This is a genomic window from Klebsiella sp. EMBS2024 (genome assembly GCF_036233805.1).
In the GTDB taxonomy this organism is placed as follows: Bacteria; Pseudomonadota; Gammaproteobacteria; order Enterobacterales; family Enterobacteriaceae; genus Klebsiella; species Klebsiella pneumoniae.
In genome coordinates, this window is the sequence record NZ_JAZARW010000001.1 from 1,229,648 (window position 1) to 1,270,585 (window position 40,938).

41 protein-coding genes (1 of these 41 running past the window's edge) are annotated in these 40,938 nt (G+C 58.5%); 33 read left to right on the forward strand and 8 right to left on the reverse strand.

Annotation, left to right across the window (positions count from 1 at the left end; genetic code table 11):
- Positions 1–1,214, reverse strand: the 5' portion of a protein-coding gene (locus VZP09_RS05515) for an MFS transporter (RefSeq protein WP_328794944.1). Its footprint begins 22 nt before the window's first position; the window shows 1,214 of its 1,236 coding nt (coding positions 1–1,214); it begins with the start codon at positions 1,212–1,214; its stop codon lies off the left edge, out of view.
- Between the two features lie 16 nt (positions 1,215–1,230).
- Between VZP09_RS05515 and VZP09_RS05520 the strand changes: the two genes are divergently transcribed.
- Positions 1,231–2,259, forward strand: a complete 1,029-nt coding sequence (locus VZP09_RS05520; protein WP_317006033.1) for a LysR family transcriptional regulator — start codon at positions 1,231–1,233, stop codon at positions 2,257–2,259.
- Between the two features lie 38 nt (positions 2,260–2,297).
- On the opposite strand, the gene rne is transcribed toward VZP09_RS05520, so the two are convergent.
- Complete coding sequence (rne, locus tag VZP09_RS05525) at positions 2,298–5,531, reverse strand: ribonuclease E (RefSeq protein ID WP_328794945.1); 3,234 nt, start codon at positions 5,529–5,531, stop codon at positions 2,298–2,300.
- A gap of 699 nt (positions 5,532–6,230) precedes the next feature.
- Between rne and rluC the strand changes: the two genes are divergently transcribed.
- Positions 6,231–7,184 (forward strand): 23S rRNA pseudouridine(955/2504/2580) synthase RluC, encoded by a 954-nt coding sequence (gene rluC / locus VZP09_RS05530; protein WP_002899271.1) that lies wholly within the window; start codon positions 6,231–6,233, stop codon positions 7,182–7,184.
- A 37-nt stretch (positions 7,185–7,221) separates the two neighbouring features.
- Here the strand turns inward: rluC and VZP09_RS05535 are convergent, their stop codons facing one another.
- Entirely contained in the window at positions 7,222–7,806 is a 585-nt protein-coding gene (locus VZP09_RS05535) for a Maf family protein (protein ID WP_002899273.1), read from the reverse strand.
- 141 nt (positions 7,807–7,947) lie between these two features.
- Between VZP09_RS05535 and yceD the strand changes: the two genes are divergently transcribed.
- The 22 genes from yceD (at position 7,948) to VZP09_RS05645 (ending at position 26,923) form a co-directional block, all read left to right on the forward strand.
- Positions 7,948–8,469: a 23S rRNA accumulation protein YceD gene (gene yceD, locus VZP09_RS05540; RefSeq protein ID WP_002899276.1), complete on the forward strand. Its 522-nt coding sequence runs from the start codon at positions 7,948–7,950 to the stop codon at positions 8,467–8,469.
- A gap of 16 nt (positions 8,470–8,485) precedes the next feature.
- Positions 8,486–8,659, forward strand: coding sequence for a 50S ribosomal protein L32 (gene rpmF, locus VZP09_RS05545; protein ID WP_000290724.1), 174 nt, complete (start codon positions 8,486–8,488; stop codon positions 8,657–8,659).
- A 203-nt stretch (positions 8,660–8,862) separates the two neighbouring features.
- On the forward strand, positions 8,863–9,960 hold the full coding sequence (gene plsX, locus VZP09_RS05550; protein WP_004224085.1) for a phosphate acyltransferase PlsX: 1,098 nt from the start codon (positions 8,863–8,865) through the stop codon (positions 9,958–9,960).
- Between the two features lie 53 nt (positions 9,961–10,013).
- Positions 10,014–10,967: a beta-ketoacyl-ACP synthase III gene (locus tag VZP09_RS05555; protein WP_002899288.1), complete on the forward strand. Its 954-nt coding sequence runs from the start codon at positions 10,014–10,016 to the stop codon at positions 10,965–10,967.
- Between the two features lie 15 nt (positions 10,968–10,982).
- Complete coding sequence (gene fabD, locus VZP09_RS05560) at positions 10,983–11,912, forward strand: ACP S-malonyltransferase (protein ID WP_002899289.1); 930 nt, start codon at positions 10,983–10,985, stop codon at positions 11,910–11,912.
- Between the two features lie 12 nt (positions 11,913–11,924).
- On the forward strand, positions 11,925–12,659 hold the full coding sequence (gene fabG, locus VZP09_RS05565) for a 3-oxoacyl-ACP reductase FabG (RefSeq protein WP_002899294.1): 735 nt from the start codon (positions 11,925–11,927) through the stop codon (positions 12,657–12,659).
- A 210-nt stretch (positions 12,660–12,869) separates the two neighbouring features.
- Positions 12,870–13,106, forward strand: coding sequence for an acyl carrier protein (gene acpP, locus VZP09_RS05570; protein WP_000103754.1), 237 nt, complete (start codon positions 12,870–12,872; stop codon positions 13,104–13,106).
- A gap of 89 nt (positions 13,107–13,195) precedes the next feature.
- Complete coding sequence (gene fabF / locus VZP09_RS05575) at positions 13,196–14,437, forward strand: beta-ketoacyl-ACP synthase II (protein WP_002900666.1); 1,242 nt, start codon at positions 13,196–13,198, stop codon at positions 14,435–14,437.
- A gap of 125 nt (positions 14,438–14,562) precedes the next feature.
- Positions 14,563–15,372: an aminodeoxychorismate lyase gene (gene pabC, locus VZP09_RS05580; RefSeq protein WP_002900669.1), complete on the forward strand. Its 810-nt coding sequence runs from the start codon at positions 14,563–14,565 to the stop codon at positions 15,370–15,372.
- A gap of 1 nt (position 15,373) precedes the next feature.
- Positions 15,374–16,396 (forward strand): cell division protein YceG, encoded by a 1,023-nt coding sequence (gene yceG / locus VZP09_RS05585; protein WP_004176577.1) that lies wholly within the window; start codon positions 15,374–15,376, stop codon positions 16,394–16,396.
- Positions 16,386–17,027: a dTMP kinase gene (gene tmk / locus VZP09_RS05590; protein ID WP_002900674.1), complete on the forward strand. Its 642-nt coding sequence runs from the start codon at positions 16,386–16,388 to the stop codon at positions 17,025–17,027. The genes yceG and tmk overlap by 11 nt, the downstream gene beginning before the upstream one ends.
- Positions 17,024–18,028 carry a DNA polymerase III subunit delta' gene (gene holB / locus VZP09_RS05595; protein WP_021441547.1) on the forward strand — a complete coding sequence of 335 codons (1,005 nt, stop codon included), beginning with the start codon at positions 17,024–17,026 and terminating at the stop codon, positions 18,026–18,028. Before tmk ends, holB begins: the two co-directional genes overlap by 4 nt.
- A gap of 10 nt (positions 18,029–18,038) precedes the next feature.
- Positions 18,039–18,833: a metal-dependent hydrolase gene (locus VZP09_RS05600; RefSeq protein ID WP_004140680.1), complete on the forward strand. Its 795-nt coding sequence runs from the start codon at positions 18,039–18,041 to the stop codon at positions 18,831–18,833.
- Between the two features lie 296 nt (positions 18,834–19,129).
- On the forward strand, positions 19,130–20,563 hold the full coding sequence (ptsG, locus tag VZP09_RS05605) for a PTS glucose transporter subunit IIBC (protein WP_002900680.1): 1,434 nt from the start codon (positions 19,130–19,132) through the stop codon (positions 20,561–20,563).
- Positions 20,564–20,824: 261 nt separating this feature from the next.
- Positions 20,825–21,181: a purine nucleoside phosphoramidase gene (gene hinT / locus VZP09_RS05610; protein WP_002900681.1), complete on the forward strand. Its 357-nt coding sequence runs from the start codon at positions 20,825–20,827 to the stop codon at positions 21,179–21,181.
- Positions 21,182–21,185: 4 nt separating this feature from the next.
- Positions 21,186–21,560, forward strand: a complete 375-nt coding sequence (locus tag VZP09_RS05615; protein ID WP_002900683.1) for a YcfL family protein — start codon at positions 21,186–21,188, stop codon at positions 21,558–21,560.
- A gap of 21 nt (positions 21,561–21,581) precedes the next feature.
- Positions 21,582–22,220 (forward strand): penicillin-binding protein activator LpoB, encoded by a 639-nt coding sequence (gene lpoB, locus VZP09_RS05620; protein ID WP_014342994.1) that lies wholly within the window; start codon positions 21,582–21,584, stop codon positions 22,218–22,220.
- The gene (gene thiK, locus VZP09_RS05625) at positions 22,201–23,028 is read left to right on the forward strand and encodes a thiamine kinase (protein ID WP_040088769.1); all 828 of its coding nucleotides are present in this window, start codon (positions 22,201–22,203) and stop codon (positions 23,026–23,028) included. Before lpoB ends, thiK begins: the two co-directional genes overlap by 20 nt.
- A gap of 23 nt (positions 23,029–23,051) precedes the next feature.
- Positions 23,052–24,062, forward strand: coding sequence for a beta-N-acetylhexosaminidase (gene nagZ / locus VZP09_RS05630; RefSeq protein ID WP_004147935.1), 1,011 nt, complete (start codon positions 23,052–23,054; stop codon positions 24,060–24,062).
- A gap of 35 nt (positions 24,063–24,097) precedes the next feature.
- Positions 24,098–24,640: an alpha/beta hydrolase YcfP gene (gene ycfP / locus VZP09_RS05635; RefSeq protein WP_002900775.1), complete on the forward strand. Its 543-nt coding sequence runs from the start codon at positions 24,098–24,100 to the stop codon at positions 24,638–24,640.
- Between the two features lie 244 nt (positions 24,641–24,884).
- Positions 24,885–26,189 (forward strand): NAD(P)/FAD-dependent oxidoreductase, encoded by a 1,305-nt coding sequence (locus VZP09_RS05640; protein ID WP_002900778.1) that lies wholly within the window; start codon positions 24,885–24,887, stop codon positions 26,187–26,189.
- Positions 26,190–26,383: 194 nt separating this feature from the next.
- Positions 26,384–26,923 (forward strand): glycine zipper 2TM domain-containing protein, encoded by a 540-nt coding sequence (locus VZP09_RS05645; RefSeq protein ID WP_002900781.1) that lies wholly within the window; start codon positions 26,384–26,386, stop codon positions 26,921–26,923.
- Between the two features lie 57 nt (positions 26,924–26,980).
- Here the strand turns inward: VZP09_RS05645 and VZP09_RS05650 are convergent, their stop codons facing one another.
- Entirely contained in the window at positions 26,981–29,170 is a 2,190-nt protein-coding gene (locus VZP09_RS05650) for a TonB-dependent siderophore receptor (protein WP_004150817.1), read from the reverse strand.
- A gap of 68 nt (positions 29,171–29,238) precedes the next feature.
- Between VZP09_RS05650 and VZP09_RS05655 the strand changes: the two genes are divergently transcribed.
- Positions 29,239–29,361 (forward strand): hypothetical protein, encoded by a 123-nt coding sequence (locus VZP09_RS05655; RefSeq protein ID WP_328794947.1) that lies wholly within the window; start codon positions 29,239–29,241, stop codon positions 29,359–29,361.
- Between the two features lie 52 nt (positions 29,362–29,413).
- Here the strand turns inward: VZP09_RS05655 and VZP09_RS05660 are convergent, their stop codons facing one another.
- Positions 29,414–30,049, reverse strand: coding sequence for a TetR/AcrR family transcriptional regulator (locus VZP09_RS05660; protein ID WP_328794948.1), 636 nt, complete (start codon positions 30,047–30,049; stop codon positions 29,414–29,416).
- Entirely contained in the window at positions 30,046–30,201 is a 156-nt protein-coding gene (locus tag VZP09_RS05665; RefSeq protein WP_004147941.1) for a hypothetical protein, read from the reverse strand. Before VZP09_RS05665 ends, VZP09_RS05660 begins: the two co-directional genes overlap by 4 nt.
- A gap of 97 nt (positions 30,202–30,298) precedes the next feature.
- Here VZP09_RS05665 and bhsA point away from each other — a divergent pair, with 97 nt between their 5' ends.
- Positions 30,299–30,556 (forward strand): multiple stress resistance protein BhsA, encoded by a 258-nt coding sequence (gene bhsA / locus VZP09_RS05670; RefSeq protein ID WP_002900788.1) that lies wholly within the window; start codon positions 30,299–30,301, stop codon positions 30,554–30,556.
- Positions 30,557–30,684: 128 nt separating this feature from the next.
- Here bhsA and ldtC read toward each other — a convergent pair whose 3' ends face one another.
- Positions 30,685–31,644 carry a L,D-transpeptidase LdtC gene (ldtC, locus tag VZP09_RS05675; RefSeq protein WP_002900790.1) on the reverse strand — a complete coding sequence of 320 codons (960 nt, stop codon included), beginning with the start codon at positions 31,642–31,644 and terminating at the stop codon, positions 30,685–30,687.
- A gap of 163 nt (positions 31,645–31,807) precedes the next feature.
- Positions 31,808–35,254, reverse strand: a complete 3,447-nt coding sequence (gene mfd, locus VZP09_RS05680; RefSeq protein ID WP_004183645.1) for a transcription-repair coupling factor — start codon at positions 35,252–35,254, stop codon at positions 31,808–31,810.
- A 39-nt stretch (positions 35,255–35,293) separates the two neighbouring features.
- On the opposite strand from mfd, the gene VZP09_RS05685 reads away from it, so the two are divergent.
- The 7 genes from VZP09_RS05685 (at position 35,294) to VZP09_RS05715 (ending at position 40,936) form a co-directional block, all read left to right on the forward strand.
- The gene (locus tag VZP09_RS05685; RefSeq protein ID WP_004140630.1) at positions 35,294–35,425 is read left to right on the forward strand and encodes a hypothetical protein; all 132 of its coding nucleotides are present in this window, start codon (positions 35,294–35,296) and stop codon (positions 35,423–35,425) included.
- A 133-nt stretch (positions 35,426–35,558) separates the two neighbouring features.
- Positions 35,559–36,758: a lipoprotein-releasing ABC transporter permease subunit LolC gene (lolC, locus tag VZP09_RS05690; protein WP_328794949.1), complete on the forward strand. Its 1,200-nt coding sequence runs from the start codon at positions 35,559–35,561 to the stop codon at positions 36,756–36,758.
- Positions 36,751–37,452, forward strand: a complete 702-nt coding sequence (lolD, locus tag VZP09_RS05695) for a lipoprotein-releasing ABC transporter ATP-binding protein LolD (protein ID WP_002900798.1) — start codon at positions 36,751–36,753, stop codon at positions 37,450–37,452. The genes lolC and lolD overlap by 8 nt, the downstream gene beginning before the upstream one ends.
- On the forward strand, positions 37,452–38,696 hold the full coding sequence (gene lolE / locus VZP09_RS05700; RefSeq protein WP_004176565.1) for a lipoprotein-releasing ABC transporter permease subunit LolE: 1,245 nt from the start codon (positions 37,452–37,454) through the stop codon (positions 38,694–38,696). The genes lolD and lolE overlap by 1 nt, the downstream gene beginning before the upstream one ends.
- A 48-nt stretch (positions 38,697–38,744) precedes the next feature.
- Positions 38,745–39,656 (forward strand): N-acetylglucosamine kinase, encoded by a 912-nt coding sequence (nagK, locus tag VZP09_RS05705; RefSeq protein ID WP_328794950.1) that lies wholly within the window; start codon positions 38,745–38,747, stop codon positions 39,654–39,656.
- Positions 39,657–39,670: 14 nt separating this feature from the next.
- Positions 39,671–40,501, forward strand: coding sequence for a Sir2 family NAD+-dependent deacetylase (gene cobB, locus VZP09_RS05710; RefSeq protein WP_004176563.1), 831 nt, complete (start codon positions 39,671–39,673; stop codon positions 40,499–40,501).
- A gap of 90 nt (positions 40,502–40,591) precedes the next feature.
- Positions 40,592–40,936, forward strand: coding sequence for a hypothetical protein (locus VZP09_RS05715; protein ID WP_328794951.1), 345 nt, complete (start codon positions 40,592–40,594; stop codon positions 40,934–40,936).
- Positions 40,937–40,938: the final 2 nt, after the last annotated feature.

Below are 40,938 nucleotides of genomic sequence, written 5' to 3' on the forward strand. Positions count from 1 at the left end.
TATGATGCGCTGCGTTCGGCAGCGAGGATGCGGGCATTCTCCAGCAGACGGATCGCCAGGGCTAGCGCGCCAGTGATCACTGCCAGCGTGACCACTCCGTTCCAGCCGGCCAGCACGTACAGCTTACTGCCCAGCACCGACCCCAGCGACATCCCGATAAACACCACGGTGAACAGCAGGGCGTTGAGGCGGCCGCGGGCCTGTGGCTCAAGGCCATATACCAGGTTCTGATGCGCCACCAGGCTTGACTGCAGGCCAAGGTCAAAGCCAATCGCCGACAGGGCAATCAGCGCCAACTGAGCGTGCACTGGCAGCAGCGGCAGCATAAACATCAGGGCAAAGGAGAGGGTGACCAGCGCCGCACCCATCTGTGTCACCTTACCGGCGCCAAATTTATCGGCCAGACCGCCGGCAAGCGGCGCGGCCAGCGCCCCGGCGGCCCCGGCGATACCGAAACCGCCCGCTACTGCGCTGCCCATGTGATAGTGTTCGGAGAGCATCACCGCCAGCGTCGACCAGAAGGCGCTAAAGGCGATAGAGAGCGCGCCCTGAGCTAGCGCGGCGCGGCGTAATGCCGGGTAACGCTGCCACAGATGCGCCATCGAGGCCATCAGCTGCGGATAGCTCAGCGTCGAGTGCACAGCGAAGCGCGGCAGGACGCGCCACATTACCAGGCCAATCAGCGCGACGCTGACCGCCGCCGCCTGATACATCACCCGCCAGCCGAATACGGCGCCCACCACGCCGCTGACCGTCCGGGAGAGCAGGATCCCCAGCAGCAGCCCGGTCATCACCGTGCCCACCATTTTTCCCTGCTTGCCCGCCGGGGCGAGGATCGCCGCCGCCGGGACGATATCCTGCGCCATGGTCGCCGCCATACCGATCAGCAGACTGACCACCAGCAGTGAGCTGAGCTGGCCGGTGAGGCTGCACAGGAGCAGCAGGAGCGCCAGCAGCGCGCTTTTCACCAGGATCAGCCGGCGGCGATCGTGGCGGTCGCCGAGCGGGAGCAGGAACAGAATGCCGAGCGCATAACCCGCCTGCGTCAGGGTAGGGACCAGACCCATACCTTCTACAGTCAGGTGGAGATTGGCGCCCATCAACGGCAGCAGCGGCTGCGCGTAGTAAATAGAGGCGACGCTAAAGCCGGCGCCGAGTGCGAGAATGAAGATAATCCAGCCTGCGTCGCGGGTGGAAAGGGAAGTCGGTGTCATGTTCAATGCCTCATAGATGCGATGGGGCTATTTTTCCCTGAACGCGACTGGCGCGGTAGCCGGGCTGGTGGTAAAACGGTTATACGTAGCACGTATAGGCAAAAGGAAAATGAAAAGACAAAAGCGTATAGACCGCATTGAGCTGATGCGCACCTATATCCGCATCGTAGAGGCCGGATCGCTCTCCGCCGCCGCAGGGCAGATGGACACTACCCAGGCGACCGTCAGCCGCCGCCTGCAGTCCCTTGAAGGGCTGCTGGGGGTTAAGCTGATCCTGCGCACCACCCATGCGATGAAGCTCACTGACGATGGCGAACGCTGTTATCGTCACGCCCGTCAGGTGGTGGACGCCTGGCTGGCGCTGGAGGATGACCTGCGTATTGCCGACGATCGGCCGGTGGGCGTTCTGCGAGTGCGGGCGCCCCACGCGTTTGGCCAGCAGCAGCTGCTGGCGCCGCTGGTGGCATTTCTACAGCGCCATCCGCAGCTGTCGGTGGAGTGGATGCTAAACGATAATACCGTCGACTTCCTCAGCGATAATATCGACTGCGCTATTCGCGTGGGGGCGGAGGTGGATCCAGCAACGGTATCCGTACTGCTGGCGGAAGTGCCGCGCTGCGTAGTGGCTTCTCCTGAGCTGCTGGCGAAGTATCCGCCGTTAACCTCGCTGGAGGCGTTATCGGGCCTGCCATGGATCGCCATTAATACCTTTTATCAGCATGAGGTACGGCTCAGGCATCAGGCAAGCGGGCAGATTGTCTCTACAGCGATTACTCCCTGTCTGAGCACTGACAGTCTTTACGTCGCGCGCAACACCGCGCTGGCGGGGCTGGGGGTGGCGATGGTGTCCAGCTGGACGGTCGTGGAGGATATTGCCGCCGGACGGCTGATTGAGCTGTTCCCGCAGTGGCGACCCGCCTCGCTGCCGGTTCATCTGGTTTATCCCTGGGCGCGCTATTACCCGACACGCCTGCGTAAGTTCCTCGACCTGATGCGGGAGATCATGCCGGATCTCGCCGGGATGCAGCGTCCGCAAAGCGCATAAAAAAACCGGCCAAAGGCCGGTTTTTTTATTAAGCACGCTTACTCGACGGGCTGTGGGCGAGTCGGTTCAGCGGTGGCTTTATGGGTCGCGCTATGACCACCGGCGGCGCCTTTACCTTCAAAGGCGAACGGCGGGCGCACCCAGGTGCTGTGACGCGGTGCTTCCGGGACATAGTCCGGAGCTGGCGCACGGGTCATTGGCGCGGTGGCATGGCGATGACCCGCCACTACGACCGGCTTGCTCACCGGGGGCTCGGCTTTGACCGGTTCGGCAGGGGCCGCTTCGATCACTGGCGCTTGCTCCACGGTTTCTGCGGCCGGGGCGATGGTTTCCACTGGCGCTGCAACGACAGGCGTCGTTTCCACCGCTTCAGGTTCTACCACCACCGGCTCGGCGTCGAGCGTCACTGGCGCGATAGCCTGAGGCGCTTCGACAGCCGGTGCTTCGGTGACCGGCTCCTGAGGCGCTGGCTCGACGGCTGCTGGCGCGACAACTTCCGCAGCATCAACGACCAGCGGCTCGGCGGCCGCTACCGGCTCAACGACTACCGGCTCAGCGGTTACTGGTTCCATGGTAGCCGGCTCGACGGTGACCGGCGCAGCGGTAACGGTTTCAACGACGGCAACCGGGGCCGCTACGGCCTCGACAGTTTTCGCGACGCTGGCGTCCTGAACCTGAACCTCTTCCGGCTGCTGATCGTGCGGACGAACCACCGGGTAGCGGATCCAGACTTTACCGGAAGCCATCTCCGGCGATGCGCAGGCTACGGTCAGCGGCATAGGCGACTGGGTCGGATAGCGTTCGTCACGATAGCGACGACGACGCTGACCGCTGACGCGCAGGTGACGCGGGGAGCGACGTGAGCGACGCGGCATACCGTTCGCTTCACGGGATTCGCCATTTTCGTCCTGGTCCGCCACGCTCTCCACCCCTGCCGGCAGCTCGGCTTTCACCGGCTCGCTTTGCGGAGCGATAACTTCAGCCACTACGGCTTCTGGCACGATCTCGGCAACTGGCTCGACGACAGCGGACTCAACGCGCACTTTCTGTGCCAGCTGGCGCGGTTTACGACGCGGCAGAGTTTGTACACGCTCTTCCTGCTCCGTCTCCTGCACAACCGGCTCTTCGCGAGTCTGCGCTTTGGCTTCCTGCTGNGCCTGACGTTTGTCGTCATTGCGGCGGCGGGTGCGTTCGCGGCGCGGCTGCTGCTCGTCACGGGATTTCGCTTTCTCCGCGTCGTCGCCTGAGGTTTGGCGAACATCACGGGCTTCCACGTTCTGCGACGGCTTCTCGCGACGGTTGCGACGGTTCTCTTCACGCGATTCGCGCGGTTCACGGCCCTCGGCATTGTCCGCACGGGTGTCGCGATTGTCACGGTTATCGCGGTTGTCACGATTGTCGCGGTTATCACGGCGGTCGTTGCGGTCGCGGCGGTTGTTGGCGCGCGGTTTACGACGCTCCTGCTGACGCTCCGGTTTTTCTTCCGCTTTCTTCTCGACCTGAACTTCAGCCGGTTTGGCCTCTTCGGCGCCAGAGAAGATATTCTTCAGCGCGCTGAAGAAGCGTGAGAGCAGGCCAGGCTGCGCCGGTGCGGCGGCCGCGACCGGTGCCGCTGCGGCGACAGGCGCGGCGGCAGGCTCTTCGAGCATCGGGGCTGGCGGCGCATCTGGCATGACAAAAGCGGCCAGGGCCGGCTGTTCCGGACGTTTCCGCTCCGCCGGCTCATCGTCGCCTGGCAGCGCCATCTCTTCTTCATGCAGCTTCGGCAGCAGATAGCTCAGCGTTGAGGTTTCTTCACCTTTGCGCACGCGCAGGACGGAGTAGTGCGGCGTTTGCATTTCGTCGTTTGGCACGATAATAACGCGCACATCGCCCTGACGGGATTCGATAGCGCTCACTGCGGCACGTTTTTCGTTCAGCAGATAGGAGGCGATCGGTACCGGAACAATGGCGTGGACTTCTTTGGTATTCTCTTTCAGCGCTTCTTCTTCGATCAGACGCAGAATAGAGAGCGACAGCGATTCGTTATCACGCACGGTGCCGGTGCCGGAGCAGCGCGGGCAGACGTGGTGGCTGGACTCGCCCAGCGACGGACTCAGGCGCTGACGGGACATCTCCAGCAGGCCGAAGCGCGAAATATGGCTGATCTGAATGCGCGCCCGGTCCTGACGGACGGCTTCGCGCAGACGATTCTCCACGGCGCGCTGGTGGCGAACCGGGGTCATATCGATGAAGTCGATAACGATCAGGCCGCCGAGGTCGCGCAGACGCAGCTGGCGGGCAATTTCGTCAGCCGCTTCGAGGTTGGTATTGAAGGCTGTCTCTTCGATATCGCCGCCGCGGGTGGCGCGGGCGGAGTTGATATCGATCGCGGTCAGCGCTTCGGTGCTATCGATAACGATAGACCCGCCGGAAGGCAGGCGCACTTCGCGCTGGAAGGCGGACTCAATTTGCGATTCGATCTGATAATGGCTGAACAGCGGGATTTCACCGGTGTACAGTTTGATTTTGCTGCTGAAATCCGGACGACCCAGCGCGGCGATATGCTGGCGCGCCAGCTCAAGCACTTTCGGGTTATCGATCAGGATTTCGCCGATGTCCTGGCGCAGGTAGTCACGGAAGGCGCGGACAATGACGTTGCTTTCCTGGTGGATCAGGAACGGCGCCGGACGGCTTTCCGCGGCTTTCTGAATCGCTTCCCAGTGCTTCAGGCGGAAGCTCAGGTCCCACTGCAGGGCTTCGGCGGATTTGCCGACGCCAGCGGTGCGAACGATCAGGCCCATGCCGTCCGGAAGCTCCAGGCTCGCCAGCGCTTCTTTCAGTTCGGTACGGTCGTCGCCCTCGATACGGCGGGAAATTCCCCCGGCGCGCGGGTTGTTCGGCATCAGTACCAGATAGCTGCCCGCCAGGCTGATAAAGGTGGTGAGCGCAGCGCCTTTGTTGCCGCGTTCTTCTTTATCAATCTGCACGATAACTTCCTGACCTTCCCGCAGTACGTCTTTGATATTAGGACGACCATGCGCATTGTAGTTGGCGGGGAAGTATTCGCGGGCGATTTCTTTGAGGGGGAGGAAACCATGACGCTCGGCGCCGTAATCAACAAACGCGGCTTCAAGGCTGGGTTCAATGCGGGTGATTTTGCCTTTGTAGATGTTCGCTTTTTTCTGTTCGTGCCCGGGGCTTTCGATATCCAGGTCGTACAGGCGCTGCCCATCAACAAGGGCGACGCGCAACTCTTCCTGCTGAGTTGCGTTGATTAACATTCTTTTCATCGTAACTTACTCATTATTCTTACATTGACGACTAAGCTGCGGGCAGAGTAATGCCTTTCCGGGGGAAAACCGATGGCCTCGTGTCTGGTTCACGTCGCCAACCTCACGGTTGTCGCGCGCTTAAGAGGCGCAGAGTGTCGGTCGCCTGTGTTTCAAACGGAAACACAGCGCAATTATTCAGGGGAACAGCCTGGGATGTATCACCAGAGAATATTCCATTTATACTCGTCGTCTTTCGCGTTGCAGGCATGGTGGCTTAACCTGCTCACCTCGATCTGGCGATCCAGATGAGCTCCCGGGAGTCCCGGAGTTGACGCCTTCCTGCGACTTGAAATCCATAGAGCCTGTACCGGTAAGGACTGCAACCCGCAGCCCGCTAACTGTCTGAAAGATCACAACGTCTTACGCCATTGCTGCGTGGGCGATCGGTCAGACAAAATTGGTCATTCCGCTAATGTCTTGTTCTAACAAGATGCAATACGGAAAACGGTCTCATTATTCCATTGCTAACCTTGTTATAGCAAGTTGACTTTCACCTTTTATCACCCGGTTACTCACAGTTTTATCACCTGCCCATACAGATTGTTCTAATAACAAACAAAATGGCGGTCAGGTAAACCGTGAAAACAGGATAATGATAAATATAAGCATATAAAAATGAGTGGCGCTAATGCGTCCGGCTATTTAGAATCGCGCACCATGAAAACTGAGACCCCAACCGTAAAAATGGTTGCCATTGCTGCTGATGAAGCGGGGCAACGTATCGACAACTTTTTGCGTACGCAATTGAAAGGCGTACCGAAGAGCATGATTTATCGCATCCTGCGTAAAGGCGAGGTGCGGGTAAACAAAAAGCGCGTGAAGCCGGAGTATAAGCTGGAAGCGGGCGATGAAGTCCGTATCCCGCCGGTACGCGTGGCGGAGCGTGAAGAAGAGGCGGTATCGCCGCACCTGCAGAAAGTGGCCGCGCTCTCTGAGGTGATCCTCTATGAAGACGATCATATTCTGGTGCTCAATAAGCCTTCTGGTACCGCGGTACACGGCGGCAGCGGCCTGAGCTTCGGCGTGATTGAAGGGCTGCGGGCCCTGCGCCCGGAGGCGCGCTTCCTTGAGCTGGTGCATCGTCTCGACCGGGATACCTCCGGCGTGCTGCTGGTGGCGAAAAAGCGCTCAGCGCTGCGTTCGCTGCACGAGCAACTGCGCGATAAAGGCATGCAGAAAGATTATCTGGCGCTGGTGCGCGGCCAGTGGCAGTCGCATACCAAAGTGGTCCAGGCCCCGCTGTTGAAGAATATTCTGCAGAGCGGGGAGCGCATCGTTCGCGTGAGTCAGGAAGGCAAGCCGTCGGAGACGCGCTTTAAAGTGGAAGAGCGTTACGAATTCGCCACGCTGGTGCGCTGCAGCCCGGTCACCGGCCGCACGCATCAGATCCGCGTTCATACCCAGTATGCCGGCCATCCTATCGCTTTTGACGACCGCTATGGCGACCGCGAGTTCGACAAGCAGCTGTCCGCTACCGGCTTAAACCGCCTGTTCCTGCACGCGGCGGCGCTGAAGTTTACCCACCCNGGGAGCGGGGAGGTGATGCGCGTTGAGGCGCCGCTGGACAACCAGCTGAAGCACTGTTTACAGGTGCTACGGAAGAGCAAATAAGCGCAACGGCGGAATCAGTTCCGCCGTTTTTTTTGCCTCAGCCTAACAGCGGGTTGTAGTTTTCACGGCGCAACATCTGACAGAGCGCGATTAAGGGTAAACCGACCAGGGTGTTCGGGTCGCGGCCTTCCAGCCGTTCGAACAGCGTAATGCCCAACCCTTCGCTCTTGAAACTCCCGGCGCACTGCAGCGGGTTCTCTTTGCGCACATAGCCTTCTATCTCTTTATCACTGAGATGGCGAAAGTGAACGTCAAAGGGTTCGCATTCGGTTTGCAGATGGCCGCTGGCAGAGTTGTACAGCGCCAGTCCGGTATAAAAGGTAATGATTGACCCGCTGGCCTTTCTTAACTGCCTGCGGGCATTTTCCTCGGTGTGCGGTTTGCCGGTGATTTCACCGTCCAGTACGCAAACCTGATCGGAGCCTATAATAAGGTGATTAGGGAAGCGTGTGGCCAGACTTTGCGCTTTGGCCTGCGCCAGTCGGGTGACAAGCTGACGTGCGGATTCATCAGGCCGGGGCGTTTCGTCGACGTCAGGCGCGGCACATTCAAACGGTAAACCCAGTTTTTCCAGCAGCATGCGCCGCCAGGGAGAGGTTGACGCGAGGATAAGATCAGACATATTTTTTCATCCACATATAGCGCTTCGCAGAGCATCATCTTAAACTATGCGCCGCAATGTGTGCGAATAAATGGCAAAAGGCAACCTGAGGCTGCCTTTTTCTTTGACTCTATGACATTACAAAGTTAATATGCGCGCCCTATGCAAAAGGTAAAATTACCCCTGACTCTTGATCCGGTACGCACGGCTCAAAAACGCCTTGATTACGAAGGCATCTATGCCCGCGATCAGGTTGAACGTGTAACCGATTCTGTAGTCAGCGTGGACAGCGATGTGGAATGCAGCATGTCGTTCGCTATCGATAACCAGCGTCTCGCCGTTATTACTGGCGATGCAAAGGTAACGGTAACTCTCGAATGCCAGCGTTGCGGGAAACCGTTCTCCCATCACGTCCACACCACGTATTGTTTTAGCCCCGTCAGAAATGACGAACAGGCCGAAGCACTACCGGAAGCGTATGAGCCGATTGAGGTTAACGAATTCGGTGAAATCGACCTGCAGGCAATGGTCGAGGATGAAATTATCCTCTCCCTGCCCGTAGTTCCGGTGCATGATTCTGAACACTGTGAAGTGTCCGACGCGGACATGGTCTTTGGCGAACTGCCTGAAGAGGCACAAAAACCAAACCCATTTGCCGTATTAGCCAGCTTAAAGCGTAAGTAATTGAGGAGTAAGGTCCATGGCCGTACAACAGAATAAACCAACCCGTTCCAAACGTGGCATGCGTCGTTCCCATGACGCGCTGACCGCAGTCACCAGCCTGTCTGTAGACAAAACTTCTGGTGAGAAACACCTGCGTCACCACATCACTGCCGACGGTTTCTACCGCGGTCGCAAGGTTATCGCTAAGTAATCACGCGATACTCGCAGGATTTCCCGTTGCAGGCCATGGCGGGCGTGTGCGTCCCTGGAAACTCGGTTAACCCGGTCGCTGGGGGCATTTATGCCCGGATTGTTGCGTCTGCAGCGTGAATATTCGCGGGTGCCAGCGTGATGAAGCTTAGTGAGGACTCCCCGGGCAACTGGGGAATCACCGAACCGGGCAGCGACGATACCTTGACACGTCTAACCCTGGCGTTAGATGTCATGGGGGGCGATTTCGGCCCATCCGTGACGGTGCCTGCAGCACTGCAGGCACTGAACTCTAATTCGCAACTCACACTTCTTTTAGTCGGCGATCCCGACGCCATCACGCCATTACTCGCCAAAGCTGACTTCGAACAACGTTCGCGTCTGCAGATTATTCCTGCGCAGTCAGTTATTGCCAGTGATGCGCGACCCGCGCAGGCTATCCGCAGCAGTCGCGGAAGCTCAATGCGCGTGGCGCTGGAGCTTGTGAAAGAAGGGCGGGCGCAAGCCTGCGTCAGCGCTGGCAACACCGGCGCGCTGATGGGGCTGGCGAAACTGCTGCTCAAACCGATCGAAGGTATTGAGCGGCCGGCGCTGGTGACGGTTTTACCGCACCAGCAGAAGGGCAAAACCGTGGTGCTGGATCTCGGCGCCAACGTCGATTGCGACAGCACGATGCTGGTGCAGTTCGCGGTAATGGGCGCGGTGCTGGCGGAAGAAGTGGTCGGCATTGCCAACCCCCGCGTCGCTTTGTTGAACATCGGCGAAGAAGAGATGAAAGGCCTCGGCAGCATCCGCGATGCTGCCGCAGTGCTCAAAACGCTGCCTTCCCTCAACTACATCGGCTATCTTGAAGCCAATGAACTGTTGACCGGAAAAACCGATGTGCTGGTTTGTGATGGATTCACGGGCAACGTCACATTAAAAACCATGGAAGGTGTTGTCAGAATGTTCCTTTCACTGCTGAAATCTCAGGGAGAGGGCAAAAAACGGTCGTGGTGGCTGCTGTTACTAAAACGTTGGTTACAAAAAAGCTTGGCGAGGCGATTCAGTCACCTCAACCCCGACCAGTATAATGGCGCCTGTCTGTTAGGATTGCGCGGTTCCGTGATCAAGAGTCATGGTGCTGCCAATCAACGCGCCTTTAGCGTCGCGATAGAGCAGGCAGTGCAGGCGGTGCAGCGGCAGATTCCTCAGCGGATCGCCGCGCGCCTGGAATCTTTATACCCAGCTGGTTTCGAGCTGCCNGAAAGCGACAGTGACGTGAACGCCCGACAGCAAAGCGGGACGAATGGCCACGATTGACGCCGCGGCGGTTGAACGAGGCGGGTATATCACCCAAGAGTGACTGAGCGTACATGTATACGAAGATTATTGGTACCGGCAGCTATCTGCCCGAGCAAGTGCGTACAAACGCCGACCTGGAAAAAATGGTAGAAACCTCTGACGAGTGGATTGTCACCCGCACAGGTATCCGTGAGCGTCGTATTGCCGCAGCGCATGAAACAGTTGCTACGATGGGCTTTGAAGCCGCAAAGCAGGCGCTGGCGATGGCGGGCGTGTCCGCGGAGCAAATTGGTCTGATTATCGTTGCGACCACCTCCGGCACGCACGCGTTTCCGAGTTCTGCATGCCAGATCCAGTCAATGCTGGGCGTTAAGGGTTGCCCGGCGTTTGATGTCGCCGCCGCCTGCGCCGGTTTCACCTATGCGCTAAGCGTCGCCGATCAGTATGTGAAGAACGGCGCGGTAGATTATGCGCTGGTTGTTGGCGCCGATGTGCTGGCGCGCACCTGCGATCCGGCGGATCGCGGAACGATTATTATTTTCGGCGACGGCGCCGGCGCGGTTGTGCTGGGCGCCTCCGAAGAGCCGGGCATTATCTCGACGCATCTGCATGCCGACGGCAGCTATGGCGAACTGCTGACCCTGCCGAACGCCGATCGCGTCGATCCGGAAAACCCGATCTATCTGACGATGGCCGGCAACGAAGTCTTCAAAGTGGCGGTCACCGAGCTGGCGCACATCGTTGATGAGACGCTGGCAGCGAATAATCTTGAACGTTCAGCGCTGGACTGGCTGGTGCCGCATCAGGCTAACCTGCGTATTATCAGCGCGACGGCGAAGAAACTGGGTATGTCGATGGATAACGTCGTTGTGACCCTCGACCGCCATGGCAACACCTCCGCGGCGTCAGTCCCTTGCGCGCTGGATGAGGCCGTCCGCGATGGCCGTATTCAGCGCGGTCAGCTGATTTTGCTGGAAGCCTTTGGTGGCGGTTTCACCTGGGGTTCCGCGCTGGTTCGTTTTTAGTATAAGGATTTAAACATGACGCAATTCGCATTTGTGTTCCCGGGGCAGGGCTCTCAGGCCGTAGGCATGCTGGCCGAAATGGCTGCCGCCTGGCCGGTCATTGAAGAGACCTTCGGTGAAGCTTCCGCAGCGTTGGGTTACGATCTGTGGGCGCTGACGCAACAGGGCCCGGCAGAAGAACTGAATAAGACCTGGCAGACTCAACCGGCGCTGCTCGCCGCCTCCGTGGCGCTGTACCGCGTCTGGCAACAGCAGGGCGGCAAAGCGCCAGCGCTGCTGGCGGGTCACAGCCTCGGCGAATACTCCGCGCTGGTATGCGCGGGCGTTATCGGTTTCGCTGATGCCGTTCGCCTGGTTGAGCTGCGTGGTAAATTCATGCAGGAAGCCGTACCGGAAGGTACCGGCGCCATGTCCGCGATTATCGGTCTGGACGACGCCGCTATCGCCAAAGCCTGTGAAGAGTCTGCCGAAGGGCAGGTGGTCTCTCCGGTGAACTACAATTCTCCGGGCCAGGTGGTTATCGCCGGGCACAAAGAGGCCGTTGAACGTGCGGGCGCCGCCTGTAAAGCCGCCGGCGCCAAACGCGCGCTGCCGCTGCCGGTGAGCGTGCCGTCCCACTGCGCGCTGATGAAGCCAGCCGCAGAAAAACTGGCGGTAGAGCTGCAGAAGATCACCTTCAACGCGCCGACGATTCCGGTGGTGAATAACGTCGACGTGAAGTGCGAAACCGCGCCGGACGCCATTCGCGACGCGCTGGTGCGCCAGCTGTACAGCCCGGTGCAGTGGACCAAAACCGTTGAGTTTATGGCTGCCGAGGGCGTATCGCATCTGTATGAGGTTGGCCCGGGTAAAGTCCTCACCGGCCTGACCAAACGTATTGTTGACACCCTGACCGCTTCCGCGCTTAACGAGCCGGCGGCGATGTCTGCGGCGCTTGAGCAATAAAAGAGGAAAACCATGAGTTTTGAAGGAAAAATCGCGCTGGTTACCGGTGCAAGCCGCGGTATTGGCCGTGCCATCGCTGAAACGCTCGTCGCCCGTGGCGCGAAAGTTATCGGTACTGCGACCAGCGAAAGCGGCGCGCAGGCGATCAGCGACTATTTAGGCGCCAATGGTAAAGGTCTGATGTTGAATGTGACCGACCCGGCATCTATTGAATCTGTTCTGGAAAATGTGCGCGCAGAGTTTGGCGAAGTGGATATCCTGGTGAATAATGCCGGGATCACTCGCGACAATCTGTTAATGCGCATGAAAGATGACGAGTGGAACGATATTATCGAAACCAACCTGTCATCGGTTTTCCGTCTGTCAAAAGCGGTAATGCGCGCTATGATGAAAAAGCGTCATGGACGTATTATCACTATCGGTTCTGTGGTTGGTACCATGGGAAATGCGGGTCAGGCCAACTACGCCGCGGCGAAAGCGGGTCTGATCGGCTTCAGTAAATCACTGGCGCGTGAAGTTGCGTCCCGCGGTATTACTGTAAACGTTGTTGCTCCGGGCTTTATTGAAACGGACATGACGCGTGCGCTGACCGATGAGCAGCGTGCGGGTACGCTGGCGGCAGTTCCTGCGGGGCGCCTTGGCACCCCAAATGAAATCGCCAGCGCGGTTGCATTTTTAGCCTCTGACGAAGCAAGTTACATCACTGGTGAAACGCTGCACGTCAACGGCGGAATGTACATGGTCTGACCGAGATTTGTGCAAAACGTTCAGGAACCGCGCACTTCGCACGGTTCTCTGTGCGGTTTTGTGCGAAAAGATTTGCGTTCTTAGGGCAAACGGCCTCAAAATAGCGCAAAATCGTGGTAAGACCTGCCGGGATTTAGTTGCAAATTTTTCAACATTTTATACACTACGAAAACCATCGCGAAAGCGAGTTTTGATAGGAAATTTAAGAGTATGAGCACTATCGAAGAACGCGTTAAGAAAATTATCGGCGAGCAGCTGGGCGTTAAGCAGGAAGAAGTTACCAACAATGCTTCCTTCGTTGAAGACCTGGGCGCTGATTCTCTTGACACCGTTGAGCTGGTAATGGCTCTGGAAGAAGAGTTTGATACTGAGATTCCGGACGAAGAAGCTGAGAAAATCACCACCGTTCAGGCTGCCATTGATTACATCAACGGCCACCAGGCGTAAGTGAACATCTCCAGGCGGTCATTCGACCGCCTGAGTTTTATCTTTTTATTGTCCCACAAGAATCTATTTTCCCTCCCTGGAGGACAAACGTGTCTAAGCGTCGTGTAGTTGTGACCGGACTGGGCATGTTGTCTCCTGTCGGCAATACCGTAGAGTCTACCTGGAAAGCTCTCCTTGCCGGTCAGAGTGGCATCAGCCTGATCGACCATTTCGATACTAGCGCCTATGCAACGAAATTTGCTGGCTTAGTAAAGGATTTTAACTGTGATGACATTATCTCGCGCAAAGAACAGCGCAAGATGGATGCCTTCATTCAATATGGAATTGTCGCTGGCGTTCAGGCCATGCAGGATTCTGGCCTTGAAGTGACGGAAGAGAATGCAACCCGTATTGGCGCCGCTATCGGCTCCGGTATTGGCGGTCTCGGCTTGATCGAAGAAAACCACAGTTCGCTGGTTAACGGCGGACCGCGCAAGATCAGCCCATTCTTCGTTCCTTCCACAATTGTTAACATGGTGGCCGGACATCTGACCATCATGTTTGGTCTGCGTGGGCCAAGTATCTCTATCGCGACCGCGTGTACTTCAGGCGTGCACAACATCGGCCAGGCCGCGCGCATCATCGCCTATGGCGATGCCGATGCGATGGTGGCAGGCGGCGCGGAAAAAGCCAGCACCCCGCTTGGCGTGGGCGGCTTCGGCGCGGCGCGTGCGCTCTCCACGCGCAATGACAACCCGCAGGCGGCGAGCCGTCCGTGGGATAAAGATCGTGACGGCTTCGTGCTGGGCGACGGCGCGGGTATGGTGGTGCTGGAAGAGTACGAGCATGCCAAAAAACGCGGCGCCAAAATCTACGCCGAGATCGTTGGCTTCGGCATGAGCAGCGATGCTTACCACATGACGTCACCGCCGGAAGATGGCGCGGGCGCCGCGCTGGCAATGGTGAATGCTATTCGCGATGCGGGCATCGAACCGGGCCAGATCGGCTACGTCAACGCCCACGGCACCTCGACGCCGGCCGGCGATAAAGCGGAAGCGCAGGCGGTTAAGTCTGTCTTCGGTGATGCGGCGAGCCGCGTACTGGTGAGCTCTACCAAATCCATGACCGGGCATCTGCTGGGTGCGGCAGGGGCGGTAGAGTCGATTTACTCTATCCTGGCGCTGCGCGATCAGGCGGTTCCGCCGACGATCAACCTCGACAACCCGGATGAAGGCTGCGACCTCGACTTCGTTCCACACGAAGCGCGTCAGGTTTCCGGTATGGAGTACACCCTGTGCAACTCCTTCGGCTTTGGCGGCACTAACGGTTCGCTGATCTTCAAAAAAGTGTGACAGGGCTTGCCCCGGTACTGCTTTAACAAAAGGCCCGTTCATCGGGCCTTTTTTATTCAGCTTTCTCCCCTTGTTCTCTGCTCTGGGTCCTGACACACTGACCGACCAGTGAAAAGGAGTCCTTTATGTTCTTGATAAACGGCGTTGTACAGGACACGTTGGCAGCGAACGATCGCGCCACCCAGTTTGGCGACGGCTGTTTTACCACCGCCCGCATCCAGCAAGGGCAGGTTGCGCTACTGGACGCCCATCTGCAGCGTTTGCAGACAACCTGTGAAAAATTACATATCCCATTTAACGACTGGCTGACGCTGAGCGAAGAGATGCAGCGTCTGGCTCGGCCGCACGCGCAGGGCGTGCTCAAGGTGACTCTCACCCGCGGCGTTGGGGGAAGGGGATACAGTACGGCAGGCTGCGTGTCGCCCACTCGCATTCTCAGCTTCTCTCCATTCCCGGCGCATTATGCGCGCTGGCGGGAGGAGGGCATTACTCTGACCCAGAGTCCGGTGCCCCTGGGGCGCAACTCCTGGCTTGCCGGCCTGAAGCACCTTAATCGCCTTGAGCAGGTACTGATCCGCTCTCATCTTGAGCAGACGGACGCCGATGAGGCGCTGGTCCTTGACAGTGACGGGTGGCTTACGGAATGCTGTGCCGCGAATTTATTCTGGCGTCAGGGACGTGATGTATTTACTCCGCGACTCGATTATGCCGGGGTCAACGGCATTATGCGGCAGCGCTGTATCGCGCAGCTGGCACCATCGACGTTTCGCGTTGTCGAAGTGACAGCGCGTCCCGAGACGTTGCGGGAGGCCGATGAAGTGCTGATCTGCAATGCGCTGATGCCGCTGGTGCCGGTTCGCCGCTGGGAGGAGACCACCTGGTCCTCGCGTGAGCTTTACCATTTTTTAGCCCCTTTGTGTGAGCTGTCTGGTTAGTATGAAGAAAATGTTACGTTTTATCCTGTTGCTGGTCGTGCTGTTGGGCATCGCCGCGGCGGCAGGCATGTGGAAGGTACGCCAGCTGGCGGACAGCAAGCTGCTGATTAAGGAAGAGACCATCTTTACCCTCGAAGCCGGCACCGGCCGGCTGGCGCTGGGCCAGGATCTCTATCGCGAGAAGGTGATCAATCGCCCGCGCGTTTTCCAGTGGCTGCTGCGGGTGGAACCTGAGCTGTCTCACTTCAAGGCCGGGACCTATCGCTTCACGCCGCAAATGACGGTGCGCGAGATGTTGCAGCTGCTGGCCAGCGGCAAAGAGGCGCAGTTTCCGCTGCGCTTTGTCGAAGGCATGCGCGTCAGCGACTACCTGCGCCAGCTGCGCGATGCCCCGTACGTGAAGCACACGCTTGAAGACGATAGCTACGCGACGGTGGCTAAGGCATTAGGTCTTGAGCATGCCGACTGGGTAGAGGGCTGGTTCTGGCCGGATACCTGGATGTACACCGCCAACACCAGCGATATCGCCATCCTCAAGCGCGCGCATCAGAAAATGGTCGCCGAAGTGGCGAAGGTCTGGGAAGGACGGATGGAGAATCTGCCCTATGCCGATCAGAACCAGCTGTTGACCATGGCCTCGATTATTGAAAAAGAGACCGCGGTAGCGGAAGAGCGCGACCGCGTCGCGTCGGTATTTATCAACCGCCTGCGCATCGGTATGCGCTTGCAGACCGATCCGACCGTAATCTACGGGATGGGCGAAGGATATACTGGTAAGTTAACGCGTAAGGATCTCGAGACGCCGACCGCATACAATACTTATACCATCAGCGGTTTGCCGCCGGGCCCTATCGCGGTGCCGGGCGAGGCCTCGCTGAAGGCGGCCGCCCATCCGGCGAAAACGCCATATCTTTATTTCGTCGCCGACGGGAAAGGGGGCCATACGTTTACCACAAACCTGGTCAGTCATAACCGTGCGGTGCAGGATTATCTGAAAGTACTTAAGGAAAAAAATGCGCAGTAACTATATCGTCATCGAGGGGCTGGAGGGCGCCGGGAAGACCACCGCACGTCAACTGGTGGTGGAGACGCTGCAGTCGGCGGGTATTCACGATATGGTGTTTACCCGCGAGCCGGGGGGCACAATCCTTGCCGAAAAACTGCGTAGCCTGGTGCTGGATATCCAGTCCACGGGCGATGAAGTGATTAACGATAAAGCGGAAGTGCTGATGTTTTACGCGGCGCGCGTCCAGTTGGTGGAGACCGTGATTAAGCCCGCGCTGGCCCGCGGCCAGTGGGTGATCGGCGATCGTCACGATCTGTCGACGCAGGCCTATCAGGGCGGCGGCCGGGGAATTGACCGCACGATGCTGGCGACGCTGCGCGACGCGGTACTCGGTGATTTTCGCCCCAATCTGACGCTGTATCTCGACGTCACGCCGGAAGTGGGGCTGCAGCGCGCCCGGGCCCGCGGCGAGCTGGATCGCATTGAGCAGGAGTCCATGAACTTTTTCAACCGTACCCGCGCGCGCTATCTTGAGCTGGCCGCCGCCGATCCTTCTATCCGCACGGTTGACGCAACTCAGCCGCTGGATGCCGTGGCGCGCGACATTCGCGCCACGATCGCCCAGTGGATGGCGGAGCAAGCGGCATGAAATGGTATCCGTGGCTGCGCCCCTCGTTCGAACAACTGGTCGGTAGCTATCAGGCCGGACGAGGCCACCACGCCTTACTGTTACAGTCCCTGAACGGGATGGGCGGCGAGGCGTTGATTTACGCGCTGTGCCGCTTCCTGATGTGCCGCCAGCCCGAAGGACATAAAAGCTGCGGCCACTGCCATAGCTGTCAGCTGATGCAGGCCGGCACGCACCCCGATTACTATGCGCTCAGCCCCGAGAAGGGCAAGAGCGCGCTGGGTATTGACGCGGTGCGCGATGTCAATGAAAAGCTCTATGAACATGCACGCCTTGGTGGGGCAAAAGTGGTCTGGATTAGCGATGCTGCCTTGCTGACCGATGCCGCCGCCAACGCGTTGCTGAAAACGCTGGAGGAGCCCCCGGAGAATACCTGGTTCTTCCTCGCCTGCGAGGAGCCGGCGCGTCTGCTGACCACTCTGCGCAGCCGCTGTCGCCTGCATCATCTGGCGCCGCCGTCTGAGCCTTATGCTCTGGCCTGGCTGGAGCGTGAGGTGAGCCTGCCGCAGGAGTCATTGTTGACCGCGTTACGCCTGTGCGCCAGCGCGCCGGCTGCGGCGCTCGAACTGTTACAGGAACCGCTGTGGACGGCGCGGCAGCAGTTGTGTCAGGCGCTGGCGGCTACCCTGGCGAGCGGTGACTGGCTGGCGCTGCTGCCGATACTCAATCATGAACAGGCGGCGGTTCGCCTGCACTGGCTGGCGTCGCTGCTGGTCGATGCGCAAAAACGACAGCAGGGGATTACCCTGGTGAGTAACCCTGACGTCTGGCCGCTGCTGGAGCAGCTGGCGCACAGCCTGCCCGCTGTCCGGCTGCAGGCGATTGCCCATGACGTCTGTACCTGCCGCGAGCAATTGCTCAACGTTGTCGGTGTCAACCGCGAACTGCTGCTTACCGAGCGCCTGCTGCGCTGGGAACATTACCTGCAACCCGGGACGGTTTTACCCGTCTCCCACCTCTGAGTGAGACATTATGTTTTTAGTCGACTCCCACTGCCATCTTGATGGTCTGGATTATCAAACTCTACACAAAAACGTCGACGACGTGCTGGCAAAAGCGGCCGCACGCGATGTGAAATTTTGCCTCGCCGTCGCCACGACGCTGCCTGGCTACCGCAGTATGCGCGAACTGGTGGGGACGCGTGACAACGTCGTCTTCTCCTGTGGCGTACACCCATTAAACCAGGACGAGCCCTGGGAGGTAGAGACTCTGCGCGCGCTGGCAGCGGAAGAGGGCGTCGTGGCGATGGGGGAGACCGGTCTGGATTATTTTTATACCCCGGAAACTAAAGCCCAACAGCAAAGCTCGTTCCGCGACCACATTCGTATCGGCCGTGAGCTCAATAAGCCGGTGATCGTCCATACCCGTGACGCGCGTGCCGATACTCTGGCTATTTTGCGCGAAGAAAAGGTGACGGATTGCGGTGGCGTACTACACTGTTTCACTGAGGACAGGGAGACAGCGGGCAAGCTGCTCGATATGGGGTTCTATATCTCGTTTTCCGGTATCGTCACTTTTCGTAACGCCGAGCAGCTGCGTGATGCGGCGCGCTACGTGCCGCTGGATCGCCTGCTGGTTGAAACCGATTCGCCGTACCTGGCGCCGGTCCCCCACCGCGGCAAAGAGAACCAGCCGGCGCTGGTCCGTGACGTTGCCGAGTATATGGCGGTACTGAAGGGGGTGTCGCTTGAGCAGCTGGCTCAGCAGACCACCGACAATTTTGCCACCCTGTTCCACATCGACCCCGCCCGTTTGCAACCTGCTTGATCTGCTTATTATTTTAAGGCTCGTAATTAATAGCCAAAGCGAGTAAAGTTCACCGCCACAAAAGTGGCGGTGAAGGTTTTTTAGCAACATCTGGATACAATTTATGTAAGTTGATGTAAATTTTTACCGGAAGGCTGATTGAAACGTGATAGCCGTCAAACAATCATCCCGTTAATTATTTTACTCTGTGTAATAAATAAAGGGCGCTTAGATGTCCTGTCCACGGCACGGTTCTCCCCCCGGGCCAATGCGTGAAAGCGTAAAAAAGTACCAAATACTCAGGAGCACTCTCAATTATGTTTAAGAATGCATTTGCTAACCTGCAGAAGGTCGGTAAATCGCTGATGCTGCCGGTATCCGTACTGCCTATCGCAGGTATCCTGCTGGGCGTCGGTTCCGCTAACTTCAGCTGGCTGCCAGCCGTGGTCTCCCACGTTATGGCAGAAGCAGGCGGTTCAGTTTTCGCCAATATGCCGCTGATCTTCGCTATCGGTGTGGCCCTCGGCTTCACCAATAACGACGGTGTATCCGCACTGGCTGCAGTCGTGGCTTACGGCATCATGGTGAAAACCATGGCGGTTGTTGCGCCGCTGGTGCTGCATTTACCTGCTGACGAGATTGCGGCAAAACACCTTGCTGATACCGGCGTGCTTGGCGGTATTATCTCCGGTGCTATCGCCGCCTACATGTTCAACCGCTTCTATCGCATCAAGCTGCCAGAATATCTCGGCTTCTTTGCGGGCAAGCGTTTTGTGCCGATTATCTCTGGTCTGGCCGCTATCTTCACCGGCGTGATCCTCTCCTTCATTTGGCCGCCGATCGGCTCCGCGATCCAAACCTTCTCCCAGTGGGCTGCTTATCAGAACCCAGTGGTGGCGTTTGGTATCTACGGTTTCATCGAACGTTGCCTGGTGCCGTTTGGTCTGCATCACATCTGGAACGTTCCTTTCCAGATGCAGATCGGCGAATACACCAACGCGGCTGGTCAGGTGTTCCACGGCGATATCCCGCGCTACATGGCAGGCGACCCGACGGCGGGCAAACTGTCTGGCGGCTTCCTGTTCAAAATGTATGGTCTGCCGGCAGCGGCTATCGCTATTTGGCACTCTGCTAAACCGGAAAACCGCGCCAAAGTGGGCGGTATCATGATCTCCGCCGCGCTGACCTCGTTCCTGACCGGTATCACCGAGCCGATCGAGTTCTCGTTCATGTTCGTGGCGCCGATCCTGTACGTTATCCATGCCATTCTGGCGGGCCTGGCGTTCCCGATCTGTATCCTGCTGGGTATGCGTGACGGTACCTCGTTCTCTCACGGCCTGATCGACTTTATCGTGCTGTCCGGTAACAGCAGCAAGCTGTGGCTGTTCCCGATTGTTGGTATCTGCTATGCGATCGTGTACTACGTCATTTTCCGTGTGCTGATTAAAGCCCTGGATCTGAAAACTCCGGGTCGTGAAGACACCACCGAAGAGAGCAAAGCTGGCGCCACCAGCGAGATGGCTCCGGCTCTGGTCGCCGCTTTCGGCGGTAAAGAGAACATCACCAACCTCGACGCATGTATTACTCGTCTGCGTGTTAGCGTGGCGGATGTAGCGAAAGTTGACCAGGCTGGCCTGAAAAAACTGGGCGCCGCTGGCGTGGTAGTGGCAGGTTCTGGCGTACAGGCCATCTTCGGTACCAAGTCCGATAACCTGAAAACTGAAATGGATGAGTACATCCGTAACAGTTAAGACGTAGTATCGGGGAGACTAAGGCAGCCAACTGGCTGCCTTTTTTATGCGCTAAAGTCGGTGCCCCACAAGCGATAACCCTGAAAACAGTCCGCCATATGCTTATTCCCTCAGCAGCTAAGTCTATAGTTGAATAAGAAAAAGAGCTTTCAGGTTGAAAGAGAGGGAGAATGTCGCTCATACTCTTAGCGGAACCTGTGCGTCCGCGTTTATCTGCAGAAGCAGGCCAGCGCACGGGATAAAACTTATAAGGAATCAGTCATGGCAGAAGAAACGATTTTCAGCAAAATCATTCGCCGGGAGATCCCGTCGGATATTGTCTATCAGGATGAGCTTGTGACCGCTTTTCGCGACATCTCCCCGCAGGCGCCCACCCATATTCTGATTGTCCCGAATGTTCTGATTCCTACCGTAAATGACGTCACCGCTGAACATGAGCTGGCGCTGGGCCGGATGATGACCGTCGCGGCGAAGATCGCCCGCGATGAAGGTCTTGCCGACGATGGCTATCGGTTGATCGTCAACTGCAACCGCCACGGCGGCCAGGAAGTGTACCATATCCATATGCATCTGCTGGGCGGTCGTCCGCTTGGCCCGATGCTGGCGCACAAAGGCTAACGTCATGCTCAGGACCCTTTTGGGCGCGTGTCTGGCGGCGGGGCTACTCGCCGGGTGTAGTTCACACCCGGAGATCCCGGTTTCTGACCAGCAGGCGCTGGTGATGGAGTCGAGCGTGCTGGCGGCGGGGATCAGCGCCAGCGAGCCTGCCGTCGTGGCGACAGAGATTCAGGCTACCGCCTCCTCAACGCTATATAACGAGCGCCAGCAGCCGGTTACCGTGCACTATCGTTTTTTCTGGTATGACGCCCGAGGGCTGGAGATGCATCCGCTGGACGCGCCGCGCACCATCGTGGTACCGGCCCGCTCCTCGGTCACGTTATATGGCAGCGCCAATATCCTGGGGGCGCATAAGGCCCGCCTTTATCTTTATCTGTAAGGGGTAATTATAATGATGAAAATGTGTCGCTATGCGTTAATCACAGCACTGGCGATATTCCTCGCAGGCTGTGCGGGGTTGCGGGAGCAGCCCGCGCCGGTAGAAGAGGCCAAACCGCAGCCGCAGCAGCCTGCGCAGCCGCAGCCCACGGTGCCGACCGTACCGGCGGTGCCCTCTGTCCCGGCGCAGCCTGGGCCGATTGAGCATCAGGATCAGCAGTCGGGTCAGCCGGCGCCGCGCGTGCGTCATTATGACTGGAACGGCGCGGTTCAGCCGCTGGTGGGGCAGATGCTGCAGGCGAGTGGGGTCAATGCCGGCAGTATTCTGCTGGTTGACAGCGTGAACAACCGCACCAACGGTTCGCTGAATGCTGGAGAAGCCACCACTGCGCTACGTAGTGCGCTGGCCGGTAACGGCAAATTTACCCTGGTATCGGCGCAGCAGCTGGCGGTCGCCAAGCAGCAGCTGGGCCTGTCGCCGCAGGACAGCCTCGGCAGCCGCAGCAAAGCCATGGGCATCGCCCGCAACGTGGGCGCGCAGTATGTGCTTTACTCCAATGCCACCGGCAACGTCAACGCGCCTGAGCTGAAAATGCAGCTCATGCTGGTGCAAACCGGTGAGATAATCTGGTCAGGTAAAGGTGCTGTTCAGCAACAATAAGCTAACGCGCGACGAGCTCTTGTCGCGCTTCTTTCCCCATTATCATCCTGTCGCCTCGCTGAGCCAGAGTGGCCTCAGCGGCGGCAGTGTGATTATCAGCGACGGCGACCGGCGGCACGTGCTGCGTCAGCCGCACGATCCGTCTGCCGTCACTTACCATTTTCGCCGTCAGTATCACGCACTCCGCCGACTGCCTGCCAGGCTGGCGCCAACCCCGCTGTTTTACTCACCCTGCTGGATGGTGGTGGAGTATTGCACAGGGGAGGTGAAAAGCGAGTTACCGGCCTCCCCGCAGCTGTCAGGCTTATTGTATGATTTGCATCAGCAACCGCGGTTTGGCTGGCGGGTTAGCCTCACACCACTGCTGGCCCAGTACTGGCAGAGGTGCGATCCGGCGCGGCGCAAGCCGCGTTGGCTGCGCTGGCATCAGCGGCTGCGCCGCCAGGGCGAGCCCCGTCCCCTGCGGCTGGCGCCGCTGCACATGGACGTCCATGCCGGCAATATTATTCATAATGAGTCCGGCCTGAGGCTGATCGACTGGGAATATGCCGGCGATGGCGATATCGCGCTGGAGCTGGCCGCGGTGTGGATCACGCCTGGCGAGCGCCGTCGGCTGGTAGAAGCGTATGCCCGGCGGGCGGCCATCGACGCGCAGCTGCTTTGGCGGCAGGTTGTACTCTGGCGCCCGTGGGTACTGCTGTTGATGGCGGGCTGGTATGAAATGCGCTGGCGGCAGAGCGGGGACCGGCAATTTATCACGCTGGCAGATGAAACATGGTGTCAGTTAGACAACGAACGTAAAGGATAAGAGAGGTCAGTGTGGGCCCAGTGATGTTGGATGTCGAAGGGTATGAGCTGGATGCGGAAGAGCGAGAAATTCTGGCGCATCCGCTGGTGGGAGGGTTGATCCTCTTTACCCGAAATTATCACGATCCGGCGCAGCTGCGCGAGCTGGTGCGCCAGATCCGCGACGCATCCCGGAACCACCTGGTGGTGGCGGTCGATCAGGAAGGGGGGCGGGTTCAGCGTTTCCGCGAAGGGTTTACCCGTTTACCGGCGGCCCAGTCTTTCGCCGCGCTGCTGGGGATGGAAGAGGGGGGCAAACTGGCCGCCGAAGCCGGCTGGCTGATGGCCAGCGAAATGATCGCCATGGATATCGATATTAGTTTTGCGCCAGTGCTGGACGTCGGCCATATCAGCGCCGCAATCGGCGAACGTTCTTATCATGAAGATCCACAGAAAGCGCTGACGATGGCGCGTCACTTCATTGACGGGATGCACGCCGCGGGCATGAAAACCACCGGCAAACACTTCCCGGGTCACGGGGCGGTGACTGCCGATTCGCACAAAGAGACGCCGTTCGATCCGCGGGCGGCATCGGTTATCCGCGACCATGATATGGCGGTGTTCAAAAGCCTTATCGCCGAGCAGCGTCTGGATGCCATTATGCCGGCGCATGTGATTTACCCGGAGCTCGATCCGCGTCCGGCCAGCGGCTCGGCGTACTGGCTGAAAACGGTGCTGCGCGGCGAACTGGGCTTTGACGGGGTGATTTTCTCCGACGATCTGTCGATGGAAGGGGCGGCGATCATGGGCAGCTATGCCGAACGCGGTCAGGCATCGCTCGACGCCGGTTGCGATATGATCCTCGTCTGCAATAATCGTAAAGGCGCGGTCAGTGTGCTGGATAACCTGTCGCCGATCAAAGCAGAGCGTGTTACGAAATTGTATCATAAAGGTTCCTTTTCCCGTCAGGAGTTAAGGGATTCAGCCCGTTGGAAAACGGTGAGTGCCCAGCTGGAGCAGCTTCATGCGCGCTGGCAAGAGGCGAAGTCCGCGTAACGCTCTACGGGGCGTTGTTGTCTGGTGAGGATGCGATGATTATCTATTTACACGGTTTTGACTCGAACAGCCCCGGTAACCATGAGAAGGTGATGCAGCTGCAGTTTATCGACCCGGACGTGCGGTTGATTAGCTACAGCACGCGGCATCCCAAGCACGATATGCAGCATTTGCTGAAAGAGGTCGATAAAATGCTGCAGCTCACTGCCGATGACCGGCCGCTGATCTGCGGCGTCGGCCTTGGCGGCTACTGGGCGGAGCGGATTGGTTTTCTGTGCGATATCCGCCAGGCGGTGTTCAATCCAAACCTGTTTCCGCATGAGAACATGGAAGGCAAAATCGACCGACCGGAAGAGTATGCTGACATCGCCACCAAGTGCGTGACCAACTTCCGCGAGAAGAACCGCGATCGCTGCCTGGTGGTGCTTTCCCGCCAGGACGAGGCGTTGGACAGCCAGCGTTCCGCCGATCTCCTGCACCACTATTATGAAATTATCTGGGATGAAGAGCAGACCCATAAGTTTAAAAATATCTCGCCGCATCTGCAGCGGCTGAAAGCGTTTAAAACCCTCGGCTAACTGCNNNCCCTTGTTCCCAAACCCGCGTCGGGTTCACCACGCGGGTTTTTTCATGTCTACACTTATTGGTTTCGCTGAAAAAATACGCGACAAAACTTGATGCACATCAATTTTGGTATGACCAATGCACCGTTCATGGTATTCTCGACAGTGCTGAATGGTTTCATTAACGTAACTTGTTGTTAAATAAAGGCTATTTCAATAACTTTTATTTAACAATTGGTTAATAATTTTNGGGGTACACATGACTACGCCATTGAAAAAAATCGTAATTGTGGGTGGCGGCGCTGGCGGACTGGAACTGGCAACTCAGCTGGGGAGAAAGTTAGGGCGCCATAAGAAAGCGAAAATCACTCTGGTGGACCGTAACCACAGCCATCTGTGGAAGCCGCTGCTGCACGAAGTGGCCACCGGTTCTCTGGATGAAGGCGTTGATGCGCTGAGCTATCTGGCCCATGCCCGCAACCACGGTTTCCAGTTCCAGCTGGGCTCGGTGGTGGATATCAACCGCGAAGGGAAAACCATCACCCTCGGCGAGCTGCGCAATGAAAAAGGCGAGCTGCTGGTGGCTGAGCGTAAACTGCCGTACGACACGCTGGTCATGGCGTTGGGCAGTACCTCGAATGACTTTAATACCCCTGGCGTAAAAGAGAACTGCATTTTCCTCGACAACCCGCACCAGGCGCGTCGCTTCCATCAGGAAATGCTCAACCTGTTCCTTAAATACTCTGCTAACCTCGGCGCTAACGGTAAAGTAAATATCGCCATCGTCGGCGGCGGCGCCACCGGCGTGGAGCTCTCCGCTGAGTTGCACAATGCGGTGAAACAGCTGCACAGCTACGGCTACAAAGGGCTGACCAACGAAGCGCTGAACGTCACGCTGGTCGAGGCGGGCGAGCGCATTCTGCCTGCGCTGCCGCCGCGCATTTCCGGGGCAGCGCATAATGAGCTGACTAAGCTGGGCGTACGGGTTCTGACGCAGACCATGGTTACCAGCGCGGATGCGGGCGGCCTGCACACTAAAGATGGCGAATATATTGAGGCGGATCTAATGGTCTGGGCGGCGGGGATCAAAGCGCCAGATTTCATGAAAGAGATCGGCGGCCTCGAAACCAACCGTATCAATCAGCTGGTGGTCGAGCCGACGCTGCAGACTACCCGCGATGCGGATATTTTCGCCATCGGCGACTGCGCCTCCTGCGCCCGTCCGGAAGGCGGCTTTGTGCCTCCGCGGGCCCAGGCGGCGCACCAGATGGCTACCTGCGCGCTAAACAACATCCTGGCGCAGATGAAAGGCAAACCGCTGAAGGCATACACCTATAAAGACCATGGCTCGCTGGTGTCGCTGTCAAATTACTCCACCGTCGGCAGCCTGATGGGTAACCTGATGCGCGGTTCGATGATGGTGGAAGGGCGCATTGCGCGCTTCGTGTACATCTCCCTGTACCGTATGCACCAGATTGCTCTGCATGGTTACTTCAAGACCGGCCTGATGATGCTGGTCGGGCGCATCAACCGCATCATTCGCCCGCGCCTGAAGCTGCACTAATCGCTGTCGCGACCCGGAGGCGCGCTCTGAGGGCGCCTCCGGGCTCTTCTGCTGGAACCGCAGAGATCCCGCTCGGAATCCTCTGAATCCCTTTGATTTGCAGCGAATTCTCGCACTTTTCATCCGCTATCTGATTTGCGCCCTCCCGGCTCCGGTTGCAAAATTGTATCAACAGCAACAAAGGAGGAACTCCCGTGAATAAATCTATGTTGGCGGGTATAGGGATAGGCGTGGCTGCCGCGCTGGGCGTTGCAGCTGTCGCTGGTCTCAACGTGTTGGATCGCGGCCCGCAGTATGCGCAAGTGGTCTCCAGTACACCGATTAAAGAAACCGTGAAAACGCCGCGTCAGGAATGCCGCAATGTCACGGTGACTCATCGTCGTCCGGTACAGGATGAAAACCGCATCGCCGGTTCGGTGCTGGGCGCGGTGGCGGGCGGGGTGATTGGCCACCAGTTTGGCGGCGGTCACGGACGCAGCGTGGCGACGGTTGTAGGTGCGCTGGGCGGCGGCTATGCAGGCAACCAGATCCAGGGCGCGATGCAGGACAACGATACCTACACCACCACCCAGCAGCGCTGCAAAACGGTGTATGATAAATCCGATAAAATGCTCGGCTACGATGTGACCTATAAGATAGGCGATCAGCAGGGGAAAATCCGCATGGATCACGATCCCGGCAGCCAGATCCCGCTGGACAACAACGGCCAGCTGGTCCTGAACAATAAAATCTAAAAACAGATTTGTGTAGTGATTAGCCCCTCAATCGCTCAGGCTGAGGGGCTTTTTTTATCAGAAGGTTAAGGCATAGTTCAGACCAAAGGTGCGGCCACGACCTTTGTACTCATACAGCGATGAACTGCCGTAGGTTGGGCTGTAGAGCAGCGGCGCGCGCTGGCCCCAGATAGTGACATAGTCTTCGTTAAGCAGGTTTTCGATACTGAAGGTCAGTTTCCCCACCGGCAGCGCGTAACTACCGATAAAATCGACGGTGTTATAGCCTTCCAGCTTGTTACCGGCGGCATCGCTGAGGTCAAATACCTGCTGACTCTGCACGCGCAGGCTCCACGGATCCGGCGCCCAGCCCACCCAGGCGGTGGCTTTAGACGGCGAGGCGAGGGTGACGTCCCATTTTTGCCAGCGGCCGTCGGTCTGCACCTGGGATTTCAGCACGTTGAAGTTACCGCCGACGCTCCAGTCGCTATCCGGAATAAAGTAGTCGACCGCCCCCTCAACGCCGTAAATACGCCGTTTGTCGGACTGAACGTCGATGGTCATGTCGGTGCGGTTGACGACAATGGTCTTATCCGAGGTCGAGTAGTACGCCGCCAGCTGGGTGCGCAGGTTATCGCCAGTGTAGCGCCAGCCCAGCTCGTACGAGTTAACTTTGATCCCCTGCAGCGGCGAGTCATCGACGTTGACGCTGGAGATCAGCGGCAGATGACCATTCACCGCAGCGCCATATTTACCGATGCCATAGTATTTACCAGGGTCCGGTAGCTCGACACCCTGCGAGAAGTTAAACCAGGTTTGTTGACGCTCGGTCAGGTGGGCCACGATCCCGGCGTTAAACAGGAAATTGTCATAATCGGTTTTGCCGCCTTTGATGGCGTCGGCGGAGCGCGCTTTGCCGTTGGCGATATCCTGCTGCTGGGCGTAGCCGACAAAGTCGTCGACCCGGTTTTCGGTCCACTGGTAGCGTACCCCGCCGCTGACGGTAAAGATATCGTTCAGATCGTAGCTGGACTGCAGGAATGGCGCGACATTGGAAATACTGTATCCCGGGTAGCGGCCGGTTGTGTAGATCGATTCGTTGTGCAACCCGCCGGAGGCCATCGATTGTGGCAGATCGAAGAACATTTGGTTGGCATTAAAGGTCTCATGATCGGCGTCGAGACCCCAGGTGAGATCCCACCCCGCCAGCGGTTGGCTGTTGAGGGTCAGCTTGGCCCCATACTGATCGGTATCCTGCTGCGACGAGGAGAAGCTACTGACCTGACCTTTCGTGAGCGTCGGGAACGGATAGAAGGTGAGGGACTCATCGCGATAGTACACCTGGCTCACCAGATTCTGGCCGAAAAAGTCGGCATCGGAGTACTGGAGGCTGATCAGATGGCGTTCGGTGCCGGGGATACGGTCGGAATTGAGCCCGTCGGTGGTATACGCTTTGCCGCCGCTGGTGACCGCGGACATGTTCTTCCCGAGCCACAGACCGTAGTCATCATCGCCCTGGCTTTTATAATACTGGGTGACCAGCTGCAGCTGGCGGTTATCATCGATCTCAATCGTCCCCGTCCCCATCACGTCGAGGCGGTCAGAGTGCTGGAGCCCCGTTTGGGTATTATCGAGGATCAGCGCATCGTTATTGCCGTCGTACCAGCCGCCGAAACGCTGATAGGCTACCGACAAGCGGCCGGATGCGTGGTCTGTTCCGCCGCTGACGGCCGCCGCGACGCGCTCATCATGATCGTTGCTGTTCGCAAAACCGCTCTTGCTGCCCACCTCGAGATCGACCTGACGATCCTGCTGCCCCTTTTTGGTAACGATGTTGATAAGCCCGCCGGTACTGCCCCCGCCGTACAGCGAGGTCGCTCCGGAGATCACTTCGATATGTTCGATGTTGAATGGATCGATGGCGTCGAGCTGGCGGCTGTCGGTGCGTGAGGAGTTGAGCCGGACGCCGTCAATCAGCACGACGATCGCGCGCCCGCGCATGTTCATCCCATAGTTGGTCCGCCCCTGGCTGCTGACGTCGATGCCGGGGATCAGCTGCGCCAGCACGTCTTTGAACTCTTTCCCGCCCTGGACCTGCTGCTCAATCTCCTGGCCCTCAATGACCCAGGTGGTTTGGGCCATTTCGGCCACGGTGCGATGGGTGCGGTTTGCGCTAACGATGATGCTGTCTTCATCAGACTGAGCCGCCAGCGCAGGCAGCGTGCTGGCCAGCAGCAGAGGGTGGAGCACCCAGAGGCGCTTTTTCATATCCATTCCTTTTATGAGCAAGTTGCTTTGTCGTTGTTATGGGCCGGCGTCGGCCGGTATTCGTTACAATGCGAAACATCTGGAAAAACACAAAAAAGGATTTTGCACATAATGAATATCGCAATCAATATCATTTGCGTTTATCTTGCGCGAGAAAAGGTAATAAAAATCAATCTATTTTGTGGGGATAAAGCCAACAGGAGAGCGGATCCGGCGGCAGAATACCGCCGGAAGCAGGGCGCATCAGGACCCGAGGACCTGCGGCCAGAGACGGAGAGTGGTATCGGTGATTTGCATCAGCTTGTCGAAATCCGCGCCTTCCCGGGCGCTAATCGACATCCCCTGCAGAACGCAGTTAAGAAATTGCGCCAGCTGCGCGACATCGCGGCCCGCGGGCAGTTCGCCCTGCGCCTGCCGCTGCTGCAGAAACTGGGTTAGCGCCTGCTCCTGCATCGCATGGCGGGATTTGATGGTATTGGCGATATCCGTCGAGGAGGCGGCCAGCGCGGCGGAGGTATTGATGATAAAGCAGCCGGCCGGCGTCTCTTTGCTGGTAAAGCAGGTGGCGACCGCCGTGAAGTAGTCACGCAACGCGCGATCGACGGATTTTCCCTCGGCAAACAGCACGGCTTCGTGCTTCGCGGCAAAGCGCGAAATGTAACGATCCAACACTGCGCGGAATAGGCCTTCTTTATTCACAAATTCCGCATACAGGGTGGGGGCTTTTGCTCCTGTCGCCTCGACCAGATCGGCGAGCGAGGTCGCCTCATAGCCGTGCTGCCAGAAGAGTGTCATGGCTTTGTCCAGCGCCGCATCCCTGTCGAACACCTTCGGTCNGCCACGGCTTTTTTTGGCGCAACTTTGAACGTCAGTTGTCATGGTGCCGTTGTACCTATGTTGGTTTGGTGAAAGGCCATTATAAAAATAAACGATCGCCGGGGCCAGCGCTGTCGGTTTAAAAATAAATAATTCATATATGTATGAAATTTAAGCATTTTATAAATAGTTAAACGATCGTTATAAAAATGCATTGACGTGTGACATAGATCACATTATTATTTACCTATCGATCGTTAAGTTAATGCTTGCGACCCTACTATAAAATTCATCTGCACAGGTATAATAATCATGAAAACCGTTAATACTCTGGCTATTGCCGCCGTTTTAAGTTCCCTTTCTTTCGCCAGCTTTGCCGCTGTAGAGGTGCAGTCCACCCCTGCAGGACAGCATAAAGTAGGCACCATCTCTGCTTCTGCCGGGACTAACCTGGGCTCGCTGGAAGACCAGCTGGCGCAGAAAGCGGATGAGATGGGCGCCACTTCATACCGTATTACTTCGGTAACCGGTCCGAATACCCTTCACGGTACCGCCGTTATCTACAAGTAAGCCCGATGCGTCGCTGCCCGGCCCCCTTCACCGGACGGCGATGAGTAAGACCCTGTTGTACCCCTGTTTGACCCTTGCCAACAAAAAACCCGCCATCAGGCGGGTTTTTTGTTTTATGCAGCGTAAGACTACAGCGACTGCGGTCCAGGTTCAGCATGACGGGTGACGTCAATCGGCATGCCCGAGCGGTAATTCATCGCGCGCTCCATCACCGTCCCGTCGGTCTGCGGCGCCTGTTTGAACGCAGTCATGGCCGCATTAAGCGTAATGGGCAGGGTCTGCGGGTCGTCATCGATATGCTCAGACAGCGGCTGATGGACCTCAACCAGACGGCGGCCATCCGGCTCAACCGACGCCTTGATCGGCGTGTTGATAATGTTCACCTTCGTGCCCGGCGAGATAGTGTTGTACAGCGCCTTGATATCGTTATCGCGCAGACGAATGCAGCCGGAACTGACGCGCATACCGATGCCGAAATCGGCATTGGTGCCGTGCAGGAGATATACTCCGCCATAGGCGGCGAGGCGGATGGCGTGATGGCCCATCGGATTGTCAGGACCAGCAGGCACTACCGCCGGCAGCTCAATCCCCATAGCCTTGTAGCGCGCGCGAATGTTGGCGGTAGGTGTCCAGGTCGGATTGGCCCGTTTGTCGGACACGGTTGTGACCATCGTCGGTGTGATGGTGGTCCCACCCAGCTGACCGATGCCGATTGGGTAGACGGTCACTTCATTCTTGCCCGGCGGGTAATAGTAGAGGCGCAGTTCGGCGAGGTTAATCACCAGCCCTTCGCGCGGCGCATCGGGCAGCAGCGTCTGCAGGGGGATGGTCAGCACGCTGCCGGCGCGCGGAACATAGGGGTCAACCCCGGGATTGGCCTGCAGCAGGGCCAGGAAGCCGACATTGTACTTCTTGGCAATCGCTTCCAGCGAACCGCCGTCATCCTGTACCACATGAAACTGATTCTGACCCACCAGCCGGCTGCCCGGCGGGGGAAGGGGCCAGGTGTTAGCGCGCGCGGGGAGGGCCAGCGCGGCGACTAACGCGACTAGCGTCAGCCAAAGCGTCACGGGGAAACGGTTTCTCATTACCATAACTCCAAAATATGTAAGTGGTTATTTTTATACGAAAAGCAGATGAGATTATGGCGTGAGTCTGTGTGGGGAAATCCAGGCGGATTGCAAAATGTTTGTAAAGATTGCGAGGTATGTGGGAAGGGAGATACGGCAGTGGGGCCGTATCTCCTGCCAGTCAGGCGACGGCGTTCTCTTCCAGCTGGCGCATAAACTGGCGAACCCAGTCCATCCGCGTTTTACGCTCCTCCAGGTCCTGCATGAACTTCAGGCGCGTGGGACCGTCCAGGCGGAAGTGCTGCGGCTGCTTCTGCAGCAGGCCGATCAGCCACACCGGATTGACGTTGTTTTTCTCGTTAAATTCAATCACGCCGCCTTTTTCGTTGCTTTCCAGTTTGCGGATCCCCAGTTTCTGCGCCTGCTGACGCAGACGGGCGATATCCAGCAGGTTGCGGGCGGCATCGGGAAGGCGGCCAAAACGATCGATCAGCTCGACTTTGATCTCCTCCAGATCCTGTTCGTTTTTGGCGCTGGCAATGCGCTTATAGAATGACAGGCGCGTATTGACGTCAGGGATGAAATCATCAGGCAGCAGGGAAGGCATGCGCAGTTCAACCTCCGTCTGCTGACTGGTGAGATCTTCCAGCGAGGGTTCACGCCCGGCTTTCAACGCATCGACTGCGTTCTCCAGCAGCTCCATATACAGGGAGAAACCGATGGTTTCCATCTGACCGCTCTGATCTTCCCCAAGCAGTTCCCCGGCCCCGCGAATCTCCAGATCGTGGGTTGCCAGCGCAAAGCCGGCGCCGAGATCTTCCAGCGACGCAATGGCCTCGAGGCGCTTTTGCGCATCGGTGGTCATCGCTTTCGGATGCGGCGTCAGCAGCCAGGCATAGGCCTGGTGATGCGAACGGCCAACGCGGCCGCGCAGCTGGTGCAGCTGGGCGAGGCCAAAATGGTCGGCGCGTTCGATGATGATGGTGTTGGCGGTGGGAATGTCGATCCCGGTTTCGATGATGGTGGTGCACACCAGCACATTGAAGCGTTGGTGATGGAAGTCATTCATCACCCGCTCCAGTTCGCGCTCCCTCATCTGACCGTGACCGATGGCGATCCGCGCCTCCGGCACCAGCTCCGCCAGCTTGTCGGCGGCTTTCTGGATGTTCTCAACGTCATTAAACAGATAGTAGACCTGGCCGCCGCGCAGCGTTTCGCGCAGGATCGCCTCGCGCACCACCAGGGCGTCATATTCGCGAACGAAGGTCTTCACCGCCAGGCGGCGCGCCGGCGGCGTGGCGATGATCGACAGATCGCGCATCCCGCTCATCGCCATGTTCAGCGTCCGCGGGATCGGCGTGGCGGTGAGGGTCAGAATATCGACATCGGCGCGCATCGCTTTGATGCGCTCTTTATGCCGCACGCCAAACCGGTGCTCTTCGTCGACGATCAGCAGCCCGAGATCGCGCAGCTTCACCTCGCTCTGCAGCAGCTTGTGGGTGCCGATCAAGATATCGATTTTGCCTTCCGCGGCCTGCTCGAGGATCTGCGCCTGCTCTTTAGCGCTGCGGAAGCGGGAGAGCATTTCGATGCGTACCGGCCAGTTGGCGAAACGATCGCGGAAATTGTCATAGTGCTGCTGAGCCAGCAGGGTGGTCGGCACCAGCACCGCCACCTGCTTGTGGTTCTCCACGGCGAGGAAGGCGGCGCGCATGGCCACTTCGGTCTTGCCGAAGCCCACATCGCCGCATACCAGGCGGTCCATGGCCAGCGGCTGGCACATATCGCTGAGGACGGCGTTGATCGCCTGCGCCTGATCCGGCGTGGTTTCAAATGGGAAGCCGTCGCAGAATAGCTGATACTGTTCGCGGTCGTGTTTAAAGGCAAAACCCGCCTTCGCCGCGCGCTGGGCATAGATATCCAGCAGCTCGGCCGCCACGTCGCGTACTTTCTCAGCCGCTTTTTGTCGCGCCCGGGTCCAGGCATCGCCGCCCAGCTTGTGCAGGGGGGCGTTTTCTTCCGCCCCGCCGGCGTAGCGGCTGATAAGATGCAGGGACGATACCGGAACGTATAGCTTGGCATCGTTGGCGTAGGTCAGCATCAAATATTCGCCGGTGATGCCGCCGGCTTCCAGGGTAGTCATGCCCGCGTAGCGGCCCACGCCGTGTTCCAGGTGAACGACCGGCTGGCCGATATGCAGTTCGGCGAGGTTGCGAATCAGAGTGTCAGGGTTAATGGTGCGTCGCGAATCCTGACGACGGCGCGCCACCCGCTCGCCGAGCAGGTCGCTCTCGCAAATCAGCGCCAGGCCGCGCTGGCTGTCGATAAACCCGTGCTCGGCGGCGCCAATCATCAGATAGCGGCCGTTGCCGGTGGCTTCCTCCAGACGCAGCACATGTTTTGGCGCAACTTTAATCCGCGCCAGCATTTCGCTCAGCGCTTCACGGCGGCCTTCGCTTTCCACCGAGAAGATCACCGGACCGGTAAATGACTCGAGGAAGCGGCGCAGATTATCCAGCGGCGCTTTGTTCTGCGCCTGGACGGCGAGGTCCGGCAGCGTCTGGTAGCCCAGATTAGTATTTGCCGCTTTGTCCGCCAGACGTTCGGTTTTCAGCTGCACGCGCGGCCATTTTTTCAGTTCGCTGAATAGCTCATCGCTGCGCAGCCACAGCAGCTCAGGCGGCAGGAGCGGGCGCATCGGGTCGACGCCGCGGTTTTCAAAGCGGGCGCGGGCTTCATTCTGGAATCGCTCCGCGCTGGCCTCGAGATCGCCGGTGTTGACGATCAGCGTGCTGGCCGGGAAATAGCTGAATAACGGCGGCAGCGGCTCGCTGAAGAACAGCGGTTGCCAGTATTCGATACCGGCAGGTAGCGTCCCTTTACTGACCTGCTGATAGATGTGTTCGGCATCGCGCTTCACCTCAAAGCGGTCGCGCCACTGGCTGCGGAACAGCTCAATAGCGGTCTGGTCGGTGGGGAACTCGTGCGCCGGCAGCAGGTTAATGGCCGCCACTTCCTCCAGCGTGCGCTGGCTGTCAACGTCGAACAGGCGCAGGCTGTCGATTTCATCGTCAAAGAAATCAAGGCGGTAGGGCTGATCGCTACCCATCGGGAACAGGTCGAGCAGCGCGCCGCGGGTAGCATATTCGCCGTGCTCCATCACCTGATCGACATGGCGGTAGCCGGCCCCCTCCAGCTGATCGCGCAGCGCATCGCGCGACAGGCGCTGGCCCTTTTTCATCACCAGCGCGTGGCCGTGAAGGAAGCTGTGCGGACAGACGCGCTGCATCAGGGTGCTGACCGGGACGATCAGTACGCCGCGCTGCATGGTGGGTAACTGGTAAAGGGTGGCAAGACGGGAGGAGATGATGTCCTGATGCGGCGAGAAGCTGTCGTAAGGGAGCGTTTCCCAGTCCGCCAGCCCCATCACCATGCTGTCGGTAAACTGCCTGATCTCGTCGTTCAGACGCAGCGCGTTTTGCATGTCAGGCGCCACCAGCACCACCGGGCCGCTGTGGCGTTCGGCCATCTCCGCCACCAGGGTGGCGCAGGCTGCGCCGGTCAACTCGCCAAGCTGGCGCTGGTCGCCGGCTTTCACCGGCAATGAGTATCGATATTGTTCAGGCATAGACGGTTTCATGATCTCTTAGGGATTCGCTCTGCCGATATGGAGGGCAACTCGCTGATATTCAATAGTGAGATTATCCGCGATTGGTCTGGATTCGCCAACCCGAATTGCCATCGCGTATTGGGTGAAGAAAGGTCAGCGCTGTCGATAAGCGTAAAGATAAATAAGTAAGTACTTATCTATCCGTTTGTATTTACTTGGTTTTTAGGTTTGTTGCTAATAAAGTCGTCATGTATCAGTCGTTTACGCTGCCCCTAATCGCTTATATACTCGGGCATCGGCTATCAGCAACCAGATGGATGACATGTACCAACCTGCCGCACTCTTTATCGGCCTACGCTATATGCGCGGGCGCGCAGCCGACCGCTTCGGTCGTTTCGTCTCCTGGCTCTCAACTATCGGTATTACGCTTGGCGTAATGGCGCTGGTGACAGTCCTGTCGGTGATGAACGGCTTTGAACGCGAGCTGCAAAACAACATCCTGGGGCTGATGCCACAGGCCATTCTTAGCGCCAAACAGGGGTCGGTGAACCCTCAGCAACTGCCGGAGCGCGAAGCGAAACTTAATGGGGTAACCCGCGTAGCGCCGATCACCACCGGCGACGTGGTGCTGCAGAGTGCGCGCAGCGTGGCGGTCGGGGTTATGCTGGGCATTGATCCGGCGCAGAACGATCCCCTGACTCCATACCTGGTGAACGTCAAACAGAGCGATCTGCAGGCGGGCAAATATAACGTTATTCTCGGCGAGCAGCTGGCGGGCCAGCTGGGGGTTAATCGCGGCGATAAAATTCGCGTGATGGTTCCTTCCGCGAGTCAGTTTACGCCGATGGGCCGCGTGCCGAGCCAGCGTCTGTTCACGGTCATCGGCACCTTCGCCGCCAACAGCGAAGTCGATGGCTATCAGATGCTGACCAACATCGACGACGCCTCCCGTCTGATGCGCTATCCGCTGGGGAATATCACCGGCTGGCGCCTGTGGCTGGATCAACCGCTGCAGGTCGACACCCTGAGTCAGCAGACGCTGCCGCCGGGAACTCAGTGGCAGGACTGGCGCGAGCGCAAGGGCGAACTGTTCCAGGCGGTGCGCATGGAGAAAAATATGATGGGCCTGCTGCTGAGCCTGATCGTCGCCGTCGCGGCCTTCAACATTATTACCTCGCTGGGGATGATGGTGATGGAGAAGCAGGGCGAAGTGGCGATCCTCCAGACCCAGGGGCTGACGCCGCGGCAGATTATGGCCGTCTTTATGGTGCAGGGGGCCAGCGCCGGGATCGTCGGCGCGCTGCTGGGAGCGGTGCTTGGCGCCCTGTTGGCCAGCCAGCTGAATAATTTAATGCCGATCATCGGCGCCTTCCTTGACGGCGTGGCGCTGCCGGTGGNGATTGAGCCGCTGCAGGTCATTGTTATCGCCCTGGTGGCGATGGTGCTGGCCCTGTTGTCTACGTTGTACCCTTCCTGGCGCGCTGCCGCCACCCAACCCGCTGAGGCTTTACGTTATGAATAAGATCCTGCTGCAATGCGACAACCTGTGCAAACGCTATCAGGAAGGCAATGTGCAAACCGATGTCCTGCACAATGTCAGCTTCAGCATTGGTGAAGGCGAGATGATGGCTATCGTCGGCACCTCCGGCTCTGGCAAAAGTACGCTGCTGCATCTGCTCGGCGGCCTGGATACGCCCACCTCTGGCGACGTGATTTTCTCCGGTCAGCCGATGAGCAAGCTATCCACCGCCGCGCGCGCCGACCTGCGTAACCGCGAGCTAGGCTTTATCTATCAGTTCCACCATCTGCTGCCGGACTTTAGCGCACTGGAAAACGTGGCGATGCCGCTGCTGATTGGCAAAAAGAAGCCGGCGGATATTGAACGCCAGGCGAAAGCGATGCTGCAGGCGGTCGGGCTTGAACACCGCAGCCATCACCGTCCGTCGGAGCTCTCCGGCGGCGAGCGCCAGCGGGTGGCGATTGCCCGCGCGCTGGTGAATAAACCGCGGCTGGTGCTGGCGGACGAGCCAACCGGTAACCTCGACGCTCGCAACGCCGATAGCATCTTCCAGCTGCTGGGCGAACTGAACGTCGCGCAGCGCACCGCGTTTCTGGTGGTGACCCACGACCTGCAGTTGGCGAAGCGCATGAGCCGCCAGCTGGAGATGCGCGATGGCCGTCTGACCGCCGACCTGACCCTGATGGGGGCCGAGTAATGGCGTCTCCGTTATCGTTACTAATTGCATTGCGTTTCAGCCGCGGCCGGCGGCGCGGCGGCATGGTGTCGCTGATCTCGGTGATCTCCACCATCGGCATTGCGCTGGGGGTGGCGGTGCTGATCGTCGGCCTCAGCGCGATGAACGGCTTTGAGCGCGAGCTGAATAACCGCGTGCTGGCGGTGGTACCGCACGGCGAAATCGAACCCGTGAATCAGCCGTGGAATAACTGGCAGGAAGCGCTGGCGAAGGTGCAGAAGGTGAAGGGGATTGTCGCGGCAGCGCCCTATATTAACTTCACCGGCCTGGTGGAGAGCGGCAGCAATATGCGCGCCATCCAGGTGAAAGGCGTCGACCCGCAGCAGGAGAGCCAGCTCAGCGCGCTGCCTACCTTTGTGCAGAATAACGCGTGGGCCGGATTCAAGGCTGGCGAACAGCAAGTGATCCTGGGCAAAGGGGTCGCCGATGCCCTGCACGTGAAGCAGGGGGACTGGGTGTCGATCATGATCCCTAATGCCGACGCCGACCATCAGCTGCTGCAGCCAAAACGCGTCAGGCTGCATGTGACCGGAATTTTACAGCTGAGCGGCCAGCTCGATCATAGTTTTGCCATGATCCCGATGCAGGATGCGCAGCAGTATCTGGAGATGGGCGGCAGCGTGACCGGCATCGCCATCAAGGTCACCGACGTTTTCCATGCTAACAAGCTGGTACGCGACGCCGGCGAGGTGACCAACAGCTACGTCTACATCAAGAGCTGGATCGGCACCTATGGCTATATGTATCGCGACATCCAGATGATCCGCGCCATTATGTACCTGGCGATGGTGCTGGTGATCGGCGTGGCCTGCTTTAACATCGTCTCGACGCTGGTGATGGCGGTCAAAGACAAAAGCGGCGATATTGCGGTGCTGCGCACGCTTGGCGCAAAAGACGGCTTAATTCGCGCGATTTTCGTGTGGTATGGTTTATTAGCCGGATCGGTAGGCAGCCTGTTTGGGGTGGTGATCGGCGTGATCTGCGCGTTGAACCTGACGTCGATCATCAACGGCATCGAATACCTGATTGGGCATAAATTCCTCTCCGGCGACATCTATTTTATTGACTTCCTGCCGTCAGAATTGCACTGGCTGGACGTCTTTTATGTGCTGGTGACAGCACTGTTGCTGAGTTTGCTGGCCAGCTGGTATCCCGCCCGCCGCGCCAGCCGCATCGACCCGGCGAGGGTGCTGAGTGGCCAGTAATTTATCGTCATCGTCGGCCTGGCTGACGACAAAAGAGGAATTGCTGAAATGTATTATGGATTTGACATTGGCGGCAGCAAGATAGCGCTGGGCGTATTTAATCAGGAGCGGCGACTGCANTGGGAAAAACGCGTCGCCACGCCGAAAAGTAGTTATGAGGATTTTCTCCAGGCGGTAGAGGCGCTGGTCCGCGAGGCCGATGAGCGCTTCGACCAGCAGGGTTCGGTGGGGATCGGTATTCCGGGAATGCCGGAAACGGCGGACGGCACGCTGTATGCCGCTAACGTGCCAGCCGCCAGCGGCCGGCCGCTGCGCGCTGACCTCAGCGCGCGGTTGGGGCGCGATGTGCGTCTCGATAATGACGCCAACTGTTTCGCGCTGTCGGAAGCGTGGGACGATGAGTTTACGCAATACCCGCTGGTGATGGGATTGATCCTCGGCACCGGCGTGGGCGGCGGCCTGGTGTTGAACGGTAAATCGATTACCGGACATAGCTATATCACCGGCGAGTTCGGTCATATTCGCCTGCCGGTGGATGCCCTGGAGGTGGTTGGGCGCGATTTTCCGCTGCTGCGCTGCGGCTGCGGCCAGCTGGGCTGTATTGAAAATTATCTCTCCGGTCGCGGTTTCGCCTGGCTGTACGAACATTTTTATCAGCAACCGCTCTCCTCGCCGGAGATTGTGGCGCAGTGGCAGCAGCACGATCCGCGCGCGCAGGCGCACGTTGAGCGCTATCTCGATCTGCTGGCGGTGTGTCTGGGGAATATACTGACCATTGTCGACCCGGATTTGCTGGTGCTCGGCGGTGGATTATCTAACTTTACGGCCATTAGCGAAGGGCTGGCGCAACGATTGCCGCGCCATCTTCTGCCGGTCGCCAGGGTTCCGCGCATTGAGCGCGCGCGCCACGGCGATGCCGGGGGAATGCGCGGTGCGGCCTTCCTTCACCTGACCCATTAATCACAGAGGTAGCTATGCAGTCGCGCCGTTTACATCGATTGAGCCGTTTTCGTCGCAATAAACGTCGGTTGCGTGACCGTCTGCGTCAGCGGATTTTCTTTAGGGAGGACAGGATGAAGCCTGAAGCGATGGCAAAACCGAGAGTGGTGGTGTTAACCGGCGCGGGCATCTCGGCAGAGTCGGGGATCAAAACCTTCCGCGCGGCCGATGGCCTGTGGGAAGAGCATCGGGTGGAAGATGTGGCGACGCCGGAAGGCTTCGCCCGCGATCCGGCGCTGGTGCAGGCGTTCTACAACGCCCGTCGTCGTCAGCTGCAGAGTCCGGAAATCGCGCCGAACGCGGCGCATCTGGCGCTGGCGCGTCTGGAGGATCTGCTGGGCGACCATTTTCTGCTGGTCACCCAGAATATTGATAATCTGCACGAGCGCGCCGGCAACCGCCGGGTGATCCATATGCACGGCGAGCTGCTAAAGGTGCGCTGTTCGTGGAGCGGCCAGGTGCTGGAGTGGACCGGCGACGTCACCGCCGAGGACAAGTGCCACTGCTGCCAGTTCCCGGCGGCGCTGCGTCCGCACGTGGTCTGGTTTGGCGAAATGCCGCTGGGGATGGATGAGATCTACAGCGCGCTGGCCGACGCAGATATTTTTATCGCCATCGGCACCTCCGGCCATGTCTATCCGGCGGCTGGCTTTGTGCACGAGGCGCGACTGCACGGCGCCCATACCGTTGAACTGAACCTGGAGCCCAGCCAGGTGGGCAGCGAGTTTGCCGAGAAGCACTACGGGCTGGCAAGCGAAGTGGTGCCTGCCTTTATCGATAAGCTGCTGCAGGAAAACGCGCTGTAAACTGAAGCCGCCTGCCGGTAGCCAGGGCGCAGCCCACGGCCGCCGGCAGCGCTGCTGACAAGGATGTCACGTCATGACAGGAGTCAGACCATGCATAATCCGCTGGTTATCGAAGCGATCATGTTGATCGCGGCCATTATCGTTGGCGTCTGGAGCCAGCGCGCTTTACCGCTACACGCCGATAGCCGACCGATCCTCTTCCTGCTATGTCTGTTCCTCGGCACTGGCAGCGCGTTGTGCCTGCTGCTGGATATCTTAGCCCTGCTGTTCACCGGTCAGGTCGCGACGGGCGGTGTGCGAATATACGGTCCGTTGCTGCTGCTGNTGGTGCTGTGGAAACCTCTCAACTGGGTTGTCGGCATCATTGAAGATTTTGTGCAGCGGCGAGCCGAAAAAGGGAAGGGCAAAGGCCAGCGCGACGGCGGTCAACGCTGATC

What these genes read in the sequence shown, in the direction of transcription:
- fabD (WP_002899289.1), top strand. Translation starts at nt 10,983, where the DNA reads ATGACGCAATTCGCATTTGTGTTCCCGGGGCAGGGCTCTCAGGCCGTA.
- pabC (WP_002900669.1), top strand. Translation starts at nt 14,563, where the DNA reads ATGTTCTTGATAAACGGCGTTGTACAGGACACGTTGGCAGCGAACGAT.
- VZP09_RS05615 (WP_002900683.1), top strand. Translation starts at nt 21,186, where the DNA reads ATGCTCAGGACCCTTTTGGGCGCGTGTCTGGCGGCGGGGCTACTCGCC.
- yceD (WP_002899276.1), top strand. Translation starts at nt 7,948, where the DNA reads ATGCAAAAGGTAAAATTACCCCTGACTCTTGATCCGGTACGCACGGCT.
- VZP09_RS05685 (WP_004140630.1), top strand. Translation starts at nt 35,294, where the DNA reads ATGGAGGGCAACTCGCTGATATTCAATAGTGAGATTATCCGCGATTGG.
- bhsA (WP_002900788.1), top strand. Translation starts at nt 30,299, where the DNA reads ATGAAAACCGTTAATACTCTGGCTATTGCCGCCGTTTTAAGTTCCCTT.
- cobB (WP_004176563.1), top strand. Translation starts at nt 39,671, where the DNA reads ATGCAGTCGCGCCGTTTACATCGATTGAGCCGTTTTCGTCGCAATAAA.
- fabG (WP_002899294.1), top strand. Translation starts at nt 11,925, where the DNA reads ATGAGTTTTGAAGGAAAAATCGCGCTGGTTACCGGTGCAAGCCGCGGT.
- ycfP (WP_002900775.1), top strand. Translation starts at nt 24,098, where the DNA reads ATGATTATCTATTTACACGGTTTTGACTCGAACAGCCCCGGTAACCAT.
- yceG (WP_004176577.1), top strand. Translation starts at nt 15,374, where the DNA reads ATGAAGAAAATGTTACGTTTTATCCTGTTGCTGGTCGTGCTGTTGGGC.
- VZP09_RS05665 (WP_004147941.1), bottom strand. Translation starts at nt 30,201, where the DNA reads ATGCATTTTTATAACGATCGTTTAACTATTTATAAAATGCTTAAATTT.
- holB (WP_021441547.1), top strand. Translation starts at nt 17,024, where the DNA reads ATGAAATGGTATCCGTGGCTGCGCCCCTCGTTCGAACAACTGGTCGGT.
- lolE (WP_004176565.1), top strand. Translation starts at nt 37,452, where the DNA reads ATGGCGTCTCCGTTATCGTTACTAATTGCATTGCGTTTCAGCCGCGGC.
- VZP09_RS05535 (WP_002899273.1), bottom strand. Translation starts at nt 7,806, where the DNA reads ATGTCTGATCTTATCCTCGCGTCAACCTCTCCCTGGCGGCGCATGCTG.
- mfd (WP_004183645.1), bottom strand. Translation starts at nt 35,254, where the DNA reads ATGCCTGAACAATATCGATACTCATTGCCGGTGAAAGCCGGCGACCAG.
- tmk (WP_002900674.1), top strand. Translation starts at nt 16,386, where the DNA reads ATGCGCAGTAACTATATCGTCATCGAGGGGCTGGAGGGCGCCGGGAAG.
- acpP (WP_000103754.1), top strand. Translation starts at nt 12,870, where the DNA reads ATGAGCACTATCGAAGAACGCGTTAAGAAAATTATCGGCGAGCAGCTG.
- lpoB (WP_014342994.1), top strand. Translation starts at nt 21,582, where the DNA reads ATGTGTCGCTATGCGTTAATCACAGCACTGGCGATATTCCTCGCAGGC.
- rpmF (WP_000290724.1), top strand. Translation starts at nt 8,486, where the DNA reads ATGGCCGTACAACAGAATAAACCAACCCGTTCCAAACGTGGCATGCGT.
- VZP09_RS05640 (WP_002900778.1), top strand. Translation starts at nt 24,885, where the DNA reads ATGACTACGCCATTGAAAAAAATCGTAATTGTGGGTGGCGGCGCTGGC.
- hinT (WP_002900681.1), top strand. Translation starts at nt 20,825, where the DNA reads ATGGCAGAAGAAACGATTTTCAGCAAAATCATTCGCCGGGAGATCCCG.
- VZP09_RS05650 (WP_004150817.1), bottom strand. Translation starts at nt 29,170, where the DNA reads ATGAAAAAGCGCCTCTGGGTGCTCCACCCTCTGCTGCTGGCCAGCACG.
- VZP09_RS05655 (WP_328794947.1), top strand. Translation starts at nt 29,239, where the DNA reads ATGCGAAACATCTGGAAAAACACAAAAAAGGATTTTGCACATAATGAA.
- ldtC (WP_002900790.1), bottom strand. Translation starts at nt 31,644, where the DNA reads ATGAGAAACCGTTTCCCCGTGACGCTTTGGCTGACGCTAGTCGCGTTA.
- nagZ (WP_004147935.1), top strand. Translation starts at nt 23,052, where the DNA reads ATGTTGGATGTCGAAGGGTATGAGCTGGATGCGGAAGAGCGAGAAATT.
- ptsG (WP_002900680.1), top strand. Translation starts at nt 19,130, where the DNA reads ATGTTTAAGAATGCATTTGCTAACCTGCAGAAGGTCGGTAAATCGCTG.
- VZP09_RS05600 (WP_004140680.1), top strand. Translation starts at nt 18,039, where the DNA reads ATGTTTTTAGTCGACTCCCACTGCCATCTTGATGGTCTGGATTATCAA.
- VZP09_RS05520 (WP_317006033.1), top strand. Translation starts at nt 1,231, where the DNA reads ATGCGATGGGGCTATTTTTCCCTGAACGCGACTGGCGCGGTAGCCGGG.
- VZP09_RS05555 (WP_002899288.1), top strand. Translation starts at nt 10,014, where the DNA reads ATGTATACGAAGATTATTGGTACCGGCAGCTATCTGCCCGAGCAAGTG.
- lolD (WP_002900798.1), top strand. Translation starts at nt 36,751, where the DNA reads ATGAATAAGATCCTGCTGCAATGCGACAACCTGTGCAAACGCTATCAG.